A 55412-nucleotide genomic window follows, 5' to 3' on the forward strand; every position below is an offset into this window, starting at 1 on the left:
ATCCGACACACAGAACCCGCCGCGCTTAACAGCGCGGCGGGTTCTGCGTTTGTTCGGCCACGGACGGAGCCCGAACGCCCGAGCGCGTCGCGATCAGGGTGCGCCACTGGCGCACCGTCGGTCCGCTTCCAGACACTCCGTCGCTCACCGCCGAGGTGCGACCGCCACAAAGCGTCGCTGAGGTTGTCCTATCGGCTTTGAGGTATCGGCCAGCGACGCTCTGCGAATGCACAATCGATGGGCAGAAACGGCCTCGTAAGCTCTATAGCCGGCACCGCATCGCACCTTCGGCTGTAGAGTGCAGGCCGCGTCAGGTCGCAGGGATAATTCGGCAATATCGATTGCGCACAAGCGAGACCCTGACAGGCATTACTCCTTGAGGTTGAGCGATCAAGATCGCTCTTATTACGCTATTTGGGACCGTATACCCCAGTTCCGAATTTAAGACTTGACGCTTCTTGCGAATGCGATTGTATCAGGCGTCCGAATCGCGACGCAGTGCTTGCGTTCTGGCGAGTTTCGTCATCACGAGAAGGCAACGCACGAGACATGGCCCAGTCGAACGGCGGCTCTCTCCGCCTCGTCACGCTCGCCTCCGAGATCGTCTCGGCCTATGTGAGCCACAATCACGTGCAGAGCGCGGATCTGCCCGGCCTCCTCAACGAGGTGCACGCGGCGATTCGGGGGGTCTGCGACGCCGGCCAGAGCCCGCCGATCGCCAAGGCGACCGCGCAGGAGATCCGGCGCTCGATCAATCCGGACTTCCTGATCTCGTTCGAGGACGGGAAGCCCTACAAGACGCTGCGCCGGCACCTCACCCTGCGCGGCCTGACGCCGGAGGCCTACCGCGCCAAGTGGGGCCTCGCCTCGGACTACCCGATGACGGCCCAGAGCTACTCCGAGCAGCGCTCGCAGCTCGCCCGCTCCCTGGGCCTCGGGCAGCCGCGTGCCGCGGCGCCGGAACCCGAAGCCGAGCCCGCGCCGCAGCCCGCCGGGAAGCGGCGGGCGCGCAGCAAGGAAGCCGTCTGACGGCGACACGCCCCGCCTGCGGCGAAGGTGTCGTCGACCTGCCGCAATCGGCCTCGATAGCGTGGGGCCGCACGGTGCGCCTGCCTTGTCTCGGCCTGGACGGCGCGCCCGCCCAGACGCCGGAGCCCTGCATGCTGACCCGCCTCACCCTGCCCGCCCTCGTCGCAGCCCTGCTGGCCGCCAGCCCGGCCGCGGCGCAGATGGCGCGGACGGAGACCCGGGAGCCCGCGAAGGACGGCACCGCGAAGGTCGTGCCGCTCAGCAAGGCCGACGTGCAGCTCTCCTTCGCCCCCGTGGTGAAGCGGGCCGCGCCCTCGGTGGTGAACGTCTACGCCTCCCACGTGGACAAGCGCTCCAGCGCGCGCACCAGCGCCATGGAGGAGTTCATGCGCCGCTTCTTCGGCGAGCCGGAGGGCGGCCGCGGCCCCCGGGGTGACCGGGCGCAGCGCTCCCTGGGCTCGGGCGTGCTGGTCGATGCCGACGGGCTCGTGATCACCAACAACCACGTCATCGACAACATGAACGAGGTGCGGATCGCCCTGGCGGATCGCCGCGAGTTCGAGGCCACGATCGTGATGCGCGACACCCGCACCGACCTCGCGGTGCTCAAGATCAAGGAACCGCCGAAGGGCCTCGTGCCGATGCCGTTCGGCGATGCCGACGCCCTGGAGGTCGGCGACTTCGTGATGGCGATCGGCAACCCGTTCGGCGTCGGCCAGACGGTGACGCAGGGCATCGTCTCGGCGCTGGCGCGCACGCAGGTCGGCTCCGCGGACTACCAGTACTTCATCCAGACCGACGCGGCGATCAACCCGGGCAATTCCGGCGGCGCGCTGGTGGACCTGCGCGGCCAACTCGTCGGCATCAACACCGCGATTTACTCGCAGTCGGGCGGCAGCCACGGCATCGGCTTCGCGATCCCGGTGGGCATGGTCAAGGCGGTGGTCGACGCCGCCCGGGACGGGGCGAACGTCGTGCGCCGGCCCTGGCTCGGGGCGCGCATCCAGAGCGTGACGCCCGACATCGCCGACAGCATGGGCCTCGACCACCCGACCGGCGTGCTGGTGGCGAGCCTCCAGCCCAAGAGCCCGGCCGAGGAGGCGGGCCTGAAGCGCGGCGACCTGATCCTCACGGTCGACGGCCAGGAGGTCGCCGATCCGGAGGCCTTCGGCTACCGCTTCGCCCTGAAGGGCGTGCAGGGCCACGCCCGGTTCGGGATCCTGCGCGGCACGACCCGTCAGACGGTCCCGGTCAAGCTCGCTCCGGCGCCCGAGACGCGTCCCCGGGACGCGCTCAAGGTGAAGACCCGCTCGCCCTTCCTCGGCGCGACCCTCGTCAACACCTCGCCGGCGGTGGCCGAGGAGATGCAGGTGGACTTCCCGGCCGAGGGCGTGGCCGTGCAGGCGGTGGACGAGAACTCCATCGCGGCCCGGGTCGGGCTGCAGAAGGGCGACGTGATCGTGGCGGTCAACGGCGTGCCGATGGCGACCACCAAGGACCTCGACCGGGTCACCCGCAACAGCCTCAATTCCTGGGAGGTCGCGATCAACCGCAACGGCGAGATCCTGACCTCGGTGTTCGGCGGCTGATCCCGTCGCGGGGCGCCGAGCCCGTGGCCGTGGGCAAGCCCCGGCTCCCGGCTTGCGCCCCCGGCCGCGCCCGGTGTTGATGCGCGGATGTCCGACCTGTTCGCCTCCGCGGAGACACCCGCCGCGCCGGATCCCGGCCGCGCCCCCGGCGCCGAGGCCGCCCGCCCGCTGGCGGATCGGCTGCGCCCGCAGACCCTCGCCGAGGTCGTCGGCCAGGAACACCTGACCGGGGAGGGCGGGGCGCTCACGCGCCTGCTGCGGGGACGGACGCTCGGCTCGCTGATCTTCTGGGGGCCGCCCGGCACCGGCAAGACCACGGTGGCGCGGCTGCTCGCCCAGGGCACCGACCTGCATTTCGAGCAGATCTCGGCGATCTTCTCCGGCGTGCCCGACCTGCGGAAGGTGTTCGAGGCGGCGCGCAAGCGGCGGGCGACCGGGCAGGGGACCCTGCTGTTCGTCGACGAGATCCACCGGTTCAACCGGGCCCAGCTCGACGCCTTCCTGCCGGTGATGGAGGACGGGACCGTCACGCTGGTGGGCGCGACGACGGAGAACCCGTCCTTCGAGCTGAACGCCGCGCTCCTGTCCCGCGCCCGGGTGCTGCTGTTCCGGACCCTCGATCCGGGCGCCGTCGCGCGGCTGCTGGTCCGGGCCGAGGCGCTGACGGGCCAGGCCCTGCCGCTTACCGAGGAGGCGCGCGGCGTTCTGGTCCGCATGGCCGACGGCGACGGCCGCGCGGCCCTGACCCTGGCGGAAGAGGTCTGGCGCTCGGCCCGCCCCGGCGAGACCCTCGACGCCGAGGCGCTGCAAGCGATCGTGCAGCGGCGCGCGCCCATCTACGACAAGGCGCAGGAGGGCCACTACAACCTGATCTCGGCGCTCCACAAGACCGTGCGCGGCTCGGATCCGGACGCGGCGCTCTACTATCTCTGCCGGATGCTCGATGCCGGGGAGGACCGGCTGTTCATCGCCCGCCGGCTCGTGCGCATGGCGGTGGAGGATATCGGGCTCGCCGACCCGCAGGCGCTGGTGGTGGCCAACGCCGCCAAGGACGCGTTCGACTTCCTCGGCAGCCCCGAGGGCGAGCTGGCCCTCGCCCAGGCGGCGATCTACCTCGCCTGCGCGCCGAAATCGAACGCCGTCTACGAGGCCTACAAGGCCGCGACGCGGCTGGCCAAGGAGGCGGGCTCCCTGCCGCCGCCGCGGACCATCCTCAACGCGCCGACCAAGCTGATGAAGCGGATCGGCTACGGCGAGGGCTACCGCTACGACCACGACGAGCCCGACGCCTTCTCGGGCCAGGATTACTGGCCCGACGCGCTGGGGCGCCAGCACCTCTACGCGCCCACGGAGCGGGGCTACGAGACGAGGCTGGCCGAGCGGCTCGAGCGCTGGGAGGCCTTGCGGAAGGCGCGGCGCGGGGAGGGGTAGGCGGGCTTATCCCGTTTCCGGCTGATGGCTGCGGCCGCCGTCCTTGCGAGCGGAGCGAAGCAATCCAGCAGCGCCACGCTTCCGGACGTAGCGCGGCCCTGGGTCACTTCGCTGCGCTCGCGATGACGGCGTGGGCTGCATCGCGCGAAGCCAGATCACAGATCCAGCGGCGCGTTGTCGATCACCTCCTTCATCACAAAGAAGGTCCGGGTCTGGCGCACCCCCGGCAGGCCGATCAGCGTGGCGCTGTGGAGGCGGTTGAAGTCGGCCATGTCGGAGACCCGGATCTTCAGCATGTAGTCGAAGTCGCCGGCCACGAGGTGGCAGTCGAGGAGCGCGGGGATCGCGCGCACGGCGGCCTCGAACTCCGAGAAACTCTCGGGCGTCGAGCGGTCGAGCACGACGCCGACGAAGACCAGGGTGCCGCGCCCGACCCGCATCGGATCGATCAGCGCCCGGACCGCCCGCACGAACCCGTCCGCGAACAGGCGCTGGATCCGGCGATGGCAGGTGGCCGCACTGGTGCCGACCCGCTCGGCGATCTCGGCATTCGCCATGCGCCCGTCCGTCTGGAGGAGGCGGAGGATCTTCTGGTCGATCCGATCGAGCCCTACGGACATGGACGATTCTTTCGGATGCGGCGCAAAATCCGGAATACTCCCTAGCCAGCATGGTCAGCAGCGCAAGTCAAGGTCTGTTCATGCTCGAAGATCGAGAGCACCTTTCATCCCGGATCGGGTAGATTCTCCCCGCGCCTCGAAGACGGAGCCGGGCCTCGCGCCGGGCCGTTGCCGAGGCCTCGCTTCGATGCGCCCGGGCGGACCGAGACCGCTGCTGCCCCGGGGCGCCCCGAGACCCGGAGAGACCCGATGCTGGACAAGTTCGAGCGCTATCCCCTGACCTTCGGCCCGACGCCGATCGAGCCGCTCAAGCGCCTGACCGCGCATCTCGGCGGCGAGGTCGAGCTCTACGCCAAGCGCGAGGATTGCAATTCCGGCCTCGCCTACGGCGGCAACAAGCTGCGCAAGCTCGAGTACATCGTGCCGGACGCGATCAAGAGCGGCGCCGACACGCTTGTGTCGATCGGCGGCGTGCAGTCGAACCACACCCGCATGGTCGCGGCGGTTGCCGCCAAGATCGGGATGAAGTGCCGGCTGATCCAGGAGGCCTGGGTGCCCCACGAGGATGCCGTCTACGACCGGGTCGGCAACATCCTCCTGTCGCGGATCATGGGCGCGCAGACGCAGCTCGTGGATGACGGGTTCGACATCGGCATCCGCGATTCGTGGAAGCGGGCGCTCGCCGAGGTCGAGGCCGAGGGCGGCAAGCCCTACGCGATCCCGGCCGGTGCCTCGGTGCACAAGTACGGCGGGCTCGGCTACGTCGGCTTCGCCGAGGAGGTGCGCAAGCAGGAGGCCGAGATGGGCCTGCGCTTCGACTACGTGGTGGTCTGCACGGTGACGGGCTCGACCCATGCCGGCATGCTGGTGGGCTTCTCGGCCGACGGGCGCGCCCGCAACGTCATCGGCATCGACGCCTCCTGCACCCCGGCCCAGACCAAGGCCCAGGTCCTCGACATCGCCCAGAACACCGCCGCCCTGGTCGGCGCGGGCGACATCGTGGCCGACGACGTGGTTCTCAACGAGGATTACGCCTACCCGGTCTACGGCGTGCCCTCCAAGGAGACCGTGGAGGCGATCCGCCTCTCGGCCCGGCTCGAGGGGATGATCACCGACCCGGTCTACGAGGGGAAGTCGATGCAGGGCATGATCGACCTCGTGAAGAAGGGCTTCTTCCCGAAGGGCTCGAAGGTGCTCTACGCCCATCTCGGCGGCGCGCCGGCGCTGAACGGCTACAGCTACACGTTCCGCAACGGCTGAGGCCTTCGGCGGCGCGCCGTCCTTGCGAGCGGAGCGAAGCAATCCAGCAGCGCCACGCTTCCTGACGTGGCGCGACCCTGGGTCACTTCGCTGCGCTCGTGATGACGGAGAGGTGCACCTCAACCGAACCGTTCCAGCGAAACCGAGTGAGGCAGATCGGCCCGATCCCTCACCGCCCTTCGCCCCTCTCATCCTGCGGTGCTGTGCTGCGGGCTCGGAGGGGCTCGGAGGGGCTCCGGAAGTCTCGCGAGCCCTCGGAGGCTCCTTCGCGGCGGCTTCGCCGCCCCTCGGGATACGGTGATCGGACGGGTCCAGCGACTCCAGCGCGCGGTCCCCTATATGACGGCGCGGGACCCGCACCGGAGAGGGCAGGGATGATCGCACCGGCACGCGCGCTGCTCCTCACGGCCCTGCTCGCCCTGGGCGCGCCCGCTGCGCGCTCCGCCTCGGGACCGGCCGTCGAGGCCGAGAACGGGATGGTGGTCTCGTCCCAGCGCCTCGCCTCGCAGGTGGGCGCCGACATCCTGAGGGCCGGCGGCAACGCCGTCGACGCCGCGGTGGCGGTCGCCTACGCCGAGGCGGTGGTGAACCCCTGCTGCGGCAACATCGGCGGCGGCGGTTTCCTGGTGCTCCACAGCGCCGACGGGCGCAGCCGCTTCATCAATTTCCGCGAGACCGCCCCGGCGGCCGCCACCCGGGACATGTATCTCGACGCTGCCGGCAACGTCGTGAAGGGCGCGAGCCTGCGCGGCTGGAAGGCGGCCGGCGTGCCCGGGACGGTGCTCGGCCTCAACACCGCCCTCGCCGCGTACGGGACCCTGCCGCTGGCGCGGGTGATGGCGCCGGCGATCGCGCTCGCCCGGGACGGGTTCGTGCTGACCCGGGGCGACACCGACATCCTCGAATCCGGCACGAAGCTGTTCGCGGGCCAAGCGAACGTCGCCCGGATCTTCCTGCGCCCGGACGGCAGCCCCTGGCGGCCCGGGGACCGGCTGGTCCAGGCCGACCTCGCCCGCACCCTCCAGGCCATCGCGGAGCGCGGTGCGGACGTGTTCTACAAGGGCGCGATCCCGGAGGCCGTGGAGGCGGCGTCGCGGGCGGGCGGCGGCCTGCTGACGGCGGCCGACTTCGCCGCCTACACAGTGACGCAGTCCGAGCCGCTCACCTGCCGCTACCGGGGCGCCACGATCCTGTCGGCGCCCCCGCCCTCGTCCGGCGGCACCACGCTCTGCGAGATCCTCAGCATCCTCGACGGTTACGACCTGCGGGCGGCGGGGTTCAACTCGGCCCGGACCGTGCACCTGATGGTGGAGGCGATGCGGCGCGCCTACGCGGACCGCAACCTGCTGCTCGGCGATCCGGCCTTCGTAGAGAACCCGGTCGACCGGCTGCTGTCGCCGGCCTACGCGGAGACGCTCCGGGCCTCGATCCGCCCGGACCGGGCGACCCCGTCGGCGGAGATCCGTCCGGATCCCGGCCCGGAGCCGCGGGAGCGGCCCGAGACCACCCACATCTCGGTGATGGACAGGGCCGGCAACGCGGTCGCGCTGACCTACACGATCAACGGCTATTTCGGCGCCGGGGTGATCGCCGGCGACACGGGGTTCTTCCTCAACGACGAGATGGACGATTTCACGGTCAAGACCGGGGTGCCGAACCTGTTCGGGCTCGTGCAGGGGACGAAGAACGCGATCCAGCCGGGCAAGCGCCCGCTCTCCTCCATGGCGCCCACGATCGTGCTGCGCGACGGCAAGGTCGCGCTGGTGGCGGGCTCGCCGGGGGGCTCGCGGATCATCACGATCAACGCGCAGACGCTGATCAACGTGCTCGATTTCGGCATGGAGCCGCAGGAGGCGGTGGACGCTCCGCGCATCCATCACCAGTGGCTGCCCGACACGGTCTACGCCGAGCCCTTCGCGCTCTCGGCGGACACCCAGGCCATCCTCAGGGGCATGGGCCACACGATCGTCGAGCAGAGGCCCTGGGGGGCGCAGGAACTCATCGCGGTCCGGGCCGCGGCGCCCGTGCTTCCGGAGGCCGCGTCGTCGGGCAACGACGCCTCGCGCACGGAGCGGATGCGGCCGGGCCTGCTCTACGGTGCCAACGACAACCGCCGGCCGGCCGGCGCGGCGGTGGGGGAGTAGGGGGCGGGCGGCTTGACGCGGACAACCCCGTCATTCCGGGCACGCCGGCCTCGTCCGGGAGGGCAGGGTGGGGTGGGGCCCGGGACACCCGCCACGAGCGAGACCGGGGGTTCAGCCCTCTCCCGCCTCCCGCGCCACCGCGCGGAACCCGATGTCGCGCCGGCAGAAACCCTCCGGCCAGTCGATCCGGGCCACCGCCGCGTAGGCGCGGGCCTTGGCGTCCGTGACGCTGTCGCCGAGGGCCGTCACCGCCAGGACCCGGCCGCCATCGGCGAGCAGCTGCCCGTCCTCGGCGCGGGTGCCGGCCTGGAACACGTGAACCCCGTCGCCCTCGGCGGCGTCGACGCCCCGGATCACCGAGCCCCGGACCACGGCGCCCGGATAGCCGGCCGCCGCCATCACCACGGTGAGGGCCGCCCGGTGCGGATCGAATTCCAGGCTCACGCCGGAGAGGTCGCCCTCGCAGGCCGAGAGCAGGGCCGGCACGAGGTCGGAGGCGAGGCGCGGCATCAGCACCTGCGCCTCGGGGTCGCCGAAGCGGGTGTTGTACTCGATCAGCTTGGGGCCGTCGGCGGTGAGCATCAGGCCGGCGTACAGGATGCCGGTGAACGGGCAGCCGCGGGCCCGCATGCCGGCAAGCGTCGGCGCGATGATCTCGGCCATGACCCGGGCCTCGATCTCCGGGGTGACCACCCGGGCCGGGGAATAGGCGCCCATGCCGCCGGTATTGGGCCCCCGGTCCCCGTCGAAGACCCGCTTATGGTCCTGGGCGGTGCCGAGGGAGATCGCCCGGGTGCCGTCGCACAGGGCGAAGAAACTCGCCTCCTCGCCGAACAGGCACTCCTCGACCACGACCTCGGCGCCGGGCTCGGCGAAGAGGCCGGTCAGCGCGTCCTCGGCCTGGTCGACGGTCTCGGCCACGGTGACGCCCTTGCCGGCGGCGAGGCCGTCGGCCTTCACGACGATCGGGGCGCCCTGCTGGCGGACATAGGCCAGCGCCGGCTCCAGATCGGAGAAGCGCGCGAAGGCGGCGGTCGGGATGTTGCAGGCGGCGCAGAGATCCTTGGTGAAGCCCTTCGAGCCCTCGAGCCGGGCGGCGTCGCGGGTCGGCCCGAAGGCGCGGATCCCGGCGGCCTTCAGGTCGTCCACCAGGCCGGCGACGAGGGGCGCCTCGGGCCCGACCACCACGAGGCCGATCGCCTCCGCCGCGCAGAAGGCGGCGACGGCCGCGTGGTCCGTGACCTTGAGGTCCGGCCGGTTGGTCCCGTGGCGGGCCGTGCCGGGATTGCCCGGCGCCGTGAACAGGCGGGTGCAGAGCGGGCTCTGAGCCAGTCGCCAGGCCAGGGCGTGCTCGCGGCCGCCGGAGCCGATCAGCAGGATGTTCATGCGCACGCCACCATGGGCCCAGCTTCTGGGGGAAGCGTGCCCGCGGGAAAAGGTTTTTTTCGGGCTTTCCCCGCTCTGCGCGGATATCCCGGCGGCGCGGAGGCCGATGTCAGCAGCCGGTGCAGACGCTCGTGTTGAGGCCGCCGCCCCGCCGCACGATCCCGTTCCGACCGATATGGCGGCCCCGGTACACGTCCCCGCGGACGCCCCGATAGGGCAGGTAGGGCCCGAAGGAATCGGCCTGGACGTTGCGCTGGAACGTCTGGTTCAGCGTGTTGAAGTCCGAGACCCGCTGCTGGTTGAGCGACCGGATCTGGCCCTGCAGGGCGAATGAGGCGTTGGCGGCATTCGGGTCGTTCTGCTGCACCTGCGCCCAGGCGGAGCCCGCGGGGAGGGCGAGCGCCAGGGCGAGGAGCGCGCGGGACGCGGCACGCATAGGTCCCTCCGTGCGAGAGTCGAGCGGGTTTCGGAAACGCTTGTGCGAGTCGACGCGCCAGGATCGGTCCGGGTTCCCGGGCGCGTCAACCCGGCACAACGGGGGACTTCGTCTCCGGCAGGGCCTCAAGGCGCTCGGGATCCAGCCCGGTATGGGCCTGGACCAGGGGGTGCGGGGTCAGGGCCAGCCACTGCGTCAGGGAGATGTCGGCGTAGCGCGGGCTCTTGAACATCTCCAGGAATGTCAGGGTCGTGTCGCCGGTATTCTCGATGTAGTGCCCCATGGCGAAGGGCACGTAGCCGACGTCGCCGGCCCTGTAGTCGAAGGTGCGGGCCTTCGATTCCGAGCCGAACACCGTCATCCGGCCCTGGCCGGAGAGGTAGTACTGCCACTCGTCGCTGTTCGGGTGCCAGTGCAGCTCGCGCAGCCCCCCGGGCTCGACCTCGACCAGGGCCGCCGCGATCGTCACGGAAGCCGGGAACACCGTGGAATCGGTGATGCGCACGCTGCCGCTCCGGGTGCGGACCGGCTCCTGCGCCAGCATGCGGTGGCTGAAGGTCTTCGGCACCGGCCCGGAGCCGCCCATCCTGTCGGCCGCGAGCGGGCCGGGTTTGGGGCCGGGGAAGATGTAGAGCTCCTTCTCGGGGATCCTGGCGAAGGCGCTCTCGGGCAGGCCGAAATTCTTGGCGAGCACGTCCCGGGGCGTGTGGGCCAGCCAGTCGGTGAGCAGGAAGGTGGAATCCTCCGAGAAACCGCCGTCGTCGAAGACGAGCAGGAACTCGCACCCGTCGATCCCGTCGGCGGCGAGTCCCTGGATGGAGTGCGGGATGCCGCCCGGGAAGTACCAGAGGTCGCCCGCGCCGACATCGTCCGCGAAGGTGCGCCCGTCCTGGTCGACCGCGGTGATCCGGGCCTTGCCCTTGATCATGTAGGCCCACTCGGATTCCTTGTGCCAGTGCATCTCGCGGACCGCGCCGGCCTTGAGCCGCATGTTGACCCCGGCCATGGCCTTGGAGACCGGCAGCTCGCGGATCGTGGTCTGGCGCGCCCAGCCGCCCTCCTCCAGCCGCATGTGGCTGTCCGCGAAGGACCATTTCAGGTTCGGCATGGTGCCGTGGTCGGTGGCGGGCGGCGCCAGGGTGAACGGCTCCTCGGCGGCGCGGGGCCGGTTCTGCGGGCCCAGGATGTCGGCGCCTTTGCCGCCGCGCTCGGGGAGGCGCGGGGCCGGCCCGGCGTATTGCGCCGCGGCGGAGGACGCGGCCATCGCGCCGCCGGCGGCTGCGATGACGGCGCGCCTGGAGATCTCGGTCATCGTGGATGGGTCCCTGAGTCCGTGGCAGGGAAACCGGTCGCGTGCTCGGAGGATCCGCGGGCGGGCCGCGCTGTGCGCTGCGGCATCTCGCCCGGAGCCCGCGCGCGGTCTATGCATTGAAGACGGCGCATTGAATACGGCGGCGCACGCGTCCCGGCCGGGCGCCGAGGCGGCGGTTCAGGCGCGGCGCGACCCGAGGGCGAGGATGGCGGACCGGGACAGTTCAGCCACGGACGGAACCGTCCCGCCCGCCCGCGGCGGCCGCCGGTGGCTCGCCCTGCTGGCGCTGGCGGGCCTCGGCGTCCTCGGATACCGCCTGTGGCCGGACGCGTCGCGCGCGGCGAGTCCGCCCGCCGCCGAGGCGAAGCCGCCGACCGTGCGGGTCGCCGCCGCGGCCCGGGCCTCCGACACCCTGAGCCTGACCCAGACGGGCACCACCCAGGCGTTCGACATCGCGAACCTCTACCCGCGGGCGACCGGCTACATCGTCGAGCGCAAGGTCGATATCGGCTCGCACGTGAAGGCGGGTGACCTGCTGTTCCGGATCAGCGCGCCCGACCTCGATCAGCAGCTGGTCCAGGCCCAGTCGCAGGTGCTGCAGCTCCAGGCGGCGCTGATCCAGGCGCGGGCGATGGTGGACCAGGCCGAGGCCAACCGCCACCTCGCCGACGTGACCAACCGGCGGACCTCGACGCTCGCCGGCACCGGGGTCGAGACCCGGCAGAACGCCGACACCTCCCAGGCCGGGGTGCTGGCGCAGACCGCCAACGTCGACGCCGCCAGGGCCGCCGTGAAGGTCGCGGAGGCCAACATCGCCGCCCAGGAGGCGCAGGTCGCCCGGCTCAAGGTCCTGACCGGCTTCGAGGAGATCCGCGCGCCCTTCGACGGGGTGGTGACGGCCCGCAACAACGACGTCGGCGACGCGGTCACGGCGGACATGAATACGGGGGCGCCGCTCCTCACGCTGAACCGGGACGACGTGCTGCGCATGGCGGTGAACGTGCCGCTCTACGCCGCCGACGGCGTCCGCGACGGGCTGGCCGCCTCGGTCGAGGTGGCGCAGATCCCGGGCCGGATCTTCCCCGGCACGGTCTCGCGCTCGTCGACGACGCTGCTCTCGGCCGCGCGCACGCTGGTCACGCAGGTCGACATCCCCAACCCCGACGGGGCGCTGCGGCCGGGACTCTACATCACGATCACGCTGGAGATCCCGCGGGTCTCGCCCGCCGTGACGGTGCCGAACGACGCGCTGATCTTCGACCAGCACGGGACCCGCGTGGCCGTGGTCGAGCCGGCCGGGGACGGGGGGGGCGTGGTGCGGATGCGCCCCGTCACGATCTTCCGCCAGACCCGCACGCTCCTGGAGCTGCGCGACGGTCTGAACGGCGGCGAGCGCGTCGTCGTGGGGCCGCCGGCCTCGCTGCGCGACGGCGACCGGGTCACCCTGCGTCCGGAGGACCGGGCCGGAGCGTGAGCGGCGGCGCCCGGCAGCCTTTCCAGCCTTGGGACAGCTACGGCGGCGATAAGCCGTCGGGCATGCGGCGGCGCCGTGGGGGCTCAGCTTCCGGCGCCGCCGTGACCGGCCGGCTCAGGAAGCGGATACCACCGCCGTGGCACTCGGAACGATAGCGCTGTCGATCGCGCTGCTCGGGCTCGCCCTCGCGAGCTTCGGTCTGACACTGGCCCTCGCGGGCGGGTCCTGGTTCTACGTCGCCCTGGGCTTGGGCGTGCTGGTCTCCGGCGTCGAGCTGGTCCGGCGACGCCAGAACGGCCTCCGGATCTACGCCCTGGTGCTGGCGGCGGCCTTCGTGTGGACGCTCGGCGAGGTCGGATTCGACAAGTGGCAATGGATCCCGCGCGGGGGCCTGCTCCTCCTCGTCGGGCTCGTGCTCTGCCTGCCCTCCGTGGTGCGGCGCCTGCGCGACGCGCCGGCGCGGCCCTGGAGGCCCGGCCTCGGGAACGGCCCGCTCGCCCTCCGGGCCGTCGTGCTGCTGATCGCGGCCTCGGGCGCTGCGGCATGGTTCGTCGATCCCGTCGAGACGCGCGGCCGTCTGCCGAAGGTCGCGGCGTCGGGCCCCGCCGCCGTCGATCCGAGCGGCGTCCCCTTTCCGGCCGACGATTGGATCGCCTACGGCGGCACCAATCTCGGCCAGCGCTACTCGGCGCTCGCGGACATCACCCCCGGCACTGTCCGGGGCCTCACGGTCGCCTGGGAGCACCACACGGGCGACCTGCGCGGCGACAGCCGGACGGATTCGAAGGAATTCACGTTCGAAGCTACGCCGATCAAGGTGAACGGGCTGCTCTACCTCTGCACGCCGCACAACATCGTCGAGGCCCTGGAGCCCGAGACCGGCCGGCTGGTCTGGGCCTTCGACCCGAAGATGGCGCGGGACGGCCAGTACCAGCACCAGACCTGCCGCGGCGTGTCCTACAACGACTCGGCCGGCTACGCGCCGCCCGCCGAGACCGACGCCGACCGGACCGCCGCCGTCGCGGCCGCGGTCGCCGAGTGCCCGCGCCGGATCATCGCGGCCTCGGTCGACGCCCGCCTCTACGCGCTGAACGCCGAGACCGGCGCCCCGTGCAGGACCTTCGGGGCGGACGGGTTCGTCGACCTGAAGGCGCAGATGCCGAACCTCCGGCGCGCCGCCTATCAGCAGACCTCGGCGCCGCTGGTGACCCGGAACCTCATCGTCCTCGGCAGCGCGATCGCCGACAACTACTACGCGGACAACCCCTCGGGCGTGATCCGCGCCTTCGACGTGCGCACCGGCGCGATCGTCTGGAAGTTCGACGCCGGCAAGCCCGACGCGACCGCGCCGCTGCGGCCCGGCGAGTCGTACGAGCCCAACTCGGCGGTGGCCTGGACGCAGTTCTCGGCCGACGAGGCGCTGGGGCTCGTCTACGTGCCGTTCGGCAACCGGGCGCCCGATCAGGTGGGCGTGGCCCGGTCGAAGGCGGACGAGGCCCTCATCGACGCCCTGGCGGCGCTGGATCTGGAGACGGGCACGCTGCGCTGGGCGTTCCGGACCGCGTATCACGACCTGTGGGACCGCGATAACCCGTCCCAGCCGGTCCTCCTCACCCTGCCGCAGGGCGAGGGGACGGTGCCGGCGATCCTGATCCCCACCAAGGTCGGCAACGTCTGGGTCCTCGACCGCCGCACCGGCGCCCCGGTCCGGCCGGTCTCCGAGGTTCCGGTCTCGACCCGGACCGACATCCCGGGGGAGACGCCGTCCCCGGTCCAGCCGATGTCGTCCCTCCGCTTCACGCCGGCGCCGCTGACGGAGGCCGGCATGTGGGGCGTCACGCCCTTCGACCAGATCCAGTGCCGCCTCGCCTTCCGGTCGAATCGCTACGACGGCAACCCGTTCACACCGCCCCAGGCGTCGGAGGGCGCGATCGTCTGGCCCGGCAATATCGGGGTGTTCAACTGGGGGTCGGTGGCGGTCGATCCGGTCCATCACTGGATGATCGCGACGCCGCAATACCTGCCCTACATCTACCGCCTGCTCCCGCGCCCCACGGGCGAGCCGGAGAGGCGCCTCCTCGGTGCCGATCCCGAGGCGAGCCCGGTCAACGAGAATCTCGGCGGCCGCTACGCGATCTCGATCGCGCACATGCGCTCCGCCCTCGGCATCCCCTGCAGCGCGCCGCCCTGGGGCATGCGCGTCGGCGTGAATCTCGCCGACGGCACCGTCGCCTGGAAGCGCCGCAACGGCACGGTCGCGGGGCAGAAGGTCGGCGGTCTGGCCGTCCCGCTTCCCCTGGAGATGGGCATGCTGGCCCACGGCGGCACCCTGACCACGGCGGGCGGCGTCGCGTTCACGGCCGCCACGCTCGATGACCGCATCCGCGGCTACGACATGCAGACCGGGGAGATCCTGTGGTCCACGACGTTGCCGGCCGGCGGCCAGGCCACCCCGATGACCTATCGCGGCAGGGACGGCCGGCAGTACGTGGTGATCGCAGCGGGCGGGCACGGCTCGCTCGGAACCACGCCGGGCGATTCGGTCATCGCCTACAGGCTCGAGTGAGCCGTCGCACGCCGGACGCAACCCGGCAGCCGCGGCGGGTTGAGCGAGGGCCCCGGCCTTCCGGCCGGGGCAGGGCGCGGCGGGGGCGGTCTAGGCCGCGAGCCGGGCCCGCGCGTCGGTGCGGGCGAGGCGGGCCAGCAGGTACTCGACCTCGGCCTTCGCCTGCGCGGTCAGCGCCTGCGACGGCTTGCGCTGCGCGTCGGACGCGAAGATCCCCCGGCGCATGAACACGTATTTGCGGACCGCGAGCCCCAGCGGGCCCTGCTGCTGCTCGTAGCGGAGATAGGGGAGGTGGGCGTCGAACAGGTCGTGGGCGGCGTCGCGCTCGCCGGCCCGGCCGAGGCGGACCACGTCGACCAGCATCTCCGGGAAGGCGTAGCCGGTATTGGCCCCATCGGCGCCGCGCTCGGTCTCGAAATCGAGGAACAGGCCGCCATTGCCCACGAGGATGGAGATGTGGCGCATCGAGCCGTCCGCCTCGAAGCCGCGCAGCGTCGAGATCTTCTCCAGTCCCGGCCAGTCCTCGTGCTTGAGCATCACGCAGGAGGGGTTTTCCGACACGATCCGGCGGATCACGCCGGGGGTCATCTGGACCGAGAAGGTGAGGGGATAGTCCTGAAGCACGAAGGGCACGTCCGGGCCCACGGCCTCGGCGGCATTCCGATAATAGCCGACCACCTGGTCGTCGGTGCGGAGCGTGTTGGGCGGCGCGATCATCACGCCGGCCGCGCCCAGCTCCATCACCTCCCGGGCGAGCGACCGCATGGCCGCGAAGCCCGGCGCCGTGACACCGACGATCACCGGCAGCCGGGTGCGCCCGAGAACGCGCCGCGCCACGGCGATTCCCTCCGCGTGGTCGAGCTTGCCGGCCTCGCCGAGCTGGCCGAGGATCGTCAGGCCGTCGACGCCGGCCGCCCCGAAGAAGTCGGTCATCCGGTCGAGGGAGACCTCGTCGATCCGGCCGTCCGGATGGAACGGGGTCGGCGCGATCGGGACGACGCCGCCGATGTCGCTGGTGAGAGGCATGCCGGTCTCCGCGCTGCTGCGGCGGCCGCCGGCCGCCGGGTGGCATGCCCCATACTAAAAAATCCCGGGCGGCGCGACGCGCCCGGGACCGGTTCCGCGCGACCGACGCGCTCGATCAGCCCAGCAGCTTGTCGAGGGTGATCGGCATCTCGCGGACCCGCACGCCGGTGGCGTGCCAGACCGCGTTGGCGATGGCGCCCACCGTGCCGGTGATGCCGATCTCGCCGACCCCCTTCACGCCCAGGTTGTTCACCACCGCGTCGTCCTCGTGGACCAGGATCGCCTCCATGGCGGGCACGTCGGCGTTCACCGGCACGTGGTACTCGGCGAGGTTGTCGTTGAGGAAGCGGCCGGTGCGCGGATCCATCTCGGCCCGCTCGTGCAGGGCGAAGGACAGGCCCCAGATCATCCCGCCGTAATACTGGCTCTGGACGAGGCGCGGGTTGATCACCCGGCCGGCCGCGAAGGCACCGACGAGGCGGCTCACGCGGATCTGGCCGAGATCGGGATCGACCTTCACCTCGGCGAAGACCGCGCCGTGGGCGTGCATGGCGTAGGAGGCCTGCGCGGCCGGGTCGGCGCCGGCCTTGCCCTGGCCCTCGATGCGCGACCGGCCGGCCCGCCGGAGGATGTCGGTGAAGGACTCGCTCCGGCCCGGGTCGTCGCGCCGGGTCAGACGCCCGCCCGCGGCGGTCACGCCGGCATTGCCGGCGCCGTAGAGCGGGGAGGCGGGGTCGTTGGTGGCGAGCTCCGCGAGCTGCCGGATCACGTCGCCGGCCGCCGCGTGGACCGCGCCGCCCGCCGTGGCGGTGTGGCCCGAGCCGCCCGCGATGCCGGCATTCGGCAGGTCTGACGAGCCCATCCGGAAGGTGAGGGCGTCCATCCCGATCCCGAGACCGTCGGCGGCGATCTGGGCGAGCGCCGTCCACGAGCCCTGGCCCATGTCGATCGCCCCGAGCTCCACCGTGCCGGTGCCGTCGGCGCGGATCTCGGCCCGGGCCATCCCCTCGAAGATCAGCGCCGGGAAGGTGGCGGTGCCCATGCCGGTGCCGACCAGGAACCCGTCCCGGTCGCGGGTCTGGCGGGGCTGCAGCGGGCGACCGGCCCAGCCGAAGGCCTCGGCGCCGCGCCGGTAGCAGTCCCGCAGGGCCTTCGAGGAGAACGGCTTGCCGGTGATCGGCTCGACCTCGGCGTAGTTGGCGAGCCGGAACTCCAGCGGGTCCATGCCGAGTTCGTGGGCCATCTCGTCCAGCGCGCTCTCCAGGGCGACGCTGCCGGTCGCCTCGCCGGGCGCGCGCATGAACAGCGGCGTGCCGGTGTCGAGGCGCACGGCCTCGTGCCGGATGGCGATGGCCGGGCTCGCGTACAGGGTGCTGGTCGCCCGGCCCGCCGGCTCGAAGAAGTCGTCGAAGCTCGACGAGGCGGTGCGGATGTGGTGGTCGAGGGCCGTCAGCTTGCCGGAGGCGTCGGCGCCGAGCCGGAGGGTCTGGCGGGTCGGCCCGCGATGGCCCATCGGGCCGTACATCTGGGTGCGGGTCGGGACGAGCTTCACCGGCCGGCCCACGAGCTTCGCCGCCATGCAGGCGAGCACCTGCGGCCCGGCGGGGACGCCCTTCGAGCCGAAGCCGCCGCCGAGATAGGGGCTCTCGATGTGGATGTCGTCGGGGCCGATGCCGAACAGCCCGGCGAGCCTTGCCTGCGACATGGCGAGCGCCTGGGTCGGCATGAACAGCGTCAGCCGGTCCCCGTCCCAGCTCGCCACCGCCGCGTGGGGCTCCATGGCGTTGTGATACTGGGCCGGGGTCTCGTAGGTGGCGGCGACCGTCTTGGACGCGGCCGCGAGTCCGGCCTCGACATCGCCGTCCGTCTCGACGGGCGGTGCGCCGACGCCGACCGAATCCGGCGTGAAGGCCTCGCCGGAATCGAGCCCGATCCGCGGCGTCTCGGCCGCGTAGGTCGGGGCGAGCAGCCGGGCGCCCTCGGTGGCCGCCTCCAGGGTCTCGGCGATCACCACGGCGATGGGCTGGTTGGCGTAGCGGACGCGGTCGTTCTGCAGGAGGTCGAGGCGGAACGTGAACGGCCCGTCCTTGGCGTCCGGGTCCTTGGCGAGCGTCGGGGCGTGCCCCGGCCGCATCACCGCGACGACGCCGGGATGCGCCTCGGCGGCGGCCACGTCGAGGCCGGTGACGCGTCCGCGGGCGATCCGGGCGACGCAGAGCGCCGCGTGGAGGGTTCCGGGCGGCAGGTTGTCGGCGGAGAAGCGGGCCTGGCCCGTCACCTTGAGCGGGCCGTCGCGCCGGGTCAGCGGCTGGCCGATGCTGGAGCCGTGCCGGATCGCGCCGGCGGGAAGGTTCGATGCAGGCGTGGAGGTCGCGGTCATGCGGGTCTCCTCAAAGGGTTCCGGTTGAAGCCTTCGGTTGCGGTGACCCGCTCCGTCATCACGAGCGCAGCGAAGTGACCCAGGGCAGCGCGACACCGGGCATCGTGGCGCCGCCTGGGTTGCTTCGCTCCGCTCGCAAAGACGGCCCTGGAGCCGCCGACCGGGGGCAGGGTCAGACGATGCCGAACGGGGAAGCGGGGAGGGCCGGGATCCGGGCGGGCGTGCCCGCGGCGGCCTGGGTCAGCGCGCGGATCGCCACCCGGCGGGCGAGCTCGACCTTGAAGGCGTTGGCTTCACCGGTGGGCTTGGCGCCGGCGAGCGCGGCCTCGGCGGCCTTCGCGAAGGCCTCGGGGGAGGGTGCCTGCCCGGCGAGCGCGGCTTCAGCCTCCGCCACCCGCCAGGGCTTGAGCGCCAGCCCGCCCAGGGCGAGCCGGGCCTGTCCGATCCGGCCGCCGGCCTCCAGGGTGAGGGCGGCCGCCGCCGAGACGACCGCGAAGGCGTAGGAGGTGCGGTCGCGGACCTTGAGGTAGCGGGCATTGCCCCGGAACGCGGCCGCCTCGGGGGGCAGGCGCAGGGCGGTGATCAGCTCGCCGGCCCGCAGCTCGGTCTCCCGCTCCGGGTGGTCGCCGGGAAGGTGGTGGAACGCGGTGAGCGGCACCTCCCGGGCACCGTCCGGCCCGGCGATCTCGACCACCGCGTCGAGGGCGGCGAGCGGCACGCAGAAGTCGGACGGGTGGGTGGCGATGCAGTGCTCGCTCCAGCCCTGGACCGCGTGGATGCGGGTGGCGTGCCCCAGGGCCGCGCAGCCGGAGCCGGGCGCGCGCTTGTTGCAGGGCGAGACCGCGTCGGTGAAGTACTGGCAGCGGGTGCGCTGCATCAGGTTGCCGCCGACCGTGGCGGCGTTGCGCAGCTGCGCCGAGGCGCCGGCCAGCAGGGCCTCGGCCACCATCGGGTAGGCCTTGGCGAAGGCCGGGTCGTGGGCGAGGTCGCTGTTGCGGACCAGGGCCCCGACCCGGGCGGTGCCGTCCGGCAGCCGCTCGATGGCCGAGAGGCCGGGGAGGCGGGTGATGTCGACGACCCGCTCCGGGGTGGCGACACCGCCCTTCATCAGGTCGACGAGGTTGGTGCCGGCGGCGAGGAAGGCGGTGCCCGGCTGCTGGCCGGCCGCCACGGCCTCGGGCACGCTCGCGGGGCGGATGTAGTCGAAGGTCCTCACGCCGCGTCCTCCCGCTGCTCCGAGGTCCGGGCGGCCGCGTCCTGCACGGCGTCCAGGATCCCCGCGTAGGCGCCGCAGCGGCAGAGATTGCCGCTCATGCCCTCGCGGATGCGCTCCGGATCGGTCCCGGCCTGGCCCTCGCGGATCAGGCCGACCGCGCTCATGATCTGGCCCGGCGTGCAGAAGCCGCACTGGAAGCCGTCATGGGCGATGAAGGCCGCCTGGACCGGGTGCAGCCGGTCGCCCTCGGCGAGCCCCTCGATGGTCAGCACCTCGGCGCCGTCGAGGCTCGCGGCGAGGGTCAGGCAGCTGTTGATCCGGCGCCCGTCCACCAGGACCGTGCAGGCGCCGCACTGGCCGCGGTCGCAGCCCTTCTTGGCGCCCGTCAGACCGAGGCGCTCGCGCAGGAGATCGAGGAGGGTGACGCGCGGATCGTCGAGGGCGATCTCGCGCGGCTGCCCGTTCAGGGTGAGCCTGAGGGGAATGGTCATGCGGGGGTCCCGGCTTCCAAGGCTGGAACCGTTACAGATAGCCGCCGCCCCGCTTCCGGCGAGACCTTAAGCAGAAAGCGATGTGCGCAAGATCACGGCACGCGAAGGTTGCGCGCTTACGCCGACTTGACCCGGACCTCAGAGGCCGATTTCAGCACGGTCTTGCCCTTGGCGGTCTTGATCTCGAGGGCGGGCTCGGCCTTCGAGGCTTCGCGCTTCACCGTGTTGCCCTTGATGGTCTTCTCCACGTCCCGCGTGTGGACCTTTGTCACCGCGCCCGAGACGGTGCCCTTGCCCCATTTATAGGTGACGTCGTCTCCGGTCTTCACCTTCGCCTTGGCGGTCATGCGCGTCTCCATCGTGGATATGAGCGTGAATGGGGGCGTGGATGCGGGGGAAGGCGCCCGGCGGCGGGCGCGTTCCCGGGTTTCCACGGCCGGGATGCCGCACTCAGCGGCCGACCTCCCGACGCAGGGCGGTGACCATCGTCTCGACCGCCGCCTGCGCGGTCTCGCCGAGGTCGATGGCGCTCTCGCCGGCGGTGACGAGGCCGCGCCCCTCCAGCTCCTTCACGCCCTCCGGGTCGGCCTCGTGGCCGGCGCCGTCACGGCGGATCACCGAGGTGACCGTCTCGCCGCTGACGAGCCGGTGATAGGCCGCGAAGGCGAGGATCGAGAGGGCCTTGTCGGAGAGTCCGTTCAGGTCGTCGGCCATGCGTGCGTTCCTCCGCGCGTTTCTCCACGCGTTCGTCGAAGCGTGCTCGACGGACGAACGCCGTACGGGGCCGGGGGGTCCAGGCGGCCGCCTGGGTGCGACGACACGTGCGACGACACTCGCGGCGACGGGTGCGAGGACGGGTGCGCTCCTCCGGGCGACGACGCTTCGCGCCGGGGCCACCTTCCTGCTACCCTGCCGCCCTCCATGACTCCGCAGACCGACCAGACCGAAGTGGAACCGAGCCCCGAGCCGCGCCGCGCGCCCGCGCCGCCCGATCTCGACTATCGCCTGCGCCAGCAGGCGATCCTGTCGGAGTTCGGTGTCGAGGCCCTGCGCGGCACCGATGTCGACCACCTGCTGCAGCGGGCCGCGGAACTGTGCGCGCAGGGCATGGGCGCCGAGTTCTGCAAGGCCCTGGAATATCGGCGCGGCGCCGACACCCTGCTGGTCCGGGCCGGTGTCGGCTGGGGGCCCGACGTGATCGGCAAGGCCCGGATCGGGGCCGATCTCGCCTCCCCGGCCGGGTTCGCCCTCAAGACCGGCCGGCCTGTGATCTCCAACCACCTCGCGGACGAGACCCGGTTCCGCACGCCGCAGCTCATGGCCGAGCACGGCATCCGCCGGGCGATCAACGTGCTGATCGAGAACCGGGACGGTGCCTTCGGGGTGCTGGAGGTGGACGACACCCGCGAGGGCATGTTCGCGGAGGCCGACATCGCCTTCATGCAGGGCTTTGCCAACCTGCTCGGCGGCGCCATCGAGCGCCAGCGCACCGAGAGCCTGCTGCGGGCCGCCCTCGCCCGGCAGGACCTGCTCGCCCGCGAGATGAGCCACCGGGTCAAGAACAGCCTCGCCATCGTGGCGAGCCTCCTCGCCCTGCAGGCCCGGGCCGCCGAGGACCCGGCCGTGCAGGCGGCCCTGGCGGACGCGCGCAGCCGCGTCGAGGCGATCGCGGGCGTCCACGACCAGCTCTGGCGGCAGGGCGATACGGTCGAGGGTGAAGGGGAGGGGGTGCCGGGCGAGCTCGACCTCGCGCCCTTCTTGGAGAAGCTGGTGGCCAACCTCGCCAGCGGCGTCCCGGGCCAGCGGCTCGCCTGCACGGCCTGCCCGCAGCGGATCTCGGCCGACCGGGCGATTCCCATCGGCCTCCTGGTCAACGAACTCGTCACCAACGCGCTGAAATACGCCTACCCGACCGGGACGCACCCGGCGGGCGGCGAGATCCGGGTCCGCGCCGAGCGGCGGCCCGAGGGGCTCGTGGTCGAGGTTGCCGACGACGGGATCGGCCTTCCGGCGGGGTTCGAGATCGGGCGCAGCTCGAAGAGCCTGGGCATGCGGGTGGTCGGCAGCCTCACGCGCCAGCTCGGCGGCAGCCTGACGATCCCGGCCCGAGAGAAGGGCGCCTGCTTCCGCCTGGAAGTGCCCCTGGAGGTAACCCCGGAGGCGCCCCCGGCCGGCTGAGCGTGGGGGGCGCCCCGACGAGGGGGCGGGGACTGGACAATGGCCCTACCCCGCCGCGATCGGGGTGCGACGGGCGCGGCGAGACAGAGCGGATGCAGTGACCGAGAACAGGACGACGGCGGCGCTCCTCGCCGAACGGCTCCACGCCTTTCGGAGCCTCGGCGACAATTGCGAGTTCGGGTTCGTGCAGCGCTACGGCGGGGTCGAGCCTTCCGGCCTGCTGCGCTTCTCCTACACGCCCATGGAGGACCTGATCCGCGGCCTGCGCTGCGGCTTCGCGGATTTCGGCGTGCCGGGGGACCTGCGGCTCTCCGTGAGTTCCGGCGGCACCTATTACTGCCACAGCGTCGCCTACAACATCTGGGCGAATACCGGGCACCCGGCCGGCTCGATCGAGCCGGAGGTGCTGCTGGAGCGGGAGTACGGCCGGCTGGCCCATCTCAAGCGCAAGCTGCTGGACGAGCTCGCCGACGGGTCGAAGATCCTAGTGCGCAAGGTCGGCCGCGACGAGCCCGAGGCCGATTTCGCCCGCCTGGCCGAGGCGGTCCGTGCGCACGGGCCCGCGACGCTGCTCCGCGTGACCGAGGCCGGGCCGGACTGGGTTCCCGAGCCCGCCCGGCGCGTCGCCGACCGGCTGATCGAGGGGCGGGTCCGCCGGTTCGCGCCGGTGGAGCAGGCCTGGGAGGTCGATCTCGAACCCTGGATGCACCTCGTGGACAGCGCCTACGCGCTGGAGCGCGGCGCGGCACCGACCCGCCTCGACGCCGCCGCCTTCCCGGAGGCGCTGGCGCTGCCGGGGCGCCTGCGCCGGCATGTCGGTCGGCACCGGGCGACGGCTCTGAGCGCCTACACGCGGGCGGTGAACCCGGCCGGCTTCCGCGCCGACACGGTCCACGTGTTCTCGAGCTGGGTTTGGATCCCGGAGGACTTCGCCGGGGACCGGGTCTTCGCGGCGGCCGGCTACGCGCGGCTGGGCTGGCGGGACGCCGACCTGTCGCGGCGCCGGTGCTGGCAGCGCGTCTGGGCGGCGGGACGGCTGCGCCCCGACGCGGCGCGGGAACCCGTCGGGCTCGGCATGATCGGCACGCGGCGGGACGGGTTCTGGTCCGCCGGGGCCCGCTTCGCCGAGGGGCCGATCCCCGGCGATGAGCCGGCGCCGGCGCTGCGGATGCCTCCGGTCCGGTTCCCGGGCCGGGATCTCCTCGGCCGGCTGCTGCCGCGGGTCCTGTAGACCCGGACCGGCGCCCGACCGGGAACCGATCCGGCACGGCGGTCTTGCCTACCGGGCCGCACGGGACCGCGCCCGTCGCGAGGGGGCCCATGACCGGTTTCGTGCCCGACCGCCGCTCTCTGCTCCTCACCCTGGCCGCGGGTTCGGCCGTCCTGTCCGCGCGGGGGGCCGACGCCGTCGGGGCACCGGAGCGGATCCCACTCTGGCCGGGCGAGCCGCCGGGCGGCGGCGGTCCGCGGGGTCCGCCGGTCCGCGACGACAGCGGCGCCGTGAAGAACGTCGCCGTGCCGGTCCTGGAGGTGTACGCCCCGGAGACGCCGACCGGCGTGGCGGTCCTCGTCGCCGGCGGCGGCGGCTACGCCCGGATCGGGATGGTCAAGGAGGCGCTCCCCGCCGCGCTCTGGCTCGCCGCGCAGGGCATCACGGCCTTCGTGCTCACCTACCGCCTGCCGGGCGAGGGCTGGGCGGCGGGCCCCCTGGCGCCGCTCCAGGACGGGCAGCGGGCCCTGCGCCTGATCCGCGCCGCGGCCGCGCGCTTCCGGATCGACCCGGCCCGCGTCGGCGTGCTCGGCTTCTCCGCCGGCGGGCACCTCGGCGGCCTCATCGCCGCGCGCTCCACGTTCCGGGCCTACGACCCCGTCGACGCGGCCGACGACCTGTCGGCGCGGCCCGACTTCGCGACGCTGATCTACCCCGTGGTGAGCCTGGAGCCGCCCTACGACCGCACGACCACCCGGCGGTCCCTCGTCGGCGAGACCCCGAGCCCGGCGGCGAGCCGGGACTGGTCGCTCCAGACCCATATCCGGTCCGGTTGCCCGACACTGTTCCTCGTGCAGGCGGACGACGACGCGGTCATCAGCCCGGAGCACAGCCGCATCCTGGACGCGGCCTGCCGCGAAGCGGGCGTACCGGTCGAGTACCACCGCTTCGCGGTCGGCGGCCACGGTTTCGGGATCGGCCGGTCGGAGGCGCCGGTCGCCCTCTGGCCGCGGCTCTGCCGGCTCTGGCTGACCAGCGTGTCGGTGATGCGCTGACGCGGTGCGCGCACCGCCGGCCTGGGTGGGCCCGCCGGGTTGGCCCTCCGGCTCGGGAGCCGTCAGACAGGCAGGTCAGACAGGCAGGGCAGGGGACCGGTGAGCCCGGCCGGACGCGCAGGTGCCCTCGCCCGCGCGGACAGGACCGCGCCGGGCGCGTCGGAGATCGCCGCCGGGTTCGCGGGCGGCCACGCCCGAAGAGCCGGGCAGCCACCGCGCGCGACGCTGAGCTAGCCGGAGCGCCGCGGCAGCGCTCGGCCGTGCGTCGTTCCAGTCCGTCCGCCGCGGGGAGGGGCCTCCGGCCCCTGACCCGACCGCCCTGCCCGGGAGCGTCGGACTTCGGCGCCCGTCGGCCCCTTCGTCCCCGCGCCCGCCGTGGCGATCACGCCGCGTCGCGCGCGACGACGGGCACGTCGCGGCCCGGGTCGGAGCCGAACATGCCCGGCGGCGGCGCGGCCTTTCAACCCTGCGGCCTCGACCTGACGTCCGATCAGCAGCCCTGATCCAACCGCGCGGCCTCCAGGCCGAGGCGCCCAGCACCCGACAATCCGGCCCCCACACCCGCGCCCGATGTTCGCATAAGATATATTATGGAATGCGACGAGCAGATCGGGCCGGGTGAGGGGTGGTCCGCCGGCTGAGCCGCTGTGGGTGGCCGGCTGCGAGCCCGGATGGGAGCTCGTCTCCGGCCGCCTCCGGATCCGGGCGGTGCGGCCCGGCGTCGAGGCCCGCTCGGCTCGGCGGCATCCGGATCGGGCGAGGGCGGTCCGAGCCCCCTCCCCGCCGCGACTCGCGCCGCCTCACGCGGCGCGCCCGCCCAAGCGGCGCACGTCGCCGAGGATCCGGCCGTCCCGGGTCCGACAGTCGATATGCTCCGACAGCCGGCCCGGGCGGATCCGGATCGAGGCCGGCCGGGCCAGGAGCGCGGCGCGCTCCAGGAATTCCGCGGCGCTCATCGGCGCGTCCCGGCCGCCGCCGAGGCCGCGCCACCACGACACCGCCTTCTCCCGCTCGTAGCCGCTGCGCTCGGGCCGCAGGCGGACGCGCCACGCCGCCTCGGCGGGGCCGTCCCGCCAGCCGAGGACGAGGTCGAGCCCGTCGGGTGCGGCCTCGAGCTTCAGGGCCGTGACCGGATGCCAGGCGGCCTCCTGCCGAGCAGCCTCCTGCCCGCCGGCCTCCGCCACCGGGGCAGGGCCCGCCGGCTCGGGACCGGGCAGCCCGGGATCCGCCGAGAGGATCGCCAGCTCGTCGTCGGCGGCGGCCTCGTGCGGGGCCTCGGCGTCCGGGTCCGCTTCCGGCTCGGTCCAGCACGCCTCGCAGGTGGAGGCGTTCAGCGCGATCAGGGCGCCGCAGCCGGGGCAGGGCTTGGCGCGCGGGGCCCCTGCCCCGCCCAGTCCCTGGGTGGCGCTCCGGACCGTCACGGCGTCCACGGGCCCGTGCATCCGCACCAGACCGGCGTAATCGAGGATCAGCGCGTCGGCCTTGCCGGGCGCGCAGCGCAGCGCCCGGCCGACCTGCTGCACGTAGAGGCCGGTGCTGCGGGTCGGGCGCAGCAGCGCCACGAGATCGACCTCGGGCACGTTGAAACCGGTCCCGAGCACGCCCACCGAGGTCAGGCAGCGGATTTTTCCCGCCCGGAACGCCGCCACGATCCGGTCGCGCTCCCGGCGGGGTGTCTCGCCCGAGACGCTCTCGCAGGAATACCCCTCCGCCCGCACCGCGTCGCGCACGGCCTCCGCGTGGGCGAGGCCGGCGCAGAAGGCGAGCCAGGCCCGGCGGGCACGCCCGTACTCCGCGAGCTCCGCGACCGCCGCCCGGGTGATCCAGTCGCGGTTGACCGCCGCCTCCAGCTCGCCCGGGATGTAGTCGCCCCCGCGCCGGCCGACGCCCGAGACGTCGAGCTGGGTGAGGGTCGCCTTGGAGACGAGGGGCGCCAGGAAGCCGCGCCGGATCAGCGTGAACGTGTCGGCCTCGTAGGCGATGCCGGAGAACAGCCGGTGCGCGCCTTCGTCGAGCCGGCCCGAATCGAGCCGGTAGGGCGTGGCCGTGAAGCCCGCCACCCGCAGCCCGGGGGTCCGCGCGCGCAGGCCCGCCAGGAAGCGGCCGTAGCGGGTGTCGGCGGCGCGGGGGATCAGGTGGGCCTCGTCGACGATCACGAGGTCGCGCGGGCCCACCGTGTCGAGCCGGTCGGCCACCGACTGGATGCCGCAGACCAGCACCTGCGCCCCGGCCTCCCGCCGCCGGAGCCCGGCCGAGAAGATCCCGGCCGGCGCCCCCGGCCAGGACCGGGTCAGCTCGGAGAAATTCTGGGCGACCAGCTCGCGGCTGTGGGTGACGATCGCCACCCGGGCGAGGGGGTTCTCCTCCAGGGTTTCCCGGGCCAGCGCCGCGATCACGAGCGCCTTGCCCGCCCCGGTGGGCAGCACGATCAGGTGGCCGGGCGCCGCGTCGTCCGCCCCTCCCCGCGCCCAGGCGGCCGAGAGCGCGTCGAGGCTGGCGCGCTGGTAGTCCCGCAGGCGCAGCATGGCGGCGGTCTAGCCGGCCGCGCCGGCCCTGTCCGTGGCGGCGCGGTCACGGCGCAGCAGGTAGATGTCCATGATCCAGCCGTGCCGCGCCCGGGCCTCGGCGCGGACCCGGCGGATCTCGTCGCCCGCGTCGCCGAGCCGGCCCGAGACCAGGATCTCGTCCGGGCTGCCGAGATAGGCGCCCCAGTGGATCGTCAGGTCCGGGTCGAGATGCGCGAAGGCCGGGTCGCCGTCGAGCATCACCACGACGCTCTCCGCCTCCGCCGGCCACCCCGCGGCGAGGCGCCGGCCGGTGGTGATCAGCACCGACCCGCCGATGCCGTTCAGCGGGACGCCGTGGCGGGCGGCGAGGACCTGCACGCTGGACAGCCCGGGCACGACGAGGCGCCGGAACGGCACGCGCCCGCGGGCCAGGATGTGGTCGAGGATGCGCAGGACGCTGTCGTAGAGGGCCGGGTCCCCCCAGGCCAGGATCGCCCCCACCTCCCCGGCCCCGAGATGGGCCGCGAAGGCCGCCTCCAGCCGCTCGGCCCGGGCCGCGTGCCAGGCCTCGACGGTGCGCCCGTAATCGGCCGGGCGGCGCTCCCGGGGCGGGTCCTCGACGGTGACGAACCGGTGTGGCTTGGCGATATGGGCCGCGCAGATCCGGCGGCGGATCTCGACGAGGTCGGCGGTCTCGGCGCGCTTGTCGAGGACGAACACCGCGTCGACGTCGGCGAGCGCCCGCACCGCCTGGAGGGTCAGGTGCTCGGGATCGCCCGTGCCGATGCCGATGACCCGGATCTGCCTGTCCTGCATGCCGTCCTCCGCCGGGGCGGGGAGGGCCGGCGCCGGCCTCCCCCTACAGGCGCGCGTCGGCTTTGGCGAGGATCGCCCGGGCGATGGTCAGGTCCTGCAGGGCGACGCCGGAGGAATCGAACACGGTGATCGCCTCCGGATCCGTCCGGCCCCCCTCCCCGCTCCTGAGCACGTCGCCGAGCGCCCGCATTCCGGCCTGGGCGTCCGCGGAGGCGTGCTGGAACTCGCCGATGGTGCGCGACTGCTCCGGCAGGTCGCAGAACAGGGCGGCCCGCTCCAGCAGGGCGGGGGGCAGCTCCTGCTTGCCCTTGGCGTCCGCGCCCATGGCGGCGACGTGCGTGCCGGGGCGGACCCAGTCGGCCTCGAACAGCGGCGCGCGGGCCGGCGTCGCCGTGACGATCACGTCGGCCGCCGCGCAGGCCTCCCGGGGCGCGGCCGCCCGCACGTCGAGCCCGGACGCCCCCTGCCCCGCCAGGCGCTCGGCAAAGCCCGCGACCTTGGCGGCGTCCCGGGCGACGACCAGCACCGTCCGGATCGGCAGGATCCGGGCGAGCGCCGCGCACTCGAACTCGGCCTGGTTGCCGGCCCCGAACACCGCCAGCACCGCCGAGTCCGGCCGCGCCAGGACGCTCGCCGCCACCGCGTCGGCGGCGGCGGTCCGGTAGGCGTTCACCCGCCCGGCCTCGATCACCGTGTCGACCCGGCCGACGGCCTGGTCGAACAGCAGGATCACCGAATTGTGCCGCGGCAGGCCCCGATCGGGATTGCCGGGCCAGAACGAGCCGACCTTCAGGCCGGCATAGTCCGCCGTGGAGCCCGACTTGATCGAGAACCGGTTGGCCGGCTCCGAGCCGTGGCCGAGCACCGCCGGGAACAGGGTGGTCCCTGGTGCCACCGCGGCGATCAGCGCCGCGCGGGCCGCGTCGAACGCCAGGGCGTGATCGACCAGGGCGGCGGAGTCCTCCTCGGAGATGAAGCGCATGGATTCAGGGACCTCCCGAGTCATGGTTTCGAAAGGTCGAGACCTTTCGCGGGTATCGGGCGGAGCCCGATGTCGGGGCGCCGCCCCGACGCCCCGCCGAAGGGCCTCGGCCCTTCGGAATCCCGTTACAACGTCATGCCGCGGGCGGTGACCGGCCAGATCGCCTCGACGCGGCCGTTCCGCACGCCCACGTACCAGTCGTAGACGTTGACCGTCGGGTCGCAATGGCCGGGGATCAGCTTCAGGCGCTCGTTGAGCTTCAGCACGTTGCCGGGATCGCTGATCACCCCGTGCTCGTCCGAGCACTTGACGTACTCGACGTCGTCCCGGCCGAAGACCACCGGCAGGCCGCTGTCGATGCTCTGCGCCTTCAGGCCGGCATCGCAGATCGCGACGTCCGCCTTCGCCTTGCTCATGATCGCCGTGTAGATGAACAGGCTGTTCTCGAACTCCGCGATCGGCCGCCCGTCCGCGTCCTTCACCCGCTGGTAGTCCGCGTCCATGAAGACGTAGGAGCCGCATTGCAGCTCGTTGTAGACGCCGCTGCCGCCCTCCATGGCGAAGCTGCCGGTGCCGGCCCCCGCCACGATGGCGCAGTCGAGCCCTTCGGCCTTGAGCAGGTCGACGGTGCGCTTCGTCTCGTCGATCGCCGTCTGGATCAGGGCCTTCCGCTCGCCGAAATCGCGCACGTGCTGGGCCTTGCCCTGGTAGGCCTGCAGGCCCGCGAAGCGCAGGCCCGGCGCCGCCGCGATCTTCTTCGCGATCGCCACGGCGGGCTCGCCCGGCGCGACGCCGCAGCGGCCGGCGCCGACGTCGATCTCCACGAGGCACTCGAGGGTGACGCCGTACCGGACCGCCGCCGCCGAGAGGTCGTCGACATTGCCGAGGTCGTCGACGCAGACCAGCACCCGCGCGCGGGTGGCGAGCGCCGCGAGGCGCTCGATCTTCTTCGGCGCCACCACCTGGTTGGAGACCAGCACGTCGCGGATGCCGGCGCTCACAAGCGCCTCGGCCTCGCTGACCTTCTGGCAGCAGACGCCGCAGGCGCCGCCCCGCTCCATCTGCAGGACCGTGATGTCGGACGACTTGTGGGTCTTGGCGTGCGCCCGGTGGCGCAGGCCGTGCGCCTTCATGAAGCGTCCGAGCGTGTCGACGTTGCGCTCGAGGGCGTCGAGGTCGACCAGCAGGCAGGGGGTGTCCACCTCCTCGACCGGCATCCCGACGGTGGCGGGGATGTTGTTGCGCATGGTGTGTCCTCCTGAACGCGTGCGGATCTCGTGGCGGGGGGAGCCGGGTTACGGGGCGAGGCCCAGAAGCTCGGCGATGCGCGGCGTCGCCTTGATGCCGGTGCCGGTGAGCACCACCACGGTGGTCTCCTCGGGCCGGATCGCGCCGCGCGCGGTGAGGTCGGTGAGCGCCGCCGCCGCCATGGCGCAGGTCGGCTCGACGTAGAGGCCCGACCGGGCGAGCTCCATCAGGGCCGCCTCGATGGCGTCCTCGGAGACCGCCACGGTGCCGCCACCGGAGCGGCGGAGCGCCGCCAGCACCTCCCGGCCGCGGACCGGCTGGGCGATCGAGGCGCCCTCGGCCAGCGTCGGGCGCGGGGTGACCGGCACGAAATCCGCGGCGCCGGCCTCGAAACCCGCGTGCAGGGGGGCGCAATGGGCCGGCTGGACCGCGTAGAGCCGCGGCAGGCGGGCGATCGCCCCCCGGCGCAGCAGCTCCGAGAAGCCGATATCGCAGCCGAGGATGTTGCTGCCGGCCCCGCACGGGATGATCACGGCGTCGGGCGCGGTGAAGCCCAGATCCTCCCACAGCTCGTAGGCCAGCGTCTTGGTGCCCTGGAGGAAATGGGCCTGCCAGTTGTGGCTGGCGTAGAAGATCGACTCCGCTTGGGCGACGGCCGCGTCGGCGGTGTCCTGGCGGGTGCCGGGCACCAGCTCGACCTCGGCGCCGGCGGCCCGCATCTGGACGGTCTTGGCCGGCGAGGTCGAGGCCGGGACCAGGATCTTGGCCCGCATCCCGGCGGCCGCCGCGTAGGTCGCCACCGCGGCGCCGCCGTTCCCGGAGGAATCCTCCAGCACCGCGTCGATCCCCTGCTGGCGCAGGATCGACAGCATCACGGCGGCGCCCCGGTCCTTGAAGCTGCCGGAGGGCGCGAACCACTCGAGCTTGAAATGGGCGTGGCCGCCCCGCCAGGGCCGGCGCACCAGCGGGGTGCAGCCCTCGCCCAGCGTGACCGGGTCGGCCACCGCCACCGGCAGGGCGGCGGCGTAGCGCCAGAGGGAGCGCCGGCCCGTGTCGATCTCCGCCCGCCCGATTCCCGGGAGGTCGGTGATCATCAGCGGACCGCCCGTCTCGGAGCGCCAGCGCGGCGTCTCGATCGGGTAGGTCGCCCCGGTCGCGGGGTCGAGATAGGCGGGAGACGAGGGCATCGCGGCTCGGGTTCCGGGGTGGTTCGGAAAGAGAATACAAAATAATCTTCGACGGCGCGCCCCCTGTTCGAGGATGGGACGGCGCGCCGCGCTGCGCGTCAGGGCTCCGCCCTGACAACCTGCCGAAGGGCCTCGGGCCCTTCGGAGACCCGGGTCAGGCCGCGAGCGGCAGGATCGTCGGCTCCGGGGCGTGCTCGGCGGCGACCGCCCCGGCGACGAGCTCGGCGGTGGCGCCCGAGAGGGTCCATCCGAGATGGCCGTGCCCGGTGTTGTAGAAGATTCCGGGCAGTCGGCCGCGGCCGACCTTGGGCAGCATGGTCGGCAGCATCGGTCGCAGCCCGCTCCAGGCCACCACCCGGTCGGTGTCGACGCGCGGGAACTGCTCGCGGGTCCAGTCGACCAGCGGCTCGATCCGGTCGTGGCGGATGTCGCGGTTGAAGCCGTTGAACTCGGCGGTGCCGGCGACCCGCAGGCGCTCGTCGCCGAGGCGGCTGGTGACGATCTTGGCCGCCTCGTCGAGGATGCTCACCTCCGGGGCCGCCGCCTGCGCCTCCGGGGTCAGCAGGTTCACGGTGATCGAGTAGCCCTTCACCGGGTAGACGTTGACCCGGTCGCCGAGCATCGCCGCGAAGTGCCGGCTGGCACAGCCCGCGCAGATCACCACCGCGTCGGCCCGCAGGACCCGCGCGTCGCCGGCCGGCCGGCCCGCTTCGCGCCAGCCGACGGCGTAGCCCCCCTCCCCGGGCGCGATCGTCTCGACGCTGGCGTCCTGGACGAAGCGGACGCCCTTGCGCGCGCAGGCGGCCGCGAGGCCGCGGGTGAATTTGTGGATGTCGCCGGTGGCGTCCGAGGGCGTGAAGAAGCCGCCGTGGTAGCGCCCGGCCAGCGTCGGCTCGATCGCCCGGATCTCCTCGGGGGTCACGGCGTAGCGCTCCAGGCCGCCCTCCCGCAGCAGGGCGTTGACGGCGGTCGCCTTCTCGAAGCTCGCCCGGTCCCGGTAGAAGTGCAGGATGCCGCGGGTCTTCAGGTCGAAGTCGATCCCCTCGGCCTCGGCCATGGCGAACAGGGCCTCCCGGGCCTTCAGGGCCAGCCGCACCGTCTCCACGGTGTTCTCCCGGTAATGGGCGATCTCGCGGACGAACTCGGCCATCCACGACAGCTTGTGCCAGGAGGGCCTGGGATTCATCAGCAGCGGCGCGTCCCGGCGCAGCATCCAGCGCAGGCCCTGCATCACCGTGGAGAGCTTGTTCCAGACCTCGGCGTTGCAGGCCGAGAGCTGGCCGCCATTGGCGAAGGAGGTCTCCATGGCGGCGTAGCGCTGCCGGTCGAGGACGGTGACGCGGTAGCCGCGCTGGGCGAGCGCGTAGGCGGTCGTCACGCCGGTGATGCCGGCGCCGATCACGGCGATGTGGGTCATGAGCTTGGACTCCGGGACTGGACGCGTGGAGGCCGCCCTCGAGCGGTCGGCCGGTTGCGCGCCCCATCTGTCCCGGTGCCTGAGAGCTTGATCCGACCCGCCCTGGCGAGGCGAGGCACGGACGTCCCCTTCGGCGGGTGCCCACGGTTTCAGCCCGCTGCACCACTCTCCAGATCGCCCTGACGACACGGTTCCGGTGCCTGAGAGTTTCCGGGGCGGTTGCTCCGTCGGCGCCGGGTCCCCTCTGCTGGGAAGATCCCGGTCTCTCCCGCATCGTCACGATGGGCTGTCCCTGGATACGCCGACCGGCCGCGGGGGAGAAGCCCGTCCGTCCCGCCGGCGGCCGATTCCGCCGACAGCCGGTGCGCGTTGTCACCGCCGGAGCGCTGCCGGAGCGCTGCCGGAGCGCTGCCGGATCATCGCGGGGAGCGATCCCCGCCGCCGGCGGTTGACCCGGGGGTTTGACGGGGACTTCCGGGGGACGGCCGATGCTGACCAGGACCGCGATCTACGAGGGCACGGTGCGCGACGGGCGGGAGGAGGAGTTCTTCCGGCGGGTCCGGGACGAGCTGGAGCCGTTCTGGCGGCGGTTCCCGGGCGTCACCGCCGTGCGGGTCCAGCGCCTCGTCTCCAAGGACGACGACGCGCGGCCGATCGCCATGATCCTGGAGATGGACTTCCCCGACCAGGCGGCCCTGGACGCCTGCCTCGCCTCGTCGATCCGCCCGGAATCGCACGCCGCCACCGAGGCGGTGATGCAGATGTTCGACGGCCGATTCTACCATCTGGTCAGCGCCGGACGGACCTTGTCGCTGGTGGATTGAGATCAGGTCCCGGGACGCCGATGACCGACCATATTCACCGCCGTATTTACCGTACATAAACCGAGACTGACAGATTCATATCTTCTAGAGACAAAACTATTCGCCTACACACCAGTCGAACCAACCCTCTTAAGGGTCTCGGTGCAGCTTGTGCCCGAGCGACACCCTTGGTTCAGGCGGACGGCGCGATGGCGAAGTGGATACCTGGCGCGGCCGTCTTCGGTCTCCTGTGCCTGATGATCATCCCGGCCCCCGGGATCTGGGGCGTCCTGATCGGGGCCGCCTGCGTGCTCGCCATCGTCGGCAGCCTGTGCATGCTCGTCCTCGATCGGGTGGCGAGCGCCATCCTCGTCTGGCGCCAGCGGGTGCGGGTGCGACGCCCGAGTTCGGGCCGGAGCCGCAGCCGGGTGGTCCATGCCGGCGCCAGGGTGACCCGGAAGGTCTGAGCCTCCGGCGGGGCGCCGGGGACTGGATTCCCCGCGGTATCGGTGCAAGGTCCCGGCGCCGCGATCACGGCGCCTGAGACCAAACCGGGACGGTCCGATGAAGCTCCTCTACTCCCCCGCCTCTCCCTACGCCCGCAAGGTGCTGGTCCTCGCCCACGAGACGGGCCTGATCGACCGGATCGCCGTCACCGTCGCGGGGGCCTCGCCGACCGGCCCCTCCGCGGAGGTCGCCGCCCACAATCCGCTGGGCAAGATCCCCGCCCTGGTGCTGGAGGACGGCACAGCCCTCTACGACAGCCGGGTGATCTGCGAGTATCTCGACAACCTCTCCGCCGGCCCGCGCCTGTTCCCCGAGGGCGCCGCCCGCTGGGACGCGCTGACCCGGCAGGCGCTCGCCGACGGCCTGCTCGATGCGGCGCTGCTCACCCGCTACGAGCGGGTGCTGCGTCCCGAGCCCCGGCGCTGGGACGCCTGGGAAGCCGGTCAGGTCGGCAAGATCCGCGCGGCGCTGGACCGGTTCGAGAGCCTGGTCGGCGGGATGCCGGCGCTGGATATCGGCACGGTCGCGCTGGGCTGCGCGCTCGGCTACCTGGACCTGCGCTTCCCCGATCTCGCGTGGCGGGAGGGCCGCCCGGCGGTCGCCGCCTGGTACACGGAGTTCGAGCGCCGCCCGTCCATGGAAGCCACCGTGCCGAAGGGCTGAGGGGCTGAGGGCCCCGCCGCGCCAAGCCCCGCAGACCGCGCCCCGCTACGGCCGGGCCCGGTCGGCGATCGCGTAGGGATGGGTCGATCCGAGCGGATCGGCGAGGAAGTCCTGGACCGTCCCGGCGCCGGTGCCGAAGGTGATGAGCAGGAAGCCGCCCGCCAGCGCGAAGTTCTTCAGGAAGTCCCAGAACAGCTCGCGGCCCCTGCCCCCGGCCCAGAAATCCCCCGGCACCCAGAACTGCTTCCACAGCAGCGCCGTCACCCCGCAATAGCCGGCGAGCACGAAGGCGGCGGCCCGGTCGGCGGTCCCGGTCAGGATGCACAGCGACATCCCGATCTCGACGCAGAGCCCGATCAGGATCAGCGCCACCGCGGGCGCGGTGGCGTGCACGGCCTGCCGCGCCTGCCCGACCGCGCCCCTGAAGTTCAGGATCTTGTCGAGGGCGCTGAACGGCAGGAACAGCAGCACGAGGAGCAGGCGGACGCCGAACGCGATCGCGACGCTGAGGCTGGCCATGCTCTGAAGGGTCTCCCTCAACCCGGCCCGGTGCGGACCGCTGATCCAAGGCGGTGATCCAAGGCGCTGATCCAAGCCGCGAGCGGCGGGAAGGTTTCCTCCGCGACGGGCCGGTGCCGGCCGGGAGGGGCTCTGCCGCCCGGCATGCCGCGCTTCTTCGAGCGAGGGTGGCATCGCGGCAACAATGATTCAAGCCGTTTCGCGAAAATAATGGAACACCGGAAATTTTCAGAATTTCGGATCGATTCTCGGTCGATTGATCGATCGCGATGTATACAGTAGCTCGAAATCTTTTCGACCATTATTGAACTCAACCCGAACCGACCGGCCGAGACTTGACAGGCACGGTCCCGTCTCGGCTCCAGTTCTGCAAGTCTCTCTCGGTCGACGCGCGGTGATCACGCGTGACGGCGCGCAGATCGGGGGAACCGGACCGCAAACCGTATCTGCAGAACCGGCGAGCCTTGACCATGCGAATCGCGATCATCACGCCGTCGCGGCTCAAACCCTCGACCCTGGCCGGAGAGGCCGGCCCGTACTTCCTGGAACACGCGATCGCGAGCGCCAACGCCCAGGAGCTCGACCGGCCGGCGACGATCCACTTCTTCGTCGGGACCGATCCCGGGACCGAGATCCCGGCACGGCTCGCCGCGCACCCGCAGGTCACCTTCGCGCGCGGCGCGCGCAAGGGCCAGATCCCCGCGCTGAACGCCGCCATCGCCGCCGTCGACGACAGCTGGGACCTCGTCGGCTTCCTCGAGGACGACGATCGCTGGCTGCCGCCCTATCTGGGCGTCGCCGTCCGCGCCCTGGACCGCTTCGATTTCGTCTCCTCGACCCAGCTCGAGACCGACGAGGCCGGCGAGGTGGTGCGGATCAACGACTTCGCGACGCCGTCGGGCTGGCTGATGCGGCGGACCACCTTCGCGCAGGTCGGCGCGATCAGCCCGGCCGCGAAGTGGCACTACGACAACGAGTGGCTCGGCCGCCTCGCCGAGACCGGCCTGCGCCGCGCCCACCTCGTCGAGGCGACGGCGCCCGTCACGCTGCAGCACGCGGCCCTGGTCCGCCCGTGGCTCGCCAACGTCCTCCAGCTCGGCGGCCCCAACGTGCAGCTCGCGCGCCACGGCTTCGTCCTGCCGCTGGTGTGCCGCCTCGTGCATCCGGGCTCCGGAAGCTCGGATGTCGGCCAGGGCGGGACGTCGAGGGCCGAGAGCGAGGCCGAGTACCGGCGGCTGATCGACCGCTTCGGCCGCATCCCCTGGTGAGATCGCCCTCGTGAGATCGCCCTGGTGAGATCGCGCCGCGCGGCGGAGGCTCCGCGGACCGGCGGCGCGCCCGACCGGCGCGGAGGCCGGTTCAGCCCGGGAGCGCACCCTGGGACGCCGCCGCGGAGCCGGTCACGCAGGCGCCGATCAGCCGCCGCACGAAGCCCGCGCAGGCCGCGAGTTCGTCCCGGGTGACGTACTCGTCCGCCCGGTGGGCGCGCGCGATCGAGCCCGGCCCGATCACCACGGCCGGCACGCCGCCGAGCCGCTCGAACAGCCCGCCCTCCGTGCCGTACGAGACCTTGGCGTGGCCGTTGCGGCCCGCGAGGCACTTGGCCAGGGTCACGATCGCCGCCTCCGGATCGGTGTCGAGGCCCGGATAATCGATCAGCGGCTCGACCGCGACGCCGCAGGCCGGATCGCCGGCCCGCATCAGCGGCGCCAGCGTCCCGGTGGCGTAGGCGATCGCGGACGCTGCCAGCGCGGCGGCATCGTCCGCGCCGATCGCCCGGTACTCGAACTCGACGCTGCAGCTGTCGGGCACGATGTTGAGCGCCGATCCGCCCCGGACCACGCTCGACAGGCCGGTGGTGTGGGGCACGTCGTAGAGCGCGTCGCGGGCGCCGTCCCGGGCGATGGCCTCCGCCGACAGGCGGACATGCTCGATGAAGCGGGCGGCGTACTCGACCGCGTTGACCCCCTGGGGCGCCAGGGCCGAGTGGCTGGCCTTGCCGCGGAAGGTGAGGCGGGCGGCCGATTTGCCCTTGTGGCCGACCACCACGTCCATTCCGGTCGGCTCGCCCACGAAGCAGCCGAGCGGCCGCGGCACGCGCTCGAGCATCCGGGCGATCAGCGGGCGCACGCCGAGGCACCCGATCTCCTCGTCGTACGAGATCGCGATGTGGATCGGGGTGGCGAGCTCCGCCGCGACCATCTCGGGCAGGAGCGCGAGGCAGACCGCGAGGAACCCCTTCATGTCGGAGGTGCCGCGCCCGTAGAGCCGCCCGCCCTCCTCCCGCAGGACGAACGGGTCCGACGACCAGGGCTGGCCGTCGGTCGGCACCACGTCGCTGTGGCCGGAGAGCACGTAGCCGGGGCGCGTCTCGAACGGCCCGACGCTGACCAGCAGCGCCGCCTTCCGGCCCGTCGGATCCGGCACCCGCTCGACCGCGGCGCCGAGGTCGCGGCAATAGGCCTCCGCCCAGTCGATCAGAGGCAGGTTCGAGCGGGCGCTCACCGTGTCGAAGGCGACGAGCGCGGCGAGCAGCGCCGCCGGATCGGGCGTGCCGGGGCGCGGCGTGGCGGTCTGTGCGGACTCTGTCATGGATCCCATGTCGTGGGGAGGTCTTGGCCAGGTCTCGGCCGGGCCGCGGCCGGCACACCGACCCTCCCGAATCGGTTTCGGAGGGGCGCGGCGTCCGCCGGAGTTCTCGGCCTTCCGGGGATCCAGGGCAATGCCCGGCCCGGCCGGCGCCGCTCCGGAACCGGGACGACCTTCGGGCGTAGCCGCCGGGTAGGGCCCCTTCGGCCCGCTCGTCCCGGAGCCCCGACCATGCGTCCCGGTCCCGCCCCGATCCTCGCCGTCCTCCTGTCGACGCTCCTCCTGCCAACGGCCCTGCTGCTGGCCGCCCCGGCCGAGGCCCGCCGGCAGGCCGCGCCCCCCGCCGGGCGACCGCATCACCGCGCGGCCTCCGACATGGACCTGACCCTCGCCCGCATGGCGGCGCGCGACCGGCCGCTCTGGCGGGTCTGGCAGCGGCCCCGGCCCCTCGCCCGCACGGTCGCGCCGGCGACGCGCGAGCGGGTCGCGGCGCCACCGCTCACGGGCTGGGGCTACGGCGGCACCGTCCCGGGTGCCGCGCCCGGCTTCTGAACCGCCTCGACCCGGGCCCGGCCGCCTGCCATGGTGCGGGCGACCGCAGCGGCCCGAGACGGACACGATGGTGCTGGAGTTCCGCCTGGACGATCCGACCCCCGCGGATCCGCGCCGCCGCTGGGACACCCTCGCGCAGGAGGCGCGGGACGCCTGCTACGACAACACCCGCGCGGTGGCCGACAGCGCCGCCCAGGTGGCCGCCCGGGACGCGGCCTCGGCCGCCTATCGGGCGGCGCATCCGGCGGGCCTCGACGTGCCCTACGGCCCCGGCGCCCGCAACGCCCTCGACCTCTACCCGGCGCGGGACGCGGCGGCGCCCTGTCTGGTCTTCATCCACGGGGGCTACTGGCAGCGGGGCGCCCGGGAGCTGTTCGCCTGCTTCGCGGAGGGCCCGAACGCCGCCGGCTGGTCGGTGGCGATGGTCGGCTACACCCTGGCGCCGGAGGCGAGCCTTTCCCGGATCGTGGCGGAGATCGGCGCGGCCCTCGACTGGCTGGCCGCCCACGGGGCCGCGCGCGGGATCCGCGGTCCCCTGATCCTGTCGGGCTGGTCGGCGGGCGGGCTGCTCACCGCGATGCAGCTCGGCCATCCGGCGGTGGCGGCGGGTCTGGCGATCTCCGGCGTCTACGACCTCGCGCCGATCCGCCAGACCTCCCTGGACGCCAAGCTGAGCCTCACCGACGGCGAGATCGAGACCCTGTCGCCCCTGCGGCTCCCGGTAATCGCGAAGCCGCTCTGCATCGCCTACGGCTCCCGCGAACTGCCGGCGCTGATCCACGACGCCCGCAACCTGCACGCCCTGCGGGCGGCGGCCCACGCCCCCGGCTCCCTGCTGCCGGTCCCCGGGGCCGAGCACTTCTCGGTGCTCGACGCCCTGCGCCGGCCGGGCGGGCTCCTGGTCCGGGCGGCCCACGCCCTTCTCGAGGACTGAGGCCCCGGCCGGCAGCCCGGACCGCACCCGGACGAGGCGGGGGGACGACGGCGTGCAGATTTGCAACTCCCGATAGAAATTCTGCATCGCCGAGGCCCGTTTCCGCCTTGCTGAGGCCTGCCCCGCGTGCTGAGACGGGATCGCGGGCACGATCTCCCTCCACCGGGAGCCGGCCGATCCCAGGGAGATCGGATGCAAGCGGTCGCGCGATCGGAATCCCTTGCGGCGCCCTGCGCCGGCCCCGCGGACCGGACCGGCCGCCGCGGCGGATGGCGTGACCGGTGGCGCGCGCCGCGGCTGCGCGTCGTGCTGGCCCTGGGTTTCGGCACGCTCGGCTTCCTGACGACCCTGACGCTCGCCGCCCTGGTGAGCCGCGAGGCGACCCGACGGCTCGAGGCGGAGGTCGGCGGCCAGCTCGCCGAGATCGCCGGTCAGATGGCCCGGGGCCTCGATATCGGGATGTTCGAGCGCTGGCGCGACATCCAGATCGCCGCCGCCTCGGACAGTCTGCGCGATCCCGGGACCGGAACGGCCGCCAAGCGCGCCGTGCTGGAGCGGCTCCAGGCGACCTACCCGGCCTACTCGATCATCGGGCTGATGGACGCCGACGGGCGCTTCTCCGTCACCAGCACCGGCGCCCTGGAGGGCGCCGACGTCTCCGGCCGCGACTATTTCCGCGGCGGCCGCGCGGGCCCCTACGTGGGCGACGTGCACCCGGCCAAGCTCCTCGAGGCGCTGATGCCCCCGGACGAGGCCGCCGCGCGCGCGGCGGCGCGCGAGCCCCTGCGGCTCCTCGACGTCGCGGCGCCGGTGCGGGCGCCGGACGGCCGCGTCCTCGGGGTGCTGGCCGCCCATCTCGACTGGACCTGGGCGCGCGACATGGCCCGCATCCTCGAGGCTGGCCTCCGGGGCCACCGCCAGGGCGCCGAGATCCTGATCCTGTCCCGCGACGGCACCGTGCTCCTCGGGCCGCCCGCCCTGCAGGGCGCCCCCCTGCCCCGCTCGGTCCTGGCGGGCGGCCGGCCCCTCGATCCGGAGGGCACGAGCCGGGTCGGCCCCTGGCCGGACGGCGCCGCGTATCTCAGCGCCCGCGCGTCCACGGCCGGCCACCGCGACTATCCGGGCCTCGGCTGGCAGGTGGTGGTGCGGCAGACGGCCGACCGGGCCCTGACCTCGGTGGCGGCCCTGCGCGGGGGCATCCTGGCGGCGGGCAGCGCGGTGGCTCTCGCGGCGGCGCTGCTCGCGTGGCTGCTCGCGGGCCTGATCGCCCGCCCCCTGCTGGATCTGGCGGTCGCCGCCGAGACCCTGGGCCGCGACCAGCCCCTGCCGACGCTGCCCCGCTCCCTCGTGCGCGAGGGCGCGACGATCGCCGACGCCCTCGCGGCGGCGGCGGACGAGCGGGCCCGGCGCGCCGAGACCCACCGGCTGCTGATCGACGAACTCAATCACCGGGTGAAGAATACCCTCGCCACCGTGCAGGCGATGGCGGCGCAGAGCCTGAAGAATCTGGGCGCCGGCGCGGCGGCCGGGCGCGACGCCTTCGAGGCGCGGCTCCTCGCCCTGTCGCGCGCCCACGACATCCTGACCCGCGAGAGCTGGGCGAGCGCGGATCTGCGCGGCATCGCCGCCCAGGCGGTGCGGCCCTTCCTGGGTCCGGACCCCGCGAGCGGCGATCCCTCGAACCGGGATTCCTCCGGTCGGGAGACTTCGGATCGTGACCCTGCGGACCGGGACGCTCCGGGTGCGAACACCCCGCGCATCACCCTGGACGGCCCCGACCTGCGGCTGCCGCCCGAGGGCGCCCTCGCGCTCACGATGATCCTGCACGAATTGTGCACCAACGCGGTCAAGCACGGCGCCCTGTCGGTTCCGGGCGGGCGGGCCGCGCTGGCCTGGACGGTGGAGGCGGGTCCGGACACCGAGACCCTGCGGCTGACCTGGCGCGAGTGCGGCGGCCCGCCGGTCGTCTCGCCGTCGCGGAGGGGGTTCGGCACCCGCCTGCTCGAGCGGGGCCTCGCCGGAGGCAGGACCGCCAGCCTCACCTACGAGGCCGGCGGCCTCGTCTACGTGGCGGCCAATCCCCTGCCCGTGACGCGTCTCCACACCGGACGGGCCTGACCCCGCTCCGGCCCGGGCGACCGTCGTCCCGACCGCACCCGACAGCGCGCGCGTCCGCGGTGCGAGGGCGGCCGCGCGGCCCTGCGCGCCGCGGACTCGCGCCGGAAGGACACGCGCCGGAAGGACACGCTCCGCGCCGTCGGCGCCAGATCTGTCCTTAATCCCGGCCGCTCTCTCAAGATGGACAAAGACGTGCGCGGACGCACACGATAGTACTTACGCCACGGATTAAAGCTTTCGTCGATACAATGTGCCGATGCGCACACGCTATTCCGAAAATGTAGACTAGGGTCGACTTATCGGCAGGGATGCGGTGTCCCTCGCCACAAGTCGAACAGCGAGGAAACGTCATGATCCAGTCCCGCACCCAGTTCCGACATCTCCCGGTTCGCGGCCACGCGGCCGGTCCCGCCTTCGGCCTCGCCCTCGGCCTCGTGGTCGGAATCCTCGGAGCGCCCCTGGCGGCGCAGGCGGGCGAAGGCGGCGGCGGGAGCCGGCAGGCTGCCGGCGGCGGCCACATGAGCTCCTACATCAACGACCCGCACCACGACCCGCGCTCGCTGCACTCGCAGCGCTCCGGGTCCGGGCAGCTCCTCGGGGCGCCGATGGTTCACGACAGGGCTGGGGCCACCGTGGCGCGCGGCCAGGTCGTCGACCCGCACTGGGCCTCCGGAACCGCGGAGCGCCGCCGGGTCCGTCGCTGAGACTTCGGAGGCCGGGCCTCCGACGCGACACCCGACACGTCACCCGACACCGAGACCCGCCGCCCGGCCCCTCCGGCCGGGCGGAGCCGACCGAACACCGCTGCGCACTCCGGCGCATCGCCCTTCCCCGTTCTCGCCTTCCGGTTCTCCCGGCCTCAGGGACCCTTCATGAACAACCTCATCCAGGGCATCGCCAGCTTCCAGGGCAGCGTCTTCCCCGGCCAGCGGCAGATGTACCAGCAGCTGGTGCGCGACGGTCAGCACCCGAGCGCGCTGATCATCGCCTGCGCGGATTCCAGGGTCTCGCCCGAGCACATCACCCAGGCGGGACCCGGAGACCTGTTCGTCTGCCGCAACGCCGGCAACATCGTGCCCCCGGCCTCCGACGTGGTCGGCGGCGTCTCCTCGGCGATCGAGTACGCCGTGGTGGCCCTCGGCGTGCGCGACATCGTGGTCTGCGGCCACTCGGATTGCGGCGCCATGAAGGGGCTGATGAACCGGGACCTGCTCAAGCGGATGCCCAGCGTCGCGGCCTGGCTGCGCCACGCCGAGGCCGCCGAGCGGATCGTCTGCGAGGCCTATCCCGAGGGGATGGACGCCCAGGCCCGCCACCACGCCCTGGCCCTGGAGAACGTGGTGGTCCAGCTCGCCAACCTGCGCACCCATCCGAGCGTCGCCGCCGCCCTGGCCAAGGGCTCCCTGCGGCTGCACGGCTGGTTCTTCGAGATCGAGACCGGTGCCCTCCTGGCCTACGACGGCGCGAGCGGGCAATTCCGGCCGATCGCCGGGGCCGACATGCCCGTGGCGCAGGATTCCTCCGCCAGCAGCCGCCTGCAGGCGGCCTGACCATGCGCGCCCCCGGCCGCCTGACCACGAGCCTGCAGAGCGCCCTCGCCCCGGACGGCGCCGTCCGGGCGAGCCTCGCCCGGGACCTGCCCGCCTCCGTGGTGGTCTTCCTGGTGGCGCTGCCCCTGTGCATGGGCATCGCCATCGCGTCCGGCGTGCCGCCGGAGCGCGGCCTCATCACCGGCATCGTCGGCGGCATCGTGGTCGGCCTCCTCGCTGGCTCGCCGCTCCAGGTCAGCGGGCCCGCCGCCGGGCTCGCCGTGATCGTCTACGGGTTCGTGCAGGCGCACGGTCTCGACGCCCTGGGTCCCGTCCTGGTGGTGGCGGGCCTCGTCCAGCTCGTCGCCGGCGCCCTGCGGGTCGGCGGCTGGTTCCGGGCGATCTCGCCGGCCGTGGTGCACGGCATGCTGGCCGGCATCGGGATCCTGATCGTGCTGGCCCAGATCCACGTCCTGACCGACGCCCTCCCCCGGGCGAGCGGCCTCGACAACCTCGTGGCGATCCCGGCCGCGTTCTTCAACTTCGTCACCGGCACGGGCGACCGCACCGGGGCCGTGATCGTCGGCGGGATCACCATCGCGGCGATGGTCGCCTGGGAGCGGCTGCGCCCGGCGCGGCTCCGGCTCCTGCCCGGGGCGCTCGTCGGCGTGCTGGCGGGCAGCCTCGTGGCGGGATTCGGGGATCTCGCCGTCAAGCGCGTGGCGGTGCCGGAGGCCCTGTTCTCCGGCCTCGCCCTGCCGGCGGCCGAATCCTGGGCGCGCCTCGCCGAGGCCGAGATCCTGATCATGGCCCTGGTCATCGCCGTGATCGCCAGCGCCGAGAGCCTGCTCTCGGCGGCCGCCGTCGACCGGATGCACGACGGTCCCCGCACCCAGTTCAACCGCGAACTCGGCGCGCAGGGCATCGGCAACCTGATCTGCGGGCTCGCCGGCGCGCTGCCGATGACCGGGGTGATCGTGCGCTCGTCGGCCAACGTGCAGGCGGGCGCCGTCAGCCGCGCCGCCACGGTGATGCACGGGACCTGGATCCTGGCGTTCCTGCTGGTGCTGCCCTGGCTGCTGGCCCTGGTGCCGACCGCGAGCCTCGCCGGCATCCTGGTGGTCACCGGCTGGCGGCTGGCGAGCCCGGCCCACGCCCTGCACCTGCAGGCCCGCTACGGCTGGCTGACCGCGGCGATCTGGCTCGCCACGATGGCCACCGTGGTGGCGGTGGACCTGCTCACCGGGGTGCTCACCGGCCTCGCCCTGAGCCTGATTCAGGCCCTGCCGAGCCTGCGCAAGGGACGGCTCCGGATCGAGCACGCGGCGGCCCCCGAAGTGCCCGGCGTGCCGGAGCTGCGCCTGTCGGGGGCGGCGACCTTCCTGCAGCTGCCGAGCCTCACGGCGGCCCTGGAGCGGACCCCCGCGGGCGGCGAGGTCCGCCTCGCCACCGACAACCTCGCGGCCATCGACCACACCTGCCTGGAGATGATCGGCGACTGGGCGAGCCGGCGCAGCGCCGGCGGCAGCCGGATCGCGGTGGTGGGCGGGTCGGGTGTCCCGCACGACCGGCTCGCCGCCGCGGTGGCGGCCCCGGCGCACTGAGGACCCTGGCGCCCTCCGCCGGCGGCGAGACCCGTCGGGCGGAGGGCGCGCCGCCGCACCCGGACCGGTTCGCGGCGACACGGCCCGAAACGACGGCGCGGAGCCGTTCCCGGCGCGATCGGGAGCGGCTCCGCGCCGCGTCCGCACCCGGTCGCCGGGCCTCCATTCCCGGACGACGGCGGCCCGCCGCGCGGGCCGTCAAGGCTGTCCGCCTCCGGGGAGACGGCGATCTTCAAAACCGGTTAATCCTGAATCTTCGCGCCCCTTTAACGAGCGGGAGGCCAGACTCAGCCTCACGGCAGGTCCGGCCCGCGGGACCGGCCGGCGGAATGGTTCTCGTCAGGAGCTTCGTCGATGATCAGGTTCCTCGCGGCCTCGGCCGCCTGCCTGGTCCTGTGCGGCGCCGCGGCGGCGCAGGACATGCCCGGCCTCGCGACCCTGAGCCCGCCCGACCCGGTGCAACCGGTGGCGGCGAGCCCCGCGCTCCCGGCACCGGACGGCGCGGTCGCGCCGGGATCGCGAGCGGAGGCCGGCTCCGATCCGGTCGCGCTCCGGCCCGCACCCGGCCGGGTGCCCGTCGGCAGCCTCACCCTCCGCGGCACCGCCGCCGACCCCGCGCAGACGACCGCCAGCCTGAAGGTTCCGGCGACCGGCCCCGGCGCGTCCAAGCCCTGGTGCGCGCAGGAGCGCCGGATCGGCACCGGTCAGGGCTTCTGCCTGGTCAACTGAGCGGCCCCTGATGGGCCAAGCGGTCGGATCGGGCGGCCGGATCAGGAGGCCGCGTAGACGGTGACCTCGTCGAAGGTTCCGCCTTCCGGCGCGTAGTCGAGGGAAGCGACGAGAAGCACCAGCACGGCCGCGCCGACCGCCGTGACGGCGAGGAGCCGCGTGATCCGGTCGGCGTGGGCGCGGGCGACGTGGATCAGCGCGCAGCCGAGCATGAAGGCGCAGACCTGCGTGGCCGGCGCGGCGAGCGCCGCGGTCATCGCGCCCGCCCGATCATCCGATCACGGCCGATCCTGTCCATGCACGTCCTCCCCGGCCGGGACGCCGTCTGCCGGCGCGCAGCCAAGCAGATCGCCCGTCGCGGCGCCCCCCCAATATGGGGGAGCCGGCGGGGTCCGGCCTCACGTCTTCGTGACCGGCGCCCCTCAGGCGGGCTCCGGCCCCGGCCACGCCGGGGCGGATCCCGGGATGGATGCCAGGGCGTAGGTGGCCTCGGCGACCCGGTTCAGGGGGCCGCCCGGCCCGGACCGCTTCCACAGGCGCGTGTTCAGGGCCGCCACCGGATCCCGGCCGGGAAGGGTGAAGCCCTGCCCGGCGAGCACCTCCAGGATCTCGGCCGCGTGCAGCGGCCGGCCCGCCCGCGCGATCGCCGCGCAGGCCGCCTGCACCACGGCCCGGCCGTAGCGGCGGGCGCCGGCTGCGTCCTCCGTGAAGGCGATCGCCGGCGGGATCGGTCCGGCGGCGCCGACGGGACCGGGCGCCCCCGCGGACCGCGCCGCCGGACCGGCCCGCGCGCCCCAGTGCCCGGGGTCCGCGCCCGCCGCGTCGGCAAGCGATCCGGACCGGGCCTCTAGGACGTCCCGTACGTCCCGCCCCCGCGGCGGCCCGTCGGCCACGTCTCGGCCGAGGCCCGCCGGCGGATCGGGCTTCAGGACCGGGTCCGGCCGCGCGTCCGCTCCGCCGGCCGCCAACCGGCGGCCGAGCTCCTGGTAGAGGACGAGATCGGCGATCTCCCGATCGAGCGCCTCGCGCTGGCGTCGCAGCGCGGCGAGCCGCGCCGCGATCTCGGAATCCGACAGGGCCACGTGATGTTCCTTCCAGGCGGACGGAACACATATCTCATTCCGCGCCATTCAGGGAATAGCCACCGTCACATATTCCGTCAGGCAGCCATTCCCTTAGGGAATGAGAGGCAGCGATCCCTGTTCTATTCTTTGAGCCGCTTCCGTATTCCCTTAGCCGCAGGGCGAGGCGGCACGAGCAGCGTGCTGGGATCGGCCGGGTGCAGGGTCAGCCCGCCGTCGTCGAGCACCAGCGGCAGCCGCGGAAACACCTCGCGCAGATGCGCGAGATCGGCCTTGAACGCCTGGCGGAAGCTGCGGATCGAGGCGTTCTCGGCCCCGAACTGCGCGTGGAGGTTGGCCCAGGTCAGGCGGAGCGGCCGCTGCAGGGACCGCAGGCGGTAGCCGGTCCAGAACAGCAGGTCGAGCTTGCGCGCCGAGCCCGAGAAGGCCCGGGCCGCCCGCAGGTCCACCGGCAGGGCGTGCCGGATCAGGGTCTCGTAGAATTCGGGATCGAAGCGCACCGTGCGGCCGGCCTCGTCGTCCCCCTCCCCGGCGCGGGGGCGCCACAGTTCCAGGCTGCGGAACGGCGGGACGTTGAGGGTGGTCGCGCTGTCGCGCCCGTCCCAGAGGCCGATCTGCATGGAGCAGGCGGCCAGCCGGTTCAGCTGCTCCTTGAACTGGCGGATGGTGCCCCGCTCGCCCCCCGTGACCGCGAAGCCCATCTCCCGCATGAAGCCCGACAGGGTCTCGGCCACCTTCACGGTGGGGCTGCGCTGGCGCACGGCCTCGGTGCAGAGGTGCAGCAGGACCAGCCGGGCCTTCGGGCCGTAGGGCAGCCCCTGGGGCTCGAAGGCGCCGGTCTCCGGGTCCTTGATCCGGCCGGCGATCAGGTTGAGCGAGTTGCGGCCGTAGCTGCGGGAGAATTCCCGCACCGGCCCGGGGTCCCGGTAGGGCAGGCCGCACAGCGCCAGGACCGAGTGGATGTGCTGGAGGCTCGACGGGACGGCCGGCTCGTTCTCGATCACGAGGCGCACCGCGTCGCGGCGGCGCTGGTCGCGGGACAGCCCGGCCCGGCGGCTCTCCTCCTCCCCCAGGAGGGCGGCCTGTGCGTCGCGCTCGCGCTGACGGTGCAGCACGTGCTCGACGATCTGCGCGAACAGGAAGCCGCCGCGCGCCGCCTCGATCTCGGCCCGCAGGTCCGGGTCGTGGATCCCGGCGATCTTCTCCTCGATGCTCATCGCCCCTCGGCCCGCGGTACACGGGCCGTCGATCCGCCAGGCGGACGGACGGCCCGATCCTGCCATGCCACGATTCGCCCGCCGCGGCCCCCGTCCGATCGGCCTTGTCCCGGCTATCCACGCTTCCCCGGTCGCGGGGACGCGCCGGAAAGCGGGCCGACACTGCTCCCTTCACGGCCGGCTCCCGGGCCGGCACGCGCAGAGTTCGATACGGGCCCCGCTCCCCCGGCGATCCCACGCAGAGTCCGATACGCGGGACCGCTCGGTGTCCGTCCCCGTTATTCACCGCTCCGGGCCCCGATTCGCGCCGAATCGGATACGCCGCCGCGCAGATTCCGATACGCCGACCGGCCGTCCGGGCGCAGAATCGGATACGCCGCGACGCAGAGTCCGATGCGGGCCGGCGCAGAGTCGAATGCGCGAATGCAGACCAAGGCCCTGGCACAGATGCGGAATTCGCCACCTCATATAACTTTCTGAACTGACTCTCTGAGAGATTCGTCCAGATAATCTTCCTACTGCGGATCAGCCCGTTCGTTCTGACGAACGACCGTGTCGCGCCCGCACATGCACAGGTCACAAAGGGAATATGAGTTCGTTTTCCACATTCCTACGTGGGAGGACCGTCCCGACTTGACGGGTCGGCGACGGAATCCGGTGCCGTGCCGGCGCGCTCCGTCGATCGTCCTGGCCCTGGATCCCCGAGGGCTGCCGGCAGTTCCCGGTGTGATGCCGGCTTGACGCGCGCGATGCCGCCCGGTTTCTCGGCTCCTTCCGACAGGGCCCTCAGAGAAGAGCGCGCCGATGCCCCCCTTGCCCGAATTCGTCTGGCCCAGCCTCGCCCGACCCAGCCTCGCCCGACCCAGGGCCCCTTCGCCGATCGCGGCCCGATGACGGATCGCCGCGACGACGCCCGGCCGCCCGGCGGACGCCCCGCCCGGCCCCGCCCGCACGGGCCCCGGCGCCCCGCCCCCCGGTCCGGAGGTCGCCCGGGCGGGGCGTCCCGCCCGTGGGAGGAGGGCGGCGACGGGCCGACCGTGCTCTACGGCTGGCATCCCGTCGTGCAGGCCCTGGGCAACGCCCAGCGCGGCCTGCATCGGCTGCTCGCCACCGAGAACGCGGCCGCGCGCCTGGAAGCCGAGTTCGGCGGCGCCGTGCGGATCACCCCGGAACTGGTGCGGCCGAGCGACATCGGCCGCCTGCTCGGCCCGGACGCCGTCCACCAGGGCCTGTACCTGGAGGCCGAACCCCTGCCCGCGCCCGGCCTCGACGACCTGCCCGCCGACGCGCTGCTGCTGGCGCTCGACCAGATCACGGACCCGCACAATGTCGGGGCGATCGTGCGCACCGCCGCGGCCTTCGGGGTCGCCGGGATCGTCACCACGGCGCGCCACGCGCCGGGCGCCACCGGGGTCCTGGCGAAATCCGCCTCCGGCGGCCTGGAGCACGTGCCCTTCGTGACCGTCCGGAACCTCGCCGAGGCCCTGATCGCCCTGGGCGAGCGCGGCTTCACCCGGGTCGGCCTCGATTCGGACGCGCCCGAGAGCCTCGACGCGCTGACGATCGCGCGGCCGCTGGTGATCGTGCTGGGTGCCGAGGGCAAGGGCCTGCGCGAGCGGACCCGGGGCTGCTGCGACGTCCTGGCCCGGATCCCCTTCTCCGGCGCGATCCGCAGCCTCAACGTCTCGAACGCCGCCGCCATCACCCTCTACGCCCTCGGCCGCGCGAGAGACTGACAAGAGACTGACAGGGGAGCGACAGGAACCCGCCGGGGCCGTGACGGACGCGCGACGGGGACGCGGCCGGACCGGCACCCGATCGGTCCCGGCGAGACACGTTCGGAAACACGGAACCGCCACCGGAAGCCCTTCTTCCGCCTAGGCAATCTTCGCAACTTCCCGTAGAATAAGTCGCGAGGGGGGCGTCGTCTCGAGGGCTGCGCCGGATGTTGGACGATGCGTTTACCTACGGCGGCTGGGTCCTCGGCCTGATCGCCGTCGGCGTGTGGATCTGGCTCGCGCGGCGCGCCTTCCCGAGTTTCGAATCCTTCGTGACGGGCTTCGACGACGAGCTCCAGCTCGGCGCCAGCCCGGAGGAGCGCGCGCGCAGCGCGCGCTGGCGTCAGGTCCGTCAGGCCGCCATGGCCCTGACGGCCGTCGCGGCCCTGTGTCTGTCGATCGGCTTCGCGATTCCCGACTGATTCCCGACGGGGCCGGAAACCCGGAGGCGATCCGGCCCGGATCCCGCGCTGAAGCCCCGGGGTTCCGGGCGTGCACCGTCCCCGTGCCCTCTCGCGGCCGGCGCGGAGCCTTCGTGGCGGTCGGCTCGTTCGGCCTCGAAGTCCTGGATCGCTGTGCCGCCCAGGGAGCGCGGCGTGTCGTGGCGGCCGCAAGCCCGTCATCGGATCCCCGGGCCGCCTCGCGCCGAGACGGTTCCCGACGCCGCCAGAGGTCTCGACCCGCCGGAAGCCTCTCTTCAGGCCGCGCGGACCCGGGCCAGGAACCCTTCGACGGCGCCGCGCAGGTCGCCCGCCTGCCGGGACAGGTCGGCCGCCGCCCGCAGCACCTGGGCGGAGCCCTGGCTCGCCGTGCCGGCCGCCGCGCCGACACCCGCCATGTGGCCCGAGACGCCGCGTGTGTCCTGCGAGGTCTGCGCGGTGGTCCGGGCGATCTCCGCGGTGGCCGCGCCCTGCTGCTCGACCATGGCGGCGATCTCGGCGCCGATCCGCGCGAGGTCGCGGATCACCGCCGTGATGCCGCCGATCGACCGGACCGAGGCCTCGGTCGATCCGGTGATCTCCGCGACCTTGCCGGCGATCTCCTCGGTGGCCCTGGCGGTCTGCTCCGCGAGCGTCTTGACCTCGGCGGCCACCACCGCGAAGCCGCGGCCGGCCTCCCCGGCGCGGGCCGCCTCGATGGTGGCGTTGAGCGCCAGCAGGTTGGTCTGGCCGGCGATCTGCGAGATGATCGCGACGATCTCCCCGATGCTGCCGGCCGCCTGGGCGAGGCGGTGGACTTCCCCGGCCATGCCGTCGGCGCTCCGCGTGGCGTTCGCCGCGAGGTCCGCCGAGGACCCGACCTGCACGCCGATCTCCCGGACCGAGGCGGTGAGCTCCTCGGTGGCCGCCGCCACCGTGTCGGCCGAGCGGGCGGCCGAATCGGCCGACACCGCCACCGCCCGACTCAGATCGGTCGTGTCCTGGGCGGCCCGCGCCATCCCGTGCGCGGAGGCCTCCAGCTGGGCCGCCGCCGCCGAGACGGCCTCGACGATCCCGCCGACCTGGCGCTCGAAGCTGTCGGCGAGGCCGAGGGCGGCCGCGCGCTGGGCCGCCGCGGTCTCGGCGGCGAGCCGCTCCTGCGCGGCCCGGGCCGCCCGGCGCTCGGCGACGCTGTCGCGGAACGCCAGGGCGGCCGCGGCGATCGCCTGGACCTCGCGCGGCCCGCCGGTCGGGATGGTCAGGTCGGCCGTGCCCGCGTCCCGGCCGATCGCGGTCAGCACCCCGGCCATCCGGGAGAGCGGCCGGGCGATGGCCGTGCCGAGCCAGACCGCGAGACCGGCCGAGAGGGCGAACAGGGCGAGCCCGCCGGCGGCCCAGAGGGCCAGCATCCGCTCGGCGCGGGCGTGCGCCGCCCCCGCGGCCGCCATCAGGTCGGCGGTGAGCCGATCCTCCACGCCCTTGAGGGTGTCGATCCGCTGCGTGGCGAGGCGGAACCACCCCGGCGCGTCGCGGAAGGCCGGGGGCGTCCCCGGCATCGTCTCCTGCACGCCCGCGCGCAGGCGGGCGACCGCGCGGGACGGCTCGGTCGCCTCCGCGGCGTCGAGCAGGTTCGCCTGCTCCGCTTCGGCGCCGGCCCGGAACAGGCCGGCATAGGTTGCCTGGTCGGCCGCGAGGGTCGCGAGGCGGCGGGCGGCCGCGAGGTCGAGGGTGCCGGAGGCGAAGACCGCCGAGGCGGCGGCCCGCTCCTGGCCGGCGGCCTCCTTCAGCGCCAGGAAGGCCGCGTAGGCGTTCGCCCGGGCGGCGAGGCTGGCCTCGTCGATCGCGCCGCCCATGGCCCGCACCAGGCCGAGCCCCTCCCCGATCAGGCCCGTGTAGTAGGCCACGGCCTGCCGCGGGGCCGCCGTCAGGGCGTCGACCGCCCGGCGCTGCGCGGCCAGCCCGGTGAGCGCCCGCGCGAAGCCCTCACCGCGCGCCTGGAAGACCGGCCCGAAGCCCGTCGCGGCCTTCATGGCCTCGGGAAGCCCGGCGAGGGCCGCGTCGGTGCGTTCGCGCTGGGCCGCCAGTTCCGGGCCGAACTGCGCGCCCTTCGCGCCCAGGAACAGGCTCGAGGCGCCGCGCTCCCGCTGGGCCTCGTGCACGAAGGCGCTGATCCGGGAGGCGAGGCCGACCAGGCCCTCCACCCGGCCCATCTCGGCGCGGCGCGCCCACTGGTCCGACACGGCGAGGCCCGCCGCCCCCGCGAAGGCGAGGCACGGGGCGAGCGCCACCGCCAGGATGCGGGCGCGGAGCGAGGCGAGGATCGGCATCGGAAGTTCTGGAACCGTCCGGCGGGAGATGCGCCACCTTCCGGCCAAGTCATAAAGATCCGGTTATGTGGTCGCGCCCATATTCGGCACCGGTTTGCCCAATCAGGCGGCGTTTTGAGTCGTATCTGCCAATTCCGCGTGCAGATCACCCCAGGTCTTCAGCGCGCGGATGACCGGATCGAGGGACCGCCCCCGCTCGGTCAGGCTGTATTCTACCTTCGGAGGAACCTCGGCGTAGACCGTCCGGGTGATCAGGCCGTCGGCTTCCATTTCGCGCAGCTGGTTGGTGAGCATGCGCTGGGTCACGCTGGCGAGGCGCCGCCGGATCTCGTTGAAGCGCAGGGTCCCCTCCAGCAGATGGTAGAGGATCACGCCCTTCCACTTGCCGTCGATGAGCCGGAGCGTCGCCTCGACGGCGCAGCCGGGGCTGCAGGCGCCCGTGTGGCGGCGGGTGCGGGGCATGGGCTGTCTCCGACGGTATCATTTCCGGCACTAGTGGCGTTTTATGTGCGTACTTGCGGCCCGTGAAGGCGGGCGGCATCTCCTGCGGCGACACTCCGAGGAGATCACCATGCGCGCCGTCGGCTACCGCAAGTCCCTGCCGATCACCGATCCCGAGGCCCTGGTCGACTTCGACCTGCCCCAGCCCGAGCCCGGCCCGCGCGACCTGCTGGTGAAGGTCGAGGCGGTCTCGGTGAACCCGGTCGACACCAAGGTCCGGCGGCGGGCCGAGCCGGAGGAAGGCGGCACCAAGGTGCTCGGCTGGGACGCGGCCGGCACCGTCGTCGCCGCCGGCGCGGAGGTCCAGGGTTTCGCCGCGGGCGACGCGGTGTTCTACGCGGGCGACCTCACCCGGCCGGGGACGAACGCCGAATACCATTGCGTCGATGCCCGTATCGTCGGGCACAAGCCGGAGAGCCTCGACTGGGCGCAGGCCGCCGCCCTGCCGCTCACCGCGATCACCGCCTGGGAGACCCTGTTCGACCGGCTCGACGTGGACAAGCCGGTGCCGGGCGCGGCCCCGGCGATCCTGATCGTCGGCGGCGCGGGGGGCGTCGGCTCGGTGGCGATCCAGCTCGCCCGGGAACTCACCGACCTCACCGTGATCGCCACCGCGTCGCGGCCTGAGACGGCGGCCTGGTGCCGGGACCTCGGCGCCCACCACGTGGTCGACCATTCCAGATCCCTGGCGGCGGAGGTGGCGGCCCTGGGGATCGGCGCGCCGGGCCTCGTCTTCTCCACGACCAGCACCGACGCCCACCTCGCCGCGATCGTGGAACTGATCGCCCCGCAGGGCCGCCTCGCCCTGATCGACGATCCGGAGCGCCTCGACGTCGGGCTCCTCAAGCGCAAGAGCCTGTCGCTGCACTGGGAGTTCATGTTCACCCGCTCGATGTTCGCCACCGCCGACATCGCCGCCCAGGGTGCGCTCCTCGACGGGATATCCCGCCTCGTTGATTCCGGGCGCCTGCGCACCACCCTGGGGGAGCATTACGGGCGGATCGACGCCGCGAACCTGCGGCGCGCCCACGCGCTGGTCGAGAGCGGGCGCGCCAGGGGGAAGATCGTGCTCGAAGGGTTTTCCGATTGAGGAGGGCGTGATGGCGGACGCGGCGGGGACCGGCCTCTTCGACGTGACGGCGCTGGCGGCGGGTCTGCCCGACAGCGCCGAGACCCTCCTGGTCGACACCTACCTGACCGACCGGGAGGCGGCGAGCGCCCGGGTGTTCCGGATCTACCGGCCGACCCCGCCGCACTATCACGCCACCTGCGACGAGTACCTCTACTGCCTCTCGGGCCGGGGCCGGGTCTGGCTGGGCGATCCGGCCGCCGAGACGGCGTTCGGCCCGGGCCAGCTCCTGTTCTTCGAGAAGGGCACAGTCCACGCGATGCCGGCGCTCGAGCCCGGGGACCCGGTGGTGTTCCTGTCGATCGACACGCCCCGGCGGGCGCCGACCGACATCGTCTTCGTGAACCCGGAGGACGGGACGCCCGCCACCTTCATGGCGCGCAACGCCGAGGCGTGAGGGGTCACACCCGCAGGGACCGGCCGGCCGCCGCCACGCCGAGGAGCAGCGCCGCCACGATCAGCAGGGACGCGGGCAGGCCGAGCGCCTGCGCGGCGAAGCCGATCAGCGCGGGCCCCGCCAGCACCCCGGCATAGCCCAGCGTCGTCACCGCCGGCACCGCCACGCGCGCGGGCATCGCGGTCTGGCGCCCCGCCGCCGTGAACAGGACCGGGACGATGTTGGCGCAGCCCGCCCCGACCAGGGCGTAGCCGGCGAGCGCCGCCTCCCAGGCCGGGATGACGACCGAGAGCGCGAGGCCGGCCGCCGCCAGCAGGCCGCCGAGGATCACCACGGGCCGCCGGCCGAGGCGGGCCACGATCGCATCCCCGCCGAGCCGGCCGGCCGTCATGGTGACCGAGAAGGAAGCGTAGCCGAGCGCCGCCCAGGCCGGATCGAGCCCGCGCTGCTGGATCAGGAACACCGCGCTCCAGTCGAGGGCCGAGCCCTCGGTGAGGAACACCACGCAGCAGAGCAGGCCGAGGACCAGCACCGGGCCCCGGGGCAGCGCGAGGGCGGGACCGCCGCTGTCGCCGCCCCCTGCCCGGTCGGTCCGCAGGATGCCGGGCCAGGCCGCCGCGAACAGGGCCGCGATGCCCCCGACGAGCAGCAGCGCGCTCCAGCCCGCGCCGAGCCCGGCGGCCAGCAGGACGCTGGCGATCAGCGCCCCCAGGATGCAGCCGAGGCTGTAGAGGCCGTGGAAGCCCGACATCATCGGCCGCCCGCCGGCGCGCTCGACGGCGACGGCCTGCAGGTTCATGACGCAGTCCACCGCCCCCATCCCGGCCCCGAACAGCAGCAGCGCCCCGGTGAGCGGGACGAGCCCGGAGGCCAGGGCCAGGACCGGCAGGGCCAGGCCGAGCGCCAGCGTCCCGGCGAGCAGGACCGGCCGGTATCCCAGACGCGCGGCCGCCGCCCCGGCGCTCGGCATCGCCAGGAGCGAGCCGATGCCGAAGGTGAGGAGCAGCAGGCCGAGCCCGGCCTCGTCGAGGCCGGCGCGGTCCTTCACCAGCGGC

The 55412-nt window shown here is 73.4% G+C and carries 49 protein-coding genes and 2 riboswitches (1 of these 51 running past the window's edge); of the genes, 25 read left to right on the forward strand and 24 right to left on the reverse strand.

Annotation, left to right across the window (positions count from 1 at the left end; all coding sequences use genetic code 11):
• Nucleotides 1–549 precede the first annotated feature (549 nt).
• From ACLBYG_RS26620 to ACLBYG_RS26630, 3 genes are all read left to right on the forward strand, one after another.
• Entirely contained in the window at nt 550–1029 is a 480-nt protein-coding gene (locus ACLBYG_RS26620) for a MucR family transcriptional regulator (protein ID WP_020095549.1), read from the forward strand.
• Between the two features lie 131 nt (nt 1030–1160).
• Nucleotides 1161–2618 carry a Do family serine endopeptidase gene (locus ACLBYG_RS26625; protein ID WP_042674063.1) on the forward strand — a complete coding sequence of 486 codons (1458 nt, stop codon included), beginning with the start codon at nt 1161–1163 and terminating at the stop codon, nt 2616–2618.
• 87 nt (nt 2619–2705) lie between these two features.
• Nucleotides 2706–4049 carry a replication-associated recombination protein A gene (locus ACLBYG_RS26630; protein ID WP_447683459.1) on the forward strand — a complete coding sequence of 448 codons (1344 nt, stop codon included), beginning with the start codon at nt 2706–2708 and terminating at the stop codon, nt 4047–4049.
• Between the two features lie 155 nt (nt 4050–4204).
• On the opposite strand, the gene ACLBYG_RS26635 is transcribed toward ACLBYG_RS26630, so the two are convergent.
• The gene (locus tag ACLBYG_RS26635) at nt 4205–4669 is read right to left on the reverse strand and encodes an Lrp/AsnC family transcriptional regulator (protein WP_447683460.1); all 465 of its coding nucleotides are present in this window, start codon (nt 4667–4669) and stop codon (nt 4205–4207) included.
• Nucleotides 4670–4918: 249 nt separating this feature from the next.
• Here ACLBYG_RS26635 and ACLBYG_RS26640 point away from each other — a divergent pair, with 249 nt between their 5' ends.
• Both ACLBYG_RS26640 and ggt read left to right on the forward strand, forming a co-directional pair.
• Nucleotides 4919–5929 (forward strand): 1-aminocyclopropane-1-carboxylate deaminase, encoded by a 1011-nt coding sequence (locus tag ACLBYG_RS26640; protein WP_020095545.1) that lies wholly within the window; start codon nt 4919–4921, stop codon nt 5927–5929.
• Between the two features lie 374 nt (nt 5930–6303).
• Nucleotides 6304–8073: a gamma-glutamyltransferase gene (gene ggt, locus ACLBYG_RS26645; RefSeq protein ID WP_447683461.1), complete on the forward strand. Its 1770-nt coding sequence runs from the start codon at nt 6304–6306 to the stop codon at nt 8071–8073.
• 111 nt (nt 8074–8184) lie between these two features.
• Here the strand turns inward: ggt and purD are convergent, their stop codons facing one another.
• The 3 genes from purD to ACLBYG_RS26660 all read right to left on the reverse strand — a co-directional run bounded on the left by purD (nt 8185) and on the right by ACLBYG_RS26660 (nt 11207).
• Nucleotides 8185–9459, reverse strand: coding sequence for a phosphoribosylamine--glycine ligase (gene purD / locus ACLBYG_RS26650; RefSeq protein ID WP_042674068.1), 1275 nt, complete (start codon nt 9457–9459; stop codon nt 8185–8187).
• Nucleotides 9460–9568: 109 nt separating this feature from the next.
• Entirely contained in the window at nt 9569–9895 is a 327-nt protein-coding gene (locus ACLBYG_RS26655; RefSeq protein WP_447683462.1) for a hypothetical protein, read from the reverse strand.
• A gap of 85 nt (nt 9896–9980) precedes the next feature.
• The gene (locus ACLBYG_RS26660; RefSeq protein WP_447683463.1) at nt 9981–11207 is read right to left on the reverse strand and encodes an oxalate decarboxylase family bicupin; all 1227 of its coding nucleotides are present in this window, start codon (nt 11205–11207) and stop codon (nt 9981–9983) included.
• A 205-nt stretch (nt 11208–11412) separates the two neighbouring features.
• Here ACLBYG_RS26660 and ACLBYG_RS26665 point away from each other — a divergent pair, with 205 nt between their 5' ends.
• Both ACLBYG_RS26665 and ACLBYG_RS26670 read left to right on the forward strand, forming a co-directional pair.
• Complete coding sequence (locus ACLBYG_RS26665) at nt 11413–12681, forward strand: efflux RND transporter periplasmic adaptor subunit (RefSeq protein WP_447683464.1); 1269 nt, start codon at nt 11413–11415, stop codon at nt 12679–12681.
• A 136-nt stretch (nt 12682–12817) separates the two neighbouring features.
• Nucleotides 12818–15247 (forward strand): membrane-bound PQQ-dependent dehydrogenase, glucose/quinate/shikimate family, encoded by a 2430-nt coding sequence (locus ACLBYG_RS26670; protein ID WP_447683465.1) that lies wholly within the window; start codon nt 12818–12820, stop codon nt 15245–15247.
• A gap of 90 nt (nt 15248–15337) precedes the next feature.
• Here ACLBYG_RS26670 and ACLBYG_RS26675 read toward each other — a convergent pair whose 3' ends face one another.
• From ACLBYG_RS26675 to ACLBYG_RS26700, 6 genes are all read right to left on the reverse strand, one after another.
• Entirely contained in the window at nt 15338–16273 is a 936-nt protein-coding gene (locus tag ACLBYG_RS26675; protein WP_100253330.1) for a dihydrodipicolinate synthase family protein, read from the reverse strand.
• Nucleotides 16274–16388: 115 nt separating this feature from the next.
• Complete coding sequence (locus tag ACLBYG_RS26680) at nt 16389–18653, reverse strand: xanthine dehydrogenase family protein molybdopterin-binding subunit (RefSeq protein WP_447683466.1); 2265 nt, start codon at nt 18651–18653, stop codon at nt 16389–16391.
• A gap of 172 nt (nt 18654–18825) precedes the next feature.
• Nucleotides 18826–19869 (reverse strand): FAD binding domain-containing protein, encoded by a 1044-nt coding sequence (locus ACLBYG_RS26685; RefSeq protein WP_020095536.1) that lies wholly within the window; start codon nt 19867–19869, stop codon nt 18826–18828.
• The gene (locus ACLBYG_RS26690; RefSeq protein ID WP_020095535.1) at nt 19866–20360 is read right to left on the reverse strand and encodes a (2Fe-2S)-binding protein; all 495 of its coding nucleotides are present in this window, start codon (nt 20358–20360) and stop codon (nt 19866–19868) included. Before ACLBYG_RS26690 ends, ACLBYG_RS26685 begins: the two co-directional genes overlap by 4 nt.
• 116 nt (nt 20361–20476) lie before the next feature.
• Entirely contained in the window at nt 20477–20707 is a 231-nt protein-coding gene (locus ACLBYG_RS26695) for a hypervirulence associated TUDOR domain-containing protein (RefSeq protein WP_103985057.1), read from the reverse strand.
• A 103-nt stretch (nt 20708–20810) separates the two neighbouring features.
• On the reverse strand, nt 20811–21074 hold the full coding sequence (locus ACLBYG_RS26700) for a hypothetical protein (protein ID WP_020095533.1): 264 nt from the start codon (nt 21072–21074) through the stop codon (nt 20811–20813).
• Between the two features lie 207 nt (nt 21075–21281).
• Between ACLBYG_RS26700 and ACLBYG_RS26705 the strand changes: the two genes are divergently transcribed.
• The 3 genes from ACLBYG_RS26705 to ACLBYG_RS26715 all read left to right on the forward strand — a co-directional run bounded on the left by ACLBYG_RS26705 (nt 21282) and on the right by ACLBYG_RS26715 (nt 24803).
• The gene (locus ACLBYG_RS26705; protein WP_447683467.1) at nt 21282–22538 is read left to right on the forward strand and encodes a sensor histidine kinase; all 1257 of its coding nucleotides are present in this window, start codon (nt 21282–21284) and stop codon (nt 22536–22538) included.
• 97 nt (nt 22539–22635) lie between these two features.
• On the forward strand, nt 22636–23769 hold the full coding sequence (locus ACLBYG_RS26710; RefSeq protein WP_447683468.1) for a hypothetical protein: 1134 nt from the start codon (nt 22636–22638) through the stop codon (nt 23767–23769).
• Between the two features lie 89 nt (nt 23770–23858).
• Nucleotides 23859–24803, forward strand: a complete 945-nt coding sequence (locus ACLBYG_RS26715) for an alpha/beta hydrolase (protein WP_447683469.1) — start codon at nt 23859–23861, stop codon at nt 24801–24803.
• A gap of 800 nt (nt 24804–25603) precedes the next feature.
• Here the strand turns inward: ACLBYG_RS26715 and ACLBYG_RS26720 are convergent.
• From ACLBYG_RS26720 to ACLBYG_RS26745, 6 genes are all read right to left on the reverse strand, one after another.
• On the reverse strand, nt 25604–27328 hold the full coding sequence (locus ACLBYG_RS26720; protein WP_447683470.1) for a DEAD/DEAH box helicase: 1725 nt from the start codon (nt 27326–27328) through the stop codon (nt 25604–25606).
• Between the two features lie 9 nt (nt 27329–27337).
• Nucleotides 27338–28126: a precorrin-6A synthase (deacetylating) gene (gene cobF, locus ACLBYG_RS26725; RefSeq protein ID WP_427510304.1), complete on the reverse strand. Its 789-nt coding sequence runs from the start codon at nt 28124–28126 to the stop codon at nt 27338–27340.
• Between the two features lie 43 nt (nt 28127–28169).
• Nucleotides 28170–29108 (reverse strand): ornithine cyclodeaminase family protein, encoded by a 939-nt coding sequence (locus ACLBYG_RS26730; protein WP_447683471.1) that lies wholly within the window; start codon nt 29106–29108, stop codon nt 28170–28172.
• 125 nt (nt 29109–29233) lie between these two features.
• Nucleotides 29234–30355 (reverse strand): DSD1 family PLP-dependent enzyme, encoded by a 1122-nt coding sequence (locus tag ACLBYG_RS26735; RefSeq protein WP_056529946.1) that lies wholly within the window; start codon nt 30353–30355, stop codon nt 29234–29236.
• Between the two features lie 48 nt (nt 30356–30403).
• Nucleotides 30404–31543, reverse strand: a complete 1140-nt coding sequence (locus ACLBYG_RS26740; protein WP_447683472.1) for a pyridoxal-phosphate dependent enzyme — start codon at nt 31541–31543, stop codon at nt 30404–30406.
• 154 nt (nt 31544–31697) lie between these two features.
• The gene (locus tag ACLBYG_RS26745) at nt 31698–32960 is read right to left on the reverse strand and encodes a D-amino acid dehydrogenase (protein ID WP_447683473.1); all 1263 of its coding nucleotides are present in this window, start codon (nt 32958–32960) and stop codon (nt 31698–31700) included.
• Between the two features lie 65 nt (nt 32961–33025).
• Nucleotides 33026–33135, reverse strand: a riboswitch (glycine riboswitch).
• 3 nt (nt 33136–33138) lie between these two features.
• Nucleotides 33139–33241, reverse strand: a riboswitch (glycine riboswitch).
• A 207-nt stretch (nt 33242–33448) separates the two neighbouring features.
• Between ACLBYG_RS26745 and ACLBYG_RS26750 the strand changes: the two genes are divergently transcribed.
• The 3 genes from ACLBYG_RS26750 to ACLBYG_RS26760 all read left to right on the forward strand — a co-directional run bounded on the left by ACLBYG_RS26750 (nt 33449) and on the right by ACLBYG_RS26760 (nt 34933).
• Nucleotides 33449–33784 carry a hypothetical protein gene (locus ACLBYG_RS26750; protein WP_056529955.1) on the forward strand — a complete coding sequence of 112 codons (336 nt, stop codon included), beginning with the start codon at nt 33449–33451 and terminating at the stop codon, nt 33782–33784.
• Between the two features lie 188 nt (nt 33785–33972).
• Nucleotides 33973–34230, forward strand: coding sequence for a hypothetical protein (locus tag ACLBYG_RS26755; protein WP_427510307.1), 258 nt, complete (start codon nt 33973–33975; stop codon nt 34228–34230).
• 97 nt (nt 34231–34327) lie between these two features.
• Nucleotides 34328–34933: a glutathione S-transferase gene (locus tag ACLBYG_RS26760; RefSeq protein WP_447683474.1), complete on the forward strand. Its 606-nt coding sequence runs from the start codon at nt 34328–34330 to the stop codon at nt 34931–34933.
• 45 nt (nt 34934–34978) lie between these two features.
• On the opposite strand, the gene ACLBYG_RS26765 is transcribed toward ACLBYG_RS26760, so the two are convergent.
• On the reverse strand, nt 34979–35452 hold the full coding sequence (locus tag ACLBYG_RS26765) for a DoxX family membrane protein (RefSeq protein ID WP_447683475.1): 474 nt from the start codon (nt 35450–35452) through the stop codon (nt 34979–34981).
• A gap of 470 nt (nt 35453–35922) precedes the next feature.
• Here ACLBYG_RS26765 and ACLBYG_RS26770 point away from each other — a divergent pair, with 470 nt between their 5' ends.
• Nucleotides 35923–36720, forward strand: a complete 798-nt coding sequence (locus tag ACLBYG_RS26770; RefSeq protein WP_447683476.1) for a glycosyltransferase family 2 protein — start codon at nt 35923–35925, stop codon at nt 36718–36720.
• 91 nt (nt 36721–36811) lie between these two features.
• On the opposite strand, the gene argE is transcribed toward ACLBYG_RS26770, so the two are convergent.
• Nucleotides 36812–38044, reverse strand: coding sequence for an acetylornithine deacetylase (gene argE, locus ACLBYG_RS26775; protein WP_447683477.1), 1233 nt, complete (start codon nt 38042–38044; stop codon nt 36812–36814).
• Between the two features lie 228 nt (nt 38045–38272).
• Between argE and ACLBYG_RS26780 the strand changes: the two genes are divergently transcribed.
• The 7 genes from ACLBYG_RS26780 to ACLBYG_RS26810 all read left to right on the forward strand — a co-directional run bounded on the left by ACLBYG_RS26780 (nt 38273) and on the right by ACLBYG_RS26810 (nt 45507).
• The gene (locus ACLBYG_RS26780) at nt 38273–38593 is read left to right on the forward strand and encodes a hypothetical protein (protein WP_447683478.1); all 321 of its coding nucleotides are present in this window, start codon (nt 38273–38275) and stop codon (nt 38591–38593) included.
• A 67-nt stretch (nt 38594–38660) separates the two neighbouring features.
• Nucleotides 38661–39527 (forward strand): alpha/beta hydrolase, encoded by an 867-nt coding sequence (locus tag ACLBYG_RS26785; protein ID WP_020095516.1) that lies wholly within the window; start codon nt 38661–38663, stop codon nt 39525–39527.
• A gap of 192 nt (nt 39528–39719) precedes the next feature.
• Nucleotides 39720–41645, forward strand: coding sequence for a sensor histidine kinase (locus ACLBYG_RS26790; RefSeq protein ID WP_447683479.1), 1926 nt, complete (start codon nt 39720–39722; stop codon nt 41643–41645).
• 350 nt (nt 41646–41995) lie between these two features.
• Entirely contained in the window at nt 41996–42349 is a 354-nt protein-coding gene (locus ACLBYG_RS26795) for a hypothetical protein (protein WP_447683480.1), read from the forward strand.
• A 168-nt stretch (nt 42350–42517) separates the two neighbouring features.
• Nucleotides 42518–43195, forward strand: coding sequence for a carbonic anhydrase (locus ACLBYG_RS26800; protein ID WP_020095513.1), 678 nt, complete (start codon nt 42518–42520; stop codon nt 43193–43195).
• 2 nt (nt 43196–43197) lie between these two features.
• A complete protein-coding gene (locus tag ACLBYG_RS26805) occupies nt 43198–44778 on the forward strand; it encodes a SulP family inorganic anion transporter (protein WP_447683481.1) in 1581 nt (526 codons plus the stop codon).
• Nucleotides 44779–45132: 354 nt separating this feature from the next.
• A complete protein-coding gene (locus ACLBYG_RS26810) occupies nt 45133–45507 on the forward strand; it encodes a hypothetical protein (protein ID WP_091677294.1) in 375 nt (124 codons plus the stop codon).
• 41 nt (nt 45508–45548) lie between these two features.
• Here ACLBYG_RS26810 and ACLBYG_RS26815 read toward each other — a convergent pair whose 3' ends face one another.
• The 3 genes from ACLBYG_RS26815 to ACLBYG_RS26825 all read right to left on the reverse strand — a co-directional run bounded on the left by ACLBYG_RS26815 (nt 45549) and on the right by ACLBYG_RS26825 (nt 47806).
• Nucleotides 45549–45764: a hypothetical protein gene (locus ACLBYG_RS26815; RefSeq protein WP_447683482.1), complete on the reverse strand. Its 216-nt coding sequence runs from the start codon at nt 45762–45764 to the stop codon at nt 45549–45551.
• 165 nt (nt 45765–45929) lie between these two features.
• Nucleotides 45930–46589 (reverse strand): hypothetical protein, encoded by a 660-nt coding sequence (locus ACLBYG_RS26820; RefSeq protein ID WP_447683483.1) that lies wholly within the window; start codon nt 46587–46589, stop codon nt 45930–45932.
• 122 nt (nt 46590–46711) lie between these two features.
• Complete coding sequence (locus ACLBYG_RS26825; RefSeq protein WP_091677303.1) at nt 46712–47806, reverse strand: replication protein RepA; 1095 nt, start codon at nt 47804–47806, stop codon at nt 46712–46714.
• An 890-nt stretch (nt 47807–48696) separates the two neighbouring features.
• Here ACLBYG_RS26825 and ACLBYG_RS26830 point away from each other — a divergent pair.
• Nucleotides 48697–49542, forward strand: coding sequence for a TrmH family RNA methyltransferase (locus tag ACLBYG_RS26830; protein WP_083916122.1), 846 nt, complete (start codon nt 48697–48699; stop codon nt 49540–49542).
• 209 nt (nt 49543–49751) lie between these two features.
• A complete protein-coding gene (locus ACLBYG_RS26835; protein WP_026605300.1) occupies nt 49752–50006 on the forward strand; it encodes a hypothetical protein in 255 nt (84 codons plus the stop codon).
• Between the two features lie 275 nt (nt 50007–50281).
• On the opposite strand, the gene ACLBYG_RS26840 is transcribed toward ACLBYG_RS26835, so the two are convergent.
• Both ACLBYG_RS26840 and ACLBYG_RS26845 read right to left on the reverse strand, forming a co-directional pair.
• A complete protein-coding gene (locus ACLBYG_RS26840) occupies nt 50282–52330 on the reverse strand; it encodes a methyl-accepting chemotaxis protein (protein ID WP_447683484.1) in 2049 nt (682 codons plus the stop codon).
• Between the two features lie 102 nt (nt 52331–52432).
• On the reverse strand, nt 52433–52792 hold the full coding sequence (locus ACLBYG_RS26845; RefSeq protein WP_020095505.1) for a winged helix-turn-helix transcriptional regulator: 360 nt from the start codon (nt 52790–52792) through the stop codon (nt 52433–52435).
• Between the two features lie 109 nt (nt 52793–52901).
• Between ACLBYG_RS26845 and ACLBYG_RS26850 the strand changes: the two genes are divergently transcribed.
• Both ACLBYG_RS26850 and ACLBYG_RS26855 read left to right on the forward strand, forming a co-directional pair.
• Nucleotides 52902–53921 carry a zinc-binding alcohol dehydrogenase family protein gene (locus ACLBYG_RS26850; protein WP_447683485.1) on the forward strand — a complete coding sequence of 340 codons (1020 nt, stop codon included), beginning with the start codon at nt 52902–52904 and terminating at the stop codon, nt 53919–53921.
• A gap of 10 nt (nt 53922–53931) precedes the next feature.
• Nucleotides 53932–54357: a cupin domain-containing protein gene (locus ACLBYG_RS26855; RefSeq protein ID WP_042671331.1), complete on the forward strand. Its 426-nt coding sequence runs from the start codon at nt 53932–53934 to the stop codon at nt 54355–54357.
• 4 nt (nt 54358–54361) lie between these two features.
• Here ACLBYG_RS26855 and ACLBYG_RS26860 read toward each other — a convergent pair whose 3' ends face one another.
• On the reverse strand, nt 54362–55412 hold the 3' portion of the coding sequence (locus tag ACLBYG_RS26860) for an MFS transporter (RefSeq protein WP_447683486.1). Its footprint extends 134 nt past the window's final position; the window shows 1051 of its 1185 coding nt (coding positions 135–1185); its start codon lies off the right edge, out of view; its stop codon occupies nt 54362–54364.

The organism is Methylobacterium sp. D53M (assembly GCF_053345625.1).

What these genes read in the sequence shown, in the direction of transcription:
- ACLBYG_RS26695 (WP_103985057.1), bottom strand. Translation starts at nt 20,707, where the DNA reads ATGACCGCCAAGGCGAAGGTGAAGACCGGAGACGACGTCACCTATAAA.
- ACLBYG_RS26830 (WP_083916122.1), top strand. Translation starts at nt 48,697, where the DNA reads ATGACGGATCGCCGCGACGACGCCCGGCCGCCCGGCGGACGCCCCGCC.
- ACLBYG_RS26840 (WP_447683484.1), bottom strand. Translation starts at nt 52,330, where the DNA reads ATGCCGATCCTCGCCTCGCTCCGCGCCCGCATCCTGGCGGTGGCGCTC.
- ggt (WP_447683461.1), top strand. Translation starts at nt 6,304, where the DNA reads ATGATCGCACCGGCACGCGCGCTGCTCCTCACGGCCCTGCTCGCCCTG.
- purD (WP_042674068.1), bottom strand. Translation starts at nt 9,459, where the DNA reads ATGAACATCCTGCTGATCGGCTCCGGCGGCCGCGAGCACGCCCTGGCC.
- ACLBYG_RS26635 (WP_447683460.1), bottom strand. Translation starts at nt 4,669, where the DNA reads ATGTCCGTAGGGCTCGATCGGATCGACCAGAAGATCCTCCGCCTCCTC.
- ACLBYG_RS26740 (WP_447683472.1), bottom strand. Translation starts at nt 31,543, where the DNA reads ATGCCCTCGTCTCCCGCCTATCTCGACCCCGCGACCGGGGCGACCTAC.
- ACLBYG_RS26690 (WP_020095535.1), bottom strand. Translation starts at nt 20,360, where the DNA reads ATGACCATTCCCCTCAGGCTCACCCTGAACGGGCAGCCGCGCGAGATC.
- ACLBYG_RS26730 (WP_447683471.1), bottom strand. Translation starts at nt 29,108, where the DNA reads ATGCGCTTCATCTCCGAGGAGGACTCCGCCGCCCTGGTCGATCACGCC.
- cobF (WP_427510304.1), bottom strand. Translation starts at nt 28,126, where the DNA reads ATGCAGGACAGGCAGATCCGGGTCATCGGCATCGGCACGGGCGATCCC.
- ACLBYG_RS26750 (WP_056529955.1), top strand. Translation starts at nt 33,449, where the DNA reads ATGCTGACCAGGACCGCGATCTACGAGGGCACGGTGCGCGACGGGCGG.
- ACLBYG_RS26715 (WP_447683469.1), top strand. Translation starts at nt 23,859, where the DNA reads ATGACCGGTTTCGTGCCCGACCGCCGCTCTCTGCTCCTCACCCTGGCC.
- ACLBYG_RS26755 (WP_427510307.1), top strand. Translation starts at nt 33,973, where the DNA reads ATGGCGAAGTGGATACCTGGCGCGGCCGTCTTCGGTCTCCTGTGCCTG.
- ACLBYG_RS26665 (WP_447683464.1), top strand. Translation starts at nt 11,413, where the DNA reads ATGGCGGACCGGGACAGTTCAGCCACGGACGGAACCGTCCCGCCCGCC.
- ACLBYG_RS26790 (WP_447683479.1), top strand. Translation starts at nt 39,720, where the DNA reads ATGCAAGCGGTCGCGCGATCGGAATCCCTTGCGGCGCCCTGCGCCGGC.
- ACLBYG_RS26810 (WP_091677294.1), top strand. Translation starts at nt 45,133, where the DNA reads ATGATCAGGTTCCTCGCGGCCTCGGCCGCCTGCCTGGTCCTGTGCGGC.
- ACLBYG_RS26655 (WP_447683462.1), bottom strand. Translation starts at nt 9,895, where the DNA reads ATGCGTGCCGCGTCCCGCGCGCTCCTCGCCCTGGCGCTCGCCCTCCCC.
- ACLBYG_RS26620 (WP_020095549.1), top strand. Translation starts at nt 550, where the DNA reads ATGGCCCAGTCGAACGGCGGCTCTCTCCGCCTCGTCACGCTCGCCTCC.
- ACLBYG_RS26705 (WP_447683467.1), top strand. Translation starts at nt 21,282, where the DNA reads ATGACTCCGCAGACCGACCAGACCGAAGTGGAACCGAGCCCCGAGCCG.
- ACLBYG_RS26765 (WP_447683475.1), bottom strand. Translation starts at nt 35,452, where the DNA reads ATGGCCAGCCTCAGCGTCGCGATCGCGTTCGGCGTCCGCCTGCTCCTC.
- ACLBYG_RS26855 (WP_042671331.1), top strand. Translation starts at nt 53,932, where the DNA reads ATGGCGGACGCGGCGGGGACCGGCCTCTTCGACGTGACGGCGCTGGCG.
- ACLBYG_RS26680 (WP_447683466.1), bottom strand. Translation starts at nt 18,653, where the DNA reads ATGACCGCGACCTCCACGCCTGCATCGAACCTTCCCGCCGGCGCGATC.
- ACLBYG_RS26660 (WP_447683463.1), bottom strand. Translation starts at nt 11,207, where the DNA reads ATGACCGAGATCTCCAGGCGCGCCGTCATCGCAGCCGCCGGCGGCGCG.
- ACLBYG_RS26795 (WP_447683480.1), top strand. Translation starts at nt 41,996, where the DNA reads ATGATCCAGTCCCGCACCCAGTTCCGACATCTCCCGGTTCGCGGCCAC.
- ACLBYG_RS26850 (WP_447683485.1), top strand. Translation starts at nt 52,902, where the DNA reads ATGCGCGCCGTCGGCTACCGCAAGTCCCTGCCGATCACCGATCCCGAG.
- ACLBYG_RS26805 (WP_447683481.1), top strand. Translation starts at nt 43,198, where the DNA reads ATGCGCGCCCCCGGCCGCCTGACCACGAGCCTGCAGAGCGCCCTCGCC.
- ACLBYG_RS26825 (WP_091677303.1), bottom strand. Translation starts at nt 47,806, where the DNA reads ATGAGCATCGAGGAGAAGATCGCCGGGATCCACGACCCGGACCTGCGG.
- ACLBYG_RS26780 (WP_447683478.1), top strand. Translation starts at nt 38,273, where the DNA reads ATGCGTCCCGGTCCCGCCCCGATCCTCGCCGTCCTCCTGTCGACGCTC.
- ACLBYG_RS26735 (WP_056529946.1), bottom strand. Translation starts at nt 30,355, where the DNA reads ATGCGCAACAACATCCCCGCCACCGTCGGGATGCCGGTCGAGGAGGTG.
- ACLBYG_RS26625 (WP_042674063.1), top strand. Translation starts at nt 1,161, where the DNA reads ATGCTGACCCGCCTCACCCTGCCCGCCCTCGTCGCAGCCCTGCTGGCC.
- ACLBYG_RS26745 (WP_447683473.1), bottom strand. Translation starts at nt 32,960, where the DNA reads ATGACCCACATCGCCGTGATCGGCGCCGGCATCACCGGCGTGACGACC.
- ACLBYG_RS26815 (WP_447683482.1), bottom strand. Translation starts at nt 45,764, where the DNA reads ATGACCGCGGCGCTCGCCGCGCCGGCCACGCAGGTCTGCGCCTTCATG.
- argE (WP_447683477.1), bottom strand. Translation starts at nt 38,044, where the DNA reads ATGACAGAGTCCGCACAGACCGCCACGCCGCGCCCCGGCACGCCCGAT.
- ACLBYG_RS26845 (WP_020095505.1), bottom strand. Translation starts at nt 52,792, where the DNA reads ATGCCCCGCACCCGCCGCCACACGGGCGCCTGCAGCCCCGGCTGCGCC.
- ACLBYG_RS26675 (WP_100253330.1), bottom strand. Translation starts at nt 16,273, where the DNA reads ATGCCTCTCACCAGCGACATCGGCGGCGTCGTCCCGATCGCGCCGACC.
- ACLBYG_RS26630 (WP_447683459.1), top strand. Translation starts at nt 2,706, where the DNA reads ATGTCCGACCTGTTCGCCTCCGCGGAGACACCCGCCGCGCCGGATCCC.
- ACLBYG_RS26785 (WP_020095516.1), top strand. Translation starts at nt 38,661, where the DNA reads ATGGTGCTGGAGTTCCGCCTGGACGATCCGACCCCCGCGGATCCGCGC.
- ACLBYG_RS26770 (WP_447683476.1), top strand. Translation starts at nt 35,923, where the DNA reads ATGCGAATCGCGATCATCACGCCGTCGCGGCTCAAACCCTCGACCCTG.
- ACLBYG_RS26640 (WP_020095545.1), top strand. Translation starts at nt 4,919, where the DNA reads ATGCTGGACAAGTTCGAGCGCTATCCCCTGACCTTCGGCCCGACGCCG.
- ACLBYG_RS26835 (WP_026605300.1), top strand. Translation starts at nt 49,752, where the DNA reads ATGTTGGACGATGCGTTTACCTACGGCGGCTGGGTCCTCGGCCTGATC.
- ACLBYG_RS26760 (WP_447683474.1), top strand. Translation starts at nt 34,328, where the DNA reads ATGAAGCTCCTCTACTCCCCCGCCTCTCCCTACGCCCGCAAGGTGCTG.
- ACLBYG_RS26700 (WP_020095533.1), bottom strand. Translation starts at nt 21,074, where the DNA reads ATGGCCGACGACCTGAACGGACTCTCCGACAAGGCCCTCTCGATCCTC.
- ACLBYG_RS26720 (WP_447683470.1), bottom strand. Translation starts at nt 27,328, where the DNA reads ATGCTGCGCCTGCGGGACTACCAGCGCGCCAGCCTCGACGCGCTCTCG.
- ACLBYG_RS26800 (WP_020095513.1), top strand. Translation starts at nt 42,518, where the DNA reads ATGAACAACCTCATCCAGGGCATCGCCAGCTTCCAGGGCAGCGTCTTC.